Annotated in this window: 56 protein-coding genes and 1 tRNA gene (2 of these 57 running past the window's edge); 26 read left to right on the top strand and 31 right to left on the bottom strand. The window is 66.0% G+C overall.

The features are described 5' to 3' along the window. Positions 1–760, bottom strand: partial view of a peptidoglycan -binding protein gene (locus LPW26_RS12655; protein ID WP_238735664.1) — the 5' portion only. Its footprint begins 266 nt before the window's first position; only the first 760 of its 1,026 coding nucleotides appear in the window; the start codon lies at positions 758–760; the stop codon falls past the left edge of the window. Between the two features lie 268 nt (positions 761–1,028). Continuing rightward, on the bottom strand, positions 1,029–2,027 hold the full coding sequence (locus LPW26_RS12650) for a flagellar motor protein MotA (RefSeq protein WP_238735662.1): 999 nt from the start codon (positions 2,025–2,027) through the stop codon (positions 1,029–1,031). A gap of 192 nt (positions 2,028–2,219) precedes the next feature. On the opposite strand from LPW26_RS12650, the gene LPW26_RS12645 reads away from it, so the two are divergent. The 4 genes from LPW26_RS12645 (at position 2,220) to LPW26_RS12630 (ending at position 4,767) form a co-directional block, all read left to right on the top strand. Further along, positions 2,220–3,032 (top strand): DUF1295 domain-containing protein, encoded by an 813-nt coding sequence (locus LPW26_RS12645; protein ID WP_238735660.1) that lies wholly within the window; start codon positions 2,220–2,222, stop codon positions 3,030–3,032. 8 nt (positions 3,033–3,040) lie between these two features. Next, a complete protein-coding gene (locus LPW26_RS12640) occupies positions 3,041–4,066 on the top strand; it encodes an SAM-dependent methyltransferase (protein WP_238735658.1) in 1,026 nt (341 codons plus the stop codon). Between the two features lie 238 nt (positions 4,067–4,304). Beyond that, the gene (locus LPW26_RS12635) at positions 4,305–4,502 is read left to right on the top strand and encodes a hypothetical protein (protein WP_238735656.1); all 198 of its coding nucleotides are present in this window, start codon (positions 4,305–4,307) and stop codon (positions 4,500–4,502) included. A gap of 73 nt (positions 4,503–4,575) precedes the next feature. Beyond that, entirely contained in the window at positions 4,576–4,767 is a 192-nt protein-coding gene (locus tag LPW26_RS12630; protein ID WP_238735654.1) for a hypothetical protein, read from the top strand. 62 nt (positions 4,768–4,829) lie between these two features. On the opposite strand, the gene LPW26_RS12625 is transcribed toward LPW26_RS12630, so the two are convergent. Next, the gene (locus LPW26_RS12625; RefSeq protein WP_238735653.1) at positions 4,830–5,063 is read right to left on the bottom strand and encodes a helix-turn-helix domain-containing protein; all 234 of its coding nucleotides are present in this window, start codon (positions 5,061–5,063) and stop codon (positions 4,830–4,832) included. 3 nt (positions 5,064–5,066) lie between these two features. Next, a complete protein-coding gene (locus tag LPW26_RS12620; protein ID WP_238735652.1) occupies positions 5,067–5,633 on the bottom strand; it encodes a DUF2975 domain-containing protein in 567 nt (188 codons plus the stop codon). Between the two features lie 78 nt (positions 5,634–5,711). Here LPW26_RS12620 and LPW26_RS12615 point away from each other — a divergent pair, with 78 nt between their 5' ends. Next, positions 5,712–6,293 carry a hypothetical protein gene (locus LPW26_RS12615; protein WP_238735651.1) on the top strand — a complete coding sequence of 194 codons (582 nt, stop codon included), beginning with the start codon at positions 5,712–5,714 and terminating at the stop codon, positions 6,291–6,293. Positions 6,294–6,512: 219 nt separating this feature from the next. Here the strand turns inward: LPW26_RS12615 and LPW26_RS12610 are convergent, their stop codons facing one another. Both LPW26_RS12610 and LPW26_RS12605 read right to left on the bottom strand, forming a co-directional pair. Continuing rightward, the gene (locus tag LPW26_RS12610; protein WP_238735650.1) at positions 6,513–7,115 is read right to left on the bottom strand and encodes a UbiX family flavin prenyltransferase; all 603 of its coding nucleotides are present in this window, start codon (positions 7,113–7,115) and stop codon (positions 6,513–6,515) included. After that, positions 7,112–8,650: a UbiD family decarboxylase gene (locus LPW26_RS12605; RefSeq protein WP_238735649.1), complete on the bottom strand. Its 1,539-nt coding sequence runs from the start codon at positions 8,648–8,650 to the stop codon at positions 7,112–7,114. The genes LPW26_RS12610 and LPW26_RS12605 overlap by 4 nt, the downstream gene beginning before the upstream one ends. 115 nt (positions 8,651–8,765) lie before the next feature. On the opposite strand from LPW26_RS12605, the gene ubiT reads away from it, so the two are divergent. The 3 genes from ubiT to ubiV all read left to right on the top strand — a co-directional run bounded on the left by ubiT (position 8,766) and on the right by ubiV (position 11,277). Beyond that, a complete protein-coding gene (gene ubiT / locus LPW26_RS12600) occupies positions 8,766–9,311 on the top strand; it encodes a ubiquinone anaerobic biosynthesis accessory factor UbiT (protein ID WP_238735648.1) in 546 nt (181 codons plus the stop codon). Between the two features lie 3 nt (positions 9,312–9,314). Then, a complete protein-coding gene (gene ubiU / locus LPW26_RS12595) occupies positions 9,315–10,292 on the top strand; it encodes a ubiquinone anaerobic biosynthesis protein UbiU (protein WP_238735647.1) in 978 nt (325 codons plus the stop codon). A gap of 64 nt (positions 10,293–10,356) precedes the next feature. Then, positions 10,357–11,277 (top strand): ubiquinone anaerobic biosynthesis protein UbiV, encoded by a 921-nt coding sequence (gene ubiV / locus LPW26_RS12590; protein WP_238735645.1) that lies wholly within the window; start codon positions 10,357–10,359, stop codon positions 11,275–11,277. Positions 11,278–11,546: 269 nt separating this feature from the next. Here ubiV and LPW26_RS12585 read toward each other — a convergent pair whose 3' ends face one another. From LPW26_RS12585 to tkt, 9 genes are all read right to left on the bottom strand, one after another. Further along, the gene (locus LPW26_RS12585) at positions 11,547–12,335 is read right to left on the bottom strand and encodes an inositol monophosphatase family protein (RefSeq protein WP_238735643.1); all 789 of its coding nucleotides are present in this window, start codon (positions 12,333–12,335) and stop codon (positions 11,547–11,549) included. A gap of 132 nt (positions 12,336–12,467) precedes the next feature. Further along, the gene (locus LPW26_RS12580) at positions 12,468–13,550 is read right to left on the bottom strand and encodes an SEL1-like repeat protein (RefSeq protein WP_238735641.1); all 1,083 of its coding nucleotides are present in this window, start codon (positions 13,548–13,550) and stop codon (positions 12,468–12,470) included. A gap of 3 nt (positions 13,551–13,553) precedes the next feature. Further along, the gene (locus tag LPW26_RS12575; RefSeq protein WP_238735639.1) at positions 13,554–14,231 is read right to left on the bottom strand and encodes a thiamine phosphate synthase; all 678 of its coding nucleotides are present in this window, start codon (positions 14,229–14,231) and stop codon (positions 13,554–13,556) included. Positions 14,232–14,236: 5 nt separating this feature from the next. Next, the gene (locus LPW26_RS12570) at positions 14,237–15,271 is read right to left on the bottom strand and encodes a class I fructose-bisphosphate aldolase (protein WP_238735637.1); all 1,035 of its coding nucleotides are present in this window, start codon (positions 15,269–15,271) and stop codon (positions 14,237–14,239) included. Between the two features lie 62 nt (positions 15,272–15,333). Beyond that, the gene (locus LPW26_RS12565) at positions 15,334–15,657 is read right to left on the bottom strand and encodes a type II toxin-antitoxin system PemK/MazF family toxin (RefSeq protein WP_238735635.1); all 324 of its coding nucleotides are present in this window, start codon (positions 15,655–15,657) and stop codon (positions 15,334–15,336) included. After that, a complete protein-coding gene (locus LPW26_RS12560; protein WP_238735633.1) occupies positions 15,654–15,938 on the bottom strand; it encodes an antitoxin MazE family protein in 285 nt (94 codons plus the stop codon). The genes LPW26_RS12565 and LPW26_RS12560 overlap by 4 nt, the downstream gene beginning before the upstream one ends. Positions 15,939–16,033: 95 nt before the next feature. Next, positions 16,034–17,230 carry a phosphoglycerate kinase gene (locus LPW26_RS12555; RefSeq protein ID WP_238735631.1) on the bottom strand — a complete coding sequence of 399 codons (1,197 nt, stop codon included), beginning with the start codon at positions 17,228–17,230 and terminating at the stop codon, positions 16,034–16,036. Between the two features lie 175 nt (positions 17,231–17,405). Continuing rightward, positions 17,406–18,413, bottom strand: a complete 1,008-nt coding sequence (gene gap / locus LPW26_RS12550) for a type I glyceraldehyde-3-phosphate dehydrogenase (protein WP_238735629.1) — start codon at positions 18,411–18,413, stop codon at positions 17,406–17,408. A 129-nt stretch (positions 18,414–18,542) separates the two neighbouring features. Further along, positions 18,543–20,531, bottom strand: coding sequence for a transketolase (gene tkt / locus LPW26_RS12545; protein WP_238735627.1), 1,989 nt, complete (start codon positions 20,529–20,531; stop codon positions 18,543–18,545). A gap of 357 nt (positions 20,532–20,888) precedes the next feature. Between tkt and LPW26_RS12540 the strand changes: the two genes are divergently transcribed. Further along, the gene (locus LPW26_RS12540) at positions 20,889–21,218 is read left to right on the top strand and encodes a DUF4164 domain-containing protein (protein WP_238735625.1); all 330 of its coding nucleotides are present in this window, start codon (positions 20,889–20,891) and stop codon (positions 21,216–21,218) included. Then, positions 21,215–21,625, top strand: coding sequence for a cell division protein ZapA (locus LPW26_RS12535; protein ID WP_238735624.1), 411 nt, complete (start codon positions 21,215–21,217; stop codon positions 21,623–21,625). Before LPW26_RS12540 ends, LPW26_RS12535 begins: the two co-directional genes overlap by 4 nt. Before the next feature lie 291 nt (positions 21,626–21,916). Here the strand turns inward: LPW26_RS12535 and LPW26_RS12530 are convergent, their stop codons facing one another. From LPW26_RS12530 to LPW26_RS12495, 8 genes are all read right to left on the bottom strand, one after another. Continuing rightward, complete coding sequence (locus LPW26_RS12530; RefSeq protein WP_238735623.1) at positions 21,917–23,155, bottom strand: class I SAM-dependent RNA methyltransferase; 1,239 nt, start codon at positions 23,153–23,155, stop codon at positions 21,917–21,919. Between the two features lie 63 nt (positions 23,156–23,218). Beyond that, on the bottom strand, positions 23,219–24,634 hold the full coding sequence (locus LPW26_RS12525) for an MATE family efflux transporter (RefSeq protein WP_238735622.1): 1,416 nt from the start codon (positions 24,632–24,634) through the stop codon (positions 23,219–23,221). Positions 24,635–24,682: 48 nt separating this feature from the next. Then, entirely contained in the window at positions 24,683–25,438 is a 756-nt protein-coding gene (locus LPW26_RS12520) for a TlyA family RNA methyltransferase (protein ID WP_238735620.1), read from the bottom strand. 2 nt (positions 25,439–25,440) lie between these two features. Next, positions 25,441–26,001, bottom strand: a complete 561-nt coding sequence (locus LPW26_RS12515) for a nucleoside 2-deoxyribosyltransferase (RefSeq protein WP_238735618.1) — start codon at positions 25,999–26,001, stop codon at positions 25,441–25,443. Positions 26,002–26,277: 276 nt separating this feature from the next. Further along, on the bottom strand, positions 26,278–28,194 hold the full coding sequence (dxs, locus tag LPW26_RS12510) for a 1-deoxy-D-xylulose-5-phosphate synthase (protein ID WP_238735670.1): 1,917 nt from the start codon (positions 28,192–28,194) through the stop codon (positions 26,278–26,280). Positions 28,195–28,655: 461 nt separating this feature from the next. Next, positions 28,656–28,904, bottom strand: coding sequence for an exodeoxyribonuclease VII small subunit (locus tag LPW26_RS12505; protein WP_238735617.1), 249 nt, complete (start codon positions 28,902–28,904; stop codon positions 28,656–28,658). A 65-nt stretch (positions 28,905–28,969) separates the two neighbouring features. Continuing rightward, entirely contained in the window at positions 28,970–29,899 is a 930-nt protein-coding gene (locus LPW26_RS12500) for a histone deacetylase family protein (protein ID WP_238735615.1), read from the bottom strand. A gap of 112 nt (positions 29,900–30,011) precedes the next feature. Then, on the bottom strand, positions 30,012–31,712 hold the full coding sequence (locus LPW26_RS12495) for a bifunctional metallophosphatase/5'-nucleotidase (RefSeq protein ID WP_238735613.1): 1,701 nt from the start codon (positions 31,710–31,712) through the stop codon (positions 30,012–30,014). Positions 31,713–31,922: 210 nt separating this feature from the next. On the opposite strand from LPW26_RS12495, the gene LPW26_RS12490 reads away from it, so the two are divergent. From LPW26_RS12490 to LPW26_RS12475, 4 genes are all read left to right on the top strand, one after another. After that, a complete protein-coding gene (locus LPW26_RS12490) occupies positions 31,923–32,435 on the top strand; it encodes a hypothetical protein (RefSeq protein ID WP_238735611.1) in 513 nt (170 codons plus the stop codon). Between the two features lie 694 nt (positions 32,436–33,129). Beyond that, entirely contained in the window at positions 33,130–33,921 is a 792-nt protein-coding gene (locus LPW26_RS12485) for an acetoacetate decarboxylase family protein (RefSeq protein WP_238735610.1), read from the top strand. Positions 33,922–34,012: 91 nt separating this feature from the next. Then, on the top strand, positions 34,013–35,257 hold the full coding sequence (locus tag LPW26_RS12480; protein WP_238735609.1) for an ABC transporter substrate-binding protein: 1,245 nt from the start codon (positions 34,013–34,015) through the stop codon (positions 35,255–35,257). Further along, entirely contained in the window at positions 35,254–36,018 is a 765-nt protein-coding gene (locus LPW26_RS12475) for an SDR family NAD(P)-dependent oxidoreductase (RefSeq protein WP_238735608.1), read from the top strand. The genes LPW26_RS12480 and LPW26_RS12475 overlap by 4 nt, the downstream gene beginning before the upstream one ends. 1 nt (position 36,019) lies before the next feature. Here the strand turns inward: LPW26_RS12475 and LPW26_RS12470 are convergent, their stop codons facing one another. The 3 genes from LPW26_RS12470 to LPW26_RS12460 form a co-directional block, all read right to left on the bottom strand. Beyond that, positions 36,020–36,802, bottom strand: a complete 783-nt coding sequence (locus LPW26_RS12470) for an IclR family transcriptional regulator (protein ID WP_238735606.1) — start codon at positions 36,800–36,802, stop codon at positions 36,020–36,022. A gap of 113 nt (positions 36,803–36,915) precedes the next feature. Continuing rightward, complete coding sequence (locus tag LPW26_RS12465) at positions 36,916–37,677, bottom strand: crotonase/enoyl-CoA hydratase family protein (protein WP_238735604.1); 762 nt, start codon at positions 37,675–37,677, stop codon at positions 36,916–36,918. A 185-nt stretch (positions 37,678–37,862) separates the two neighbouring features. Continuing rightward, positions 37,863–39,644 (bottom strand): acyl-CoA dehydrogenase, encoded by a 1,782-nt coding sequence (locus LPW26_RS12460; RefSeq protein WP_238735602.1) that lies wholly within the window; start codon positions 39,642–39,644, stop codon positions 37,863–37,865. A gap of 205 nt (positions 39,645–39,849) precedes the next feature. Here LPW26_RS12460 and LPW26_RS12455 point away from each other — a divergent pair. The 5 genes from LPW26_RS12455 (at position 39,850) to LPW26_RS12435 (ending at position 42,505) form a co-directional block, all read left to right on the top strand. Next, a tRNA-Gln gene (locus LPW26_RS12455) sits at positions 39,850–39,924 on the top strand. A gap of 1,201 nt (positions 39,925–41,125) precedes the next feature. After that, positions 41,126–41,281 carry a light-harvesting antenna LH1, beta subunit gene (gene pufB, locus LPW26_RS12450; protein WP_238735601.1) on the top strand — a complete coding sequence of 52 codons (156 nt, stop codon included), beginning with the start codon at positions 41,126–41,128 and terminating at the stop codon, positions 41,279–41,281. 15 nt (positions 41,282–41,296) lie between these two features. After that, entirely contained in the window at positions 41,297–41,509 is a 213-nt protein-coding gene (locus LPW26_RS12445; protein WP_238735599.1) for a light-harvesting protein, read from the top strand. 314 nt (positions 41,510–41,823) lie between these two features. Further along, positions 41,824–42,066, top strand: a complete 243-nt coding sequence (locus LPW26_RS12440; RefSeq protein ID WP_238735597.1) for a hypothetical protein — start codon at positions 41,824–41,826, stop codon at positions 42,064–42,066. Beyond that, positions 42,059–42,505, top strand: coding sequence for a PaaI family thioesterase (locus LPW26_RS12435; protein WP_238735595.1), 447 nt, complete (start codon positions 42,059–42,061; stop codon positions 42,503–42,505). Before LPW26_RS12440 ends, LPW26_RS12435 begins: the two co-directional genes overlap by 8 nt. A gap of 338 nt (positions 42,506–42,843) precedes the next feature. On the opposite strand, the gene LPW26_RS12430 is transcribed toward LPW26_RS12435, so the two are convergent. The 4 genes from LPW26_RS12430 to LPW26_RS12415 form a co-directional block, all read right to left on the bottom strand. After that, positions 42,844–44,055: an ABC transporter substrate-binding protein gene (locus LPW26_RS12430; RefSeq protein ID WP_238735593.1), complete on the bottom strand. Its 1,212-nt coding sequence runs from the start codon at positions 44,053–44,055 to the stop codon at positions 42,844–42,846. Positions 44,056–44,128: 73 nt separating this feature from the next. Next, a complete protein-coding gene (locus LPW26_RS12425; protein WP_238735592.1) occupies positions 44,129–45,301 on the bottom strand; it encodes an NADH:flavin oxidoreductase/NADH oxidase in 1,173 nt (390 codons plus the stop codon). Positions 45,302–45,371: 70 nt separating this feature from the next. Then, on the bottom strand, positions 45,372–46,583 hold the full coding sequence (locus tag LPW26_RS12420; protein WP_238735591.1) for a CaiB/BaiF CoA transferase family protein: 1,212 nt from the start codon (positions 46,581–46,583) through the stop codon (positions 45,372–45,374). Positions 46,584–46,599: 16 nt separating this feature from the next. Continuing rightward, a complete protein-coding gene (locus tag LPW26_RS12415; protein WP_238735590.1) occupies positions 46,600–47,445 on the bottom strand; it encodes an amidohydrolase family protein in 846 nt (281 codons plus the stop codon). 457 nt (positions 47,446–47,902) lie between these two features. Between LPW26_RS12415 and LPW26_RS12410 the strand changes: the two genes are divergently transcribed. Together LPW26_RS12410 and LPW26_RS12405 are read left to right on the top strand one after the other, a co-directional pair. Next, positions 47,903–48,643, top strand: coding sequence for an IclR family transcriptional regulator (locus LPW26_RS12410; RefSeq protein ID WP_238735589.1), 741 nt, complete (start codon positions 47,903–47,905; stop codon positions 48,641–48,643). Between the two features lie 190 nt (positions 48,644–48,833). Continuing rightward, on the top strand, positions 48,834–49,040 hold the full coding sequence (locus tag LPW26_RS12405) for a hypothetical protein (RefSeq protein ID WP_238735588.1): 207 nt from the start codon (positions 48,834–48,836) through the stop codon (positions 49,038–49,040). A 46-nt stretch (positions 49,041–49,086) separates the two neighbouring features. On the opposite strand, the gene LPW26_RS12400 is transcribed toward LPW26_RS12405, so the two are convergent. Beyond that, positions 49,087–50,016: a LysR substrate-binding domain-containing protein gene (locus LPW26_RS12400; RefSeq protein ID WP_238735587.1), complete on the bottom strand. Its 930-nt coding sequence runs from the start codon at positions 50,014–50,016 to the stop codon at positions 49,087–49,089. A 106-nt stretch (positions 50,017–50,122) separates the two neighbouring features. Between LPW26_RS12400 and LPW26_RS12395 the strand changes: the two genes are divergently transcribed. The 5 genes in view from LPW26_RS12395 to LPW26_RS12375 are tightly spaced (at most 58 nt apart) and all read left to right on the top strand, a layout consistent with a single transcriptional unit that may run on beyond the window. Beyond that, a complete protein-coding gene (locus LPW26_RS12395; RefSeq protein WP_238735586.1) occupies positions 50,123–51,286 on the top strand; it encodes an acyl-CoA dehydrogenase family protein in 1,164 nt (387 codons plus the stop codon). Beyond that, positions 51,273–53,375, top strand: a complete 2,103-nt coding sequence (locus LPW26_RS12390; protein WP_238735585.1) for an acetate--CoA ligase family protein — start codon at positions 51,273–51,275, stop codon at positions 53,373–53,375. Before LPW26_RS12395 ends, LPW26_RS12390 begins: the two co-directional genes overlap by 14 nt. Next, the gene (locus tag LPW26_RS12385) at positions 53,372–53,740 is read left to right on the top strand and encodes a hypothetical protein (protein ID WP_238735583.1); all 369 of its coding nucleotides are present in this window, start codon (positions 53,372–53,374) and stop codon (positions 53,738–53,740) included. The genes LPW26_RS12390 and LPW26_RS12385 overlap by 4 nt, the downstream gene beginning before the upstream one ends. Then, complete coding sequence (locus tag LPW26_RS12380; RefSeq protein ID WP_238735580.1) at positions 53,737–54,579, top strand: alpha/beta fold hydrolase; 843 nt, start codon at positions 53,737–53,739, stop codon at positions 54,577–54,579. The genes LPW26_RS12385 and LPW26_RS12380 overlap by 4 nt, the downstream gene beginning before the upstream one ends. Before the next feature lie 58 nt (positions 54,580–54,637). Then, a protein-coding gene (locus LPW26_RS12375) for an ABC transporter substrate-binding protein (RefSeq protein WP_406677496.1) crosses the window boundary here: on the top strand, positions 54,638–55,413 show its 5' portion. Its footprint extends 433 nt past the window's final position; the window shows 776 of its 1,209 coding nt (coding positions 1–776); it begins with the start codon at positions 54,638–54,640; its stop codon lies beyond the right edge, outside the window.

Genomic DNA, 55,413 nt, shown 5'->3' with positions numbered 1-55,413 from the left:
CGATCTCCACCAGCGCCTGCGCGACCTTGTCGAGCTCGGCGCGGCCTTCGGGCAGCAGGATCGCCTGTCCGGTGTCGAAGAACACCTCGGACTGGAACACGAAGCGGTCGCCGACGATGCGGATGTCGGGCCGATCGCCGAGGATGGCGCGCAGCCGGCCGAAGAATTCCGAGCGGTAGCGCGACAGCTCCTGCACCCGCTGCGCCAGCGCTATGTTGAGGCGCGTGCCGAGATCGGCGATCCGGCCCTGGGATTCCTTGTCACGCTTCTCCGAGACGTCGAGCGCCTCTTCGAGCGCGGCGAGCTGACGGCGGAGCGCCGCGATCTGCTGGTTCAGCACCTCGACCTGCGCCAGCGCCCGCGCCGAAATCTGCTTCTCCGAATCCAGCGCCTTGCCGAGTTCGCCGGCGCGGCCGGCGGCGTCGCTGCCGGCGCCGGCGAGGCCGTCATACAGGCTCTTGACGCGGTCGCGTTCTCCTTCCGCGGCGGTGAGGCCGGCGCGGACCGTGGCCAGTTGCTCATCGAGATTGAGCTTGCCGAGCTTCTCGAGCGACAACAGGTCGTTGAGCTGCGCAATCCGCGCGTTGAGCTCCTGCAGCGCCTTGTCCTTGCCGGTCACCTCCTGGGACAGGAAGAACTGCACCACCAGAAACACCGACAACAGAAACACGATCGCCAGCACCAGCGTCGACAGCGCGTCGACAAAGCCCGGCCAATAGTTGAAGCCGCTCTCCTGCCGCCGTCCGCGCCCGAGCGCCATCAGCAGGCTCCTGTCGCGAGCATCGCGACCTGCACGGCGTGCTCCCTCGCGCCGATCAGGGGCCGCTTCCTCTCCCCGCATGCGGCGAGCTCCCTCGCCCCGCCCTTGCGGGGAGAGGGTTGGGGTGAGGGGCGACGCGGGCCCTGAGTCTCGGCCTCGCGGAGGCGCCCCCTCACCCGACCGGCTTCGCTGCGCTCTGCCGGTCGACCTCTCCCCGCACGCGGGGAGAGGTCGCGAAGTGCCTGGGGCTGATGTGCGGAGATGACCATCAGCTCTTCTCCCGCTGGCGCACCATGGTGGTCAGCAGTTCCTTGATCTCGCGGTTCTGCTCGCCCTGGGCGTCGGCCCATTCGCGGATCATCTGCTGCTCGTTGCGCATATGCGCGACGAGGTTTTGGATGGCGTCGGCGAGGTTGGCCATTGCCGCCGTGGTGGCGCGGTTGGCGCCGCCGTCTTCCATCGTCAGCCGCAGCCGTTCGATCGCGGTCTGCAGTTCGGCGCTGCCGGTGGCCGTGGCTTCCGGCGTCACGCCGCGCACCGTCGAGGCCAGCCAGTCTTCGAGGTCGGTGTAGAACCGGTTCTGCGCCTGGCTCGACTGCAGATCGAGGAAGCCGAGGATCAGCGAGCCGGCGAGGCCGAACAGCGACGACGAGAACGAGATGCCCATGCCGCCGAGCGGCGCGGCGAGGCCCTCCTTCAGCGTGTCGAACAGCGAGCCGGCGTCGCCCGTCACCTTGAGCCCGCTGATCACCCCGCCGATCGAGCCGACGGTTTCGATCAGGCCCCAGAACGTGCCCAGCAGGCCGAGGAACACCAGCAGGCCCGTCATGTAGCGCGAGATGTCGCGCGCTTCGTCGAGCCGGGTCGCGATCGAATCGAGCAGGTGCCGCATGATCTGCGGCGACACCGCGATCCGGCCGTTGCGCTCGCCGCCGAGCATCGCCGCCATCGGCGCCAGCAGGGTCGGGCGGCGGTCGAGCGCGAGGCCCGGATCGGCGCGGCGGAAATTATTGACCCAGGCGACCTCGGGATACAGCCGGATCACCTGCCGGAACGCCAGCACGATGCCGATCGCCAGCACAGCCAGGATCAGCGCGTTGAGCCCCGGATTGGCGAGGAATGCCGCGACCGCCTGCTTGTACAGCACCACGGCGACTAGCCCGCACAGCACCAGGAAGACCAGCATCCGAACCAGGAATATCCGCGGCGACGACAGCTTGGTGAGTTCGATCTCCATCGCCGAGCGGGAAGAGGGGCCAGATGCCATCGTGCGTTCGATCTCCGGTTTGCCGGAAGCGGCTGTTTCCACCAATATGGCACAGTGCGACGCGGAAGAAAGGCTTAGCAGAGGTTTTCCGCTACAGCTCTACCGCTGCGCGGCGTCGGATCTGGGTGATGAAACCGGATGTTCGGCGCGACCGTATGTCGGCTGCGTGGCGCAGGGATGAATGGACCATCGATGACAGTTTTATATCTGGAAGCTCTCGTGGCGATCGCGGTTGCGCTCGGCGTGCTGATGGCCGGCGCCTGGCTGGTGCAGCAGAAAACCGGCAATTCCGGCTGGGTCGACACCATCTGGACCTTTTCGCTCGGCCTCACCGGCGCGGCCGCGGCGCTGTGGCCGGTGGAGGGCGCTGCGCCGAACGCGCGGCAATGGCTGGTCGCGGCGCTGGTGGTGGCGTGGTCGGTGCGGCTCGGCTCGCACATCGCGGCGCGCACCCGGCACATCACCGACGATCCGCGCTACGCTGCCTTCGCCAAGGACTGGGGCGCCGATGCGCCGAAGAAGATGTTCGTGTTCCTGCAACAGCAGGCCTATGGCTCGGTGCCGCTGGTGTTCGCGATCTTCGTCGCCGCCCGCGCCCCGGCCGGCCCGCTGCGGCTGCAGGACTGGCTCGGCCTATTGATCCTCGCGATCGGCATAGCTGGCGAGGGGCTGGCCGACTCCCAGCTCAAGGCGTTCCGCGACAATCCCGCCAACAAGGGCAAGGTCTGCGACGCCGGACTGTGGCGCTGGTCGCGGCATCCGAACTACTTCTTCCAGTGGTTCGGCTGGCTCAGCTATCCGGTGATCGCGATCGTCTTCGCCGATCCGCTGTCCTATCCGTGGGGCTTCGCGGCACTGCTGGCGCCGCTGTTCATGTACTGGATCCTGGTCCACGTCACCGGCATCCCGCCGCTCGAGGAGCAAATGCTCAAATCGCGCGGCGAGCGTTATAAGGCGTACCAGGCGCGGACCAGCAAATTCTTTCCGTTGCCGCCCGGAGGCTGAGCCGGCTCATGAGCTTCGTATCTTCGATCATCGGCGTCGCCGAGCGCGTGCCGCTGCCGGATGCGGTGATCCGCACCGGCATCCAGCGGCTGTGCGCCCGCACCGCCGCCAAGCTGGCTGAAGGCAACGAGGCGGCCGACGCCGCCTTCGCCCGCGAGATGGCGTCGCGCGCCGTGGCCGAACACACCGACGCGGCCAACGCCCAGCACTACGAGGTGCCGGCCGCGTTCTTCGGCAAGGTGCTGGGGCCGAACCGCAAGTACTCGTCGTGCTTCTATCGCGATGCCGACACCAAGCTGGCGCAGGCCGAAGACGAAGCGCTGCGGCTGACGATGGAGCACGCCGACCTGCGCGACGGCCAGTCGATCCTCGAGCTCGGCTGCGGCTGGGGTTCGCTGTCGCTGGCGATGGCGCGGCAGCTGCCGAACGCCCGCATCGTCGCGGTGTCGAATTCCGCCTCGCAGCGGCACTACATCGAAAGCGAGGCGGCGGCGCGCGGGCTTCCCAATCTGCGGGTGATCACCTGCGACATGAACGCGTTCGAGCCGGACGACAAATTCGACCGCATCGTCTCGGTCGAAATGTTCGAGCACATGATGAACTGGCGCAAGCTGCTCGGCCGGATCCGCGGTTGGTTAAATCCGGGCGGGCTGTTCTTCATGCACATCTTCACCCATCGCAGCGGCGCCTATCTGTTCGACCGTGCCGACCGCGACGACTGGATCGCGCAGCATTTCTTCACCGGCGGCGTGATGCCGAGCCACAAGCTGATCCGCCAATACGGCGATCTGTTCACCATCGACGAGCAATGGCGCTGGAGCGGTCGGCACTATCAGCGGACCGCCGAGGACTGGCTGACCAATTTCGACAAGCATACGACCGAGATCGAAACCATCCTGCGCCCGGTGTACGGCGACGACACCGCGCTGTGGATGCGGCGCTGGCGCTGGTTCTTCCTCGCGACCTCCGGTCTGTTCGGCTACGCCGATGGCGACGAGTGGGGTGTCAGTCACTACCGGCTGAAGCCGGTGTGACCAGCGAAGGCCCGTTCACCAGCTCTGCGACAGATTGACGTCGGTGCACGGCTTTTCACGATGCAGTGAAGTGCTTCCTCGTGGTGTGACGAGCAGAAAATTCCCCTTAACGATCAGCTAACTACATGAGACTAATCATTCCGATCCGGCGGCTGCGCCGGTTCGGAATTGATCCGGCGCAATGCAGCCGGCGGTACCCGCGTCTAGTTTTCCGGCTCAACAACGGCAGGAGATTGGCGTGTATCTCGCTTCGCTTGGTTCGCTTGTGTTGTTCCTGGCCTGTGCGGTTCCGGCCGCACTGATCGCGTATCTGGTTCTCGACGACATTCGGCAGAGGTTGTTTCGGCGCGCGCAGGTGCGGCAGCCGGAGCCTGTGAGTGTGCCTGCGCCGGTGCGGCCGTCGCGGTCCGGCTGGTTCGCCTGGGCGAATTCCTGATCTCGCATAACGCGGCGCACCCGCCGCGACCCAACGGGTGCAACTCATCAACCACCACAGTGAGGATGAAGCCTTGACCATTGTTGCCTTGATCGCTGCGATCTACGTGCTGGTCGGCCTGATTGGCCTCGTTGCACTGGTCTATGGCGGACGCGAAATGGTGTCCGAGACCGCGCGCTGGAAGCGTTTCGACGACGCGCACTACTGGGACGACGCCGCCGAAGACTGGCGTCCCCACGACCATCTCGCGGGCCAGGCGCGCTGACTCAGCGCCGATGTCGGGACATGAAGTCCCGGCTTATGCGATAAATGCCGGCATCCATCTTATCAGGTGGGTGCCGGTTCCTTTTCGGGGCCGTCCGCCACGAACTCCAGAATGTCGCCGGGCTGGCAGTCGAGTGCCACGCAGATCCGCTCCAGCGTGTCGAAGCGGATGCCCTTCACCTTTCCTGATTTCAGCAGTGAGACATTCTGCTCGGTGATGCCGATGCGCTCGGCCAGCTCCTTCGAGCGCATCTTGCGCCGCGCCAGCATGACGTCGAGATTGACCACGATCGCCATCGGCTACACGAAGCTCGCGTTCTCGTCGGCGAGCCGCGTCGCCTCGCGCATCACCGCGGCGACTGCGATCAGTACGCCGCCGACGATCACCGAGATGTAGTCGTTGCTGGAGAAGGTCAGCACCAGCATCCGTTGATCCGGCGGGTTGCCGAGCGACAGCACGAGCGCCAGTGCGGTCGCGGTCACTGGGCCAAGCGCTCCCTGCGCCGCCACCGCGATGCCGAAGCGCTGCAGATGCGTGGCCGTCGCCGCCGTGAAGACGCGCCCGCGCGCAAAGTCACCGAACAGCGCGCGCACATTCAACAGTCCCCACACCAGCACGGCCACCGGCACCGCGATGATGATCGCGGCCAGCGCCTGATTGCCGGCGTCGAGTGGCAGCCGCGCGCCGACGTCGCCGAGCTTCGTCAGCAGCAGATTGCGGGTCCAGCTCTGGAAGATGAAGGAGGCGCCGAGCAGGCCGACGATCAGCACGATTCCACCCGTCGTGACCCACTGCATCGCGCGCGACAGCCGCACCGCGGCCGAGCCGTTCGGCTCCGTCGCGGACGTCGAGGAAGGGGCTTGCATTGGGGAACTCCATCATCTATTTCGAGATGAAATTATTGTAAAGCAATAATTTATCATCGTCAAGGTAGGATGAGCGTCATGCGCTTCCCGGCTCTGTCCCAACTCACCGCCGCCGCCCTTCTGGCGCTCGGCACTCTGACCGCCTGCAGCTCCGTTCCGGTGACGTCGATGGTCCGACTCGCGCGCACCGATCTGTCGGCGACCGATCCGGCCGCGCTGCGCATCGCCGTGCGCCTGCCGCAGGGCCTGCGGCCGCGTCGCGTGACGCTTCGGATCACCGTGACGGTCGGGGCCGAAAAGCGCGAGCAGGCCTTCGTGCTGGGTGATCTCGACGATCCCGCCGAATTGCTGTCACTGGCGGGCGAGGTGACGAAGGACACCACGATCTATGCTTTCCGGATCGAACCGGCGGACGTGCCCCGTGTGCTGGCGGTGCGCGACGAGATGGCCGCCCACAAGGCGAAGGGCGAGCGCGGGTCGCTGGCGCTCGGCGTCGGCGCCGAAGCGTGCCGCACCGGTGCGCTGCCGGCCACAACGCTGATCACCACCTATCTCAAGACCGAGCGCACCGGCGACTTCTTCCCGCTGACGCGCGATGTCGATCTGCGCAAGGACGTGCCGAAAGAAGCCGTGCCCGAAAGGATCCCGCTGTGCGGCTGAGGCGCTGGCAGCCTAACCTGTCCCCGCGCGCGGGGAGAGGTCGACCGGCGAAGCCGGGCGGGTGAGGGGGCTTCTCCGCGAGTCTGAGCGTCTCGGCATCGTCATCGACTGCAGCTTGTCGAAATCAAAGCCGCGCTCGGCAGCGCGGAGACGCCCCCTCATCCCACCCTTCTCCCCGCACGCGGGGAGAAGGAGCAGGCTGTGCATCGAAGGGGCTCATCAACTCTTCGGACAAGTCGGCGGCGTGTCGTCGGACCATTCCGGCGCGGATAATTCGAGGTCGTCGAGGCCGAGCAGGCCGATCGCGCGCAGCGCGATGTGGTCGATCATCTCGCTGATCGAGCGCGGCCGCTGATAGAACGCCGGCGAGATCGGCGCGACGATGCCGCCGATCTCGGTGACCTGCGCCATGCTGCGGATATGCCCGAGATGCAGCGGCGTCTCGCGCAGCATCAGCACCAGGCGGCGGCGCTCCTTGAGCTGCACGTCGGCGGCGCGGATCAGCAGGTTGTCGAGATTGCCCGAGGCGATCGCCGACAGCGTGCGGATCGAGCACGGCGCCACGATCATGCCGCTGGTCCGGAACGAACCCGACGCGATGCTGGCGCCGACGTCGTTGAAGTCGTGATGACGCTCGACGATCTCGATCGTATGTTCGAGCGCCTTCGGCCCGACCTCGTAGGCGATGGTGCGCTCCGCGGCGGCCGAGACGACGAGGTGAATCTCGCAGTCGGTGGTGGCGAGTAGTTCGACGACCCGCAGGCCGACCGCGGCGCCCGATGCGCCGCTGATGCCGACAACGATGCGGCGCGGCGCGCTCATCGCAGCAGCCTGCGCGGCGCCGCGGACGGCGTCGGCGCGGGGCTGAGGCCGAGGCTGGTCCACATCGCGTCGACCCGCGCGATCACGTCCTTGTCCATCTCCAGCACCTTGCCCCATTCGCGTTCGGTCTCGGTGCCGATCTTGTTGGTGGCGTCGATCCCCAATTTGCCGCCGAGGCCGGATTTCGGCGAGGCGAAATCGAGGTAATCGATCGGCGTGTCGCTGATCGACACCATGTCGCGCGAGGTGTCGCAGCGCGTCGAGACCGCCCACATCACGTCCGCCCATTCGCGGACGTCGACGTCGTCGTCGACGATGATCAGCAGCTTGGTGTAGCTGAACTGCGGCAGCATCGACCACAGCCCCATCATCAGCCGCCGCGCCTGGCCGGGATAGCGTTTCTTGATCGACGCCACCGCGATCCGGTACGAGCACGCTTCCGGCGGCAGCCACAGATCGACGATCTCGGGGAATTGCCGCCGCGCCACCGGCAGGAAGACGTCGTTGAACGCTTCGCCGAGCCGCGACGGCTCGTCCGGCGGCCGGCCCGTGTAGGTCGACAGATAGATCGGGTTGCGCCGCATCGTGATCGCGGTGATCCGCATCACCGGAAATTCCTCGACCGCGTTGTAGTAGCCGGTGTGATCGCCGTAGGGGCCTTCCGGCGCGGTCTCGGTCGGCGACACGAATCCTTCCAGCACGATCTCGGCGTCGGCCGGCACGCTCAGCGGAATCGACACGCAAGAGGTCAGGCTCGGCCGCTCACCGCTCAAGAGCCCGGCGAACTTGATCTCCGACACGGTCTCCGGCAGGGGCAGCACCGCGGAGAGGATCATCGACGGATCGGCGCCGATCACGATCGCCACCGGCATGTCGCGACCCGCCGCCTTCCACTGATGATGATGCTTGGCGCCGCCGCGATGCGCCAGCCAGCGCATGATCAGACGATCCTTGCCCAGCACCTGCATCCTATAGACGCCGACATTGTCGGTGCCGCCCGCGCCGGGGGCCGGCTTGGTGAACACCAGTCCCCAGGTGATCAGCGGCGCCGGCTCGCCCGGCCAGGGAATCTGAATCGGCAGCCGGCCGAGATCGACCGCATCGCCGGTCAGCACGACATCCTGCACCGGCGCCGACTTGGCGACCTTCGGCCGCATCGCCAGCGCGGCTTTGGCCATCGGCAGTTTGCTCAGCGCGTCGGTAAGGCTCTGCGGCGGCGCCGGCTCGCGCATTTCGGCGAGCGCTTCGCCGAGCCGCGAGAGATTTTCCGGCAGGATGCCGAGCCCCCAGGCGACGCGCTCGACGGTGCCGAACAGATTGACCAGGATCGGCATCTGCGACGGCGTGCCGTCGGCCTTGATCGGGTTTTCGATCAGCAGCGCCGGGCCGCCGGCGTGCAGCACGCGGCGATGAATTTCGGTGAGGTCGTGGACCACCGACACCGGCTTGCGGATGCGGTGCAACTGACCGCGGGATTCCAGATAGGCGGTGAAAGCGCGGAGGTCCGGGAAGGGCGGTTTGACGCGGCTGAGCATGGTGTCTCCGTGCGGACACCTTCTGGTCAGCATCTGCGATCGGACCTGTCTTTGATCAGGCGCAAAGAAGTACCGGCGGGACCGTTTAAACGAATGGTTCCTCATAAGGTGGCCCATGTCGGTATCCAATTCGTCCGTCTCCAGGATGCCCGCGCCGCTTGCCCTCGCAACGCGGGTTCTGCCGCTGTTGCCCCTGCAGGTGTTGCTCGGCATTTGCCTGCGGGAAATCCGCAGTCGGCATCCCCGCATCTTCGATCGTCTCGGCACGCACACCGGCAAGCGCTACGGCCTCGCGCCGACCGATCTGCCGCTCGCCTTCGTGCTCGAGCCGCGGCGGATGAACCCGCGCGTCACGGTGGTGCGCACGCTGCCGTCGAATATCGACGCGCGGATCGCCGGGCCGCTGTCGGCGCTGATCGGCATGACCGACGGTTCCTATGACGGCGACGCGCTGTTCTTCTCGCGCGACATCGAGATCGACGGCGACATGGAAGCCGTCGTGGCGCTGCGCAACGCGATCGACGATTCCCGTGTCGATTTCCTCAAGGAGTCGGTGGCGTGGTTCGGCCCGCTGGCGGCCCCGATCGAACGAATTCTGCGCAGCCTGGTGGGCGCGCAGCCGACGTACCGTGAAGAGATGGGCGCCACCGGCAGAGGTTAGAGCATGGAACTGATTTGTCCCGCGGGCACACCCGCGGCGCTGCACGATGCCGTCGCCGCCGGTGCCGACGCGATCTATTGCGGCTTCAATGACGAGACCAACGCGCGCAACTTCCCGGGGCTGAATTTCAGCCGCGAGGAGATGCGGGAGTCGATCGCGCACGCGCATCGCTACGGCGTCACCGTGCTGGTGGCGATCAACACGTTCGCGCGCGCCGGCAATGTCGAGCTGTGGCAGCGCGCTGTGGACGATGCGGTCGAGGCGGAGGCCGATGCGCTGATCCTCGCCGATGTCGGCGTGATGGATTACTGCGCGCGGACGCATCCGCAACAGCGGCTGCACGTCTCGGTGCAGGCCGCGGCCGCGAATGCCGACTCGATCAAATTCTACGTCGACAGCTTCAACGCCAAGCGCGTGGTGCTGCCGCGGGTGCTGAGCGTGCAGGAGATCGCGGCGATCACCAAAGAGGTGAACTGCGAGACCGAAGTGTTCATCTTCGGCGGGCTGTGCGTGATGGAGGAAGGCCGCTGCTCGCTGTCGTCCTACGCCACCGGCAAGTCGCCCAACATGGACGGGGTCTGTTCGCCCGCTGCGGCGATCCAGTATCGCGAACATAACGGCGCGCTGGTGTCGCGGCTCGGCGAATTCACCATCAACAAATTCGCCAAGGGCGAAGCGGCGGCCTATCCGACGCTGTGCAAGGGCCGTTACCAGACCGACGAGGGCTGCGGCTATCTGTTCGAAGACCCGGCCTCGCTCGACGCCACCACGATGCTGCCGGATCTGCGCGCCGCCGGCGTCGCGGCGCTGAAGATCGAAGGCCGCCAGCGCGGCCGCGCCTATATCGAGCGCGTCGTGAAGACCTTCAAGGAAGTGCTGAGCGCAATGGACGAAGGCCGGCCGCTCCCGGTCGACGCGCTGCGCGGCCTCACCGAAGGCCAGTCGACCACCACCGGCGCCTACAAGAAGACTTGGCGCTAGGATCCTGGCGCTCACAGCTCCGGCGCTTCGCGCGCCGGCGATCACTCACGCAGCGAGGCGTATCATGCAACTCACCCTCGGACCGGTGCTGTTCAACTGGAAACCGGAAGAGTGGCGCGACTTCTATTTCCGCATCGCCGACGAAGCGCCCGTCGACACCGTGGTGGTCGGCGAGGTGGTGTGCTCGAAGCGCTCGCCGTTCCTCGATCCGCACATTCCCGCGGTGGTCGAGCGCCTCGCGGCGGCCGGCAAGACCGTGCTGATGGGATCGCTGACGCTGATGTCGCTCCCGCGCGAGCGCAAGGCGATGACCGAGCTCGCCGGCGACGACAGCTTCACCATGGAGGTGAACGATCTCACCTGCCTCGGCATGATCGGCGGCAAGCCGCATGCGATCGGCCCGTTCGTCAACATCTACAACGAGGCGACCGCCACGTATTTCGCGACGCGCGGCGCGACGCGGATCTGCCTGCCGCCCGAACTGCCGCTGTCCGCGATCCGCGCCATCGCGCGCTCGCAGCCGGAGGTGACGTTCGAGGTGTTCGCGTTCGGCCGTGTGCCGCTGGCGATCTCGGCGCGCTGCTATCACGCCCGCCTCAACAAGCTGTCGAAGGACAATTGCAAATTCGTCTGCGACCAGGACCCCGACGGCCTCGCGGTCACGACGCTCGATGACGAACCATTTTTGGCGATGAACGGCGTGCAGACGCTGTCCTACACCTGCGCCAGCCTGCTCGGCGACATCGACAAGCTCCGCGATGCCGGCGTCGGCGCGCTGCGCCTGTCGCCGCAGCAATGCGACATGGTGGCGGTGGCCAAGCTGTTCCGCGACGTGGTGGACGGCAAGGTGAGCGCATCCGACGCCACCGCGAAGCTGTCGGCGATCTACCCGCTGAAACAGTCCAACGGCTTCCTCTACGCCAAGCCCGGTGCGGCCTTCGTCACCGACAGCGGCGACGTGCGCAGGATCGTGCCGGCGGCGTGACCCTCGTCATCCTCCGCGAAAGCGGATCCAGTACGGCGTTGCGCTGAGTGCTAAAGCGAAGCCCTGGCATACTGGTCGTCCGCCTTCGCGGGCGATGACGGTTAGCTTGTGGCGCGTGGCCGTAGGGTGGGCAAAGGCGCGCAGCGCCGTGCCCACGCGTGGTGCGATCGATCATTGAACGACATCACGCGAAGACGACATCACCAGAAAGACGTGGGCACGCTTCGCTTTGCCCGCCCTACGGGGACCACGGAGACGCGGCTCGCGGCTCAGCTCAGCGGCTTGAGTACCTTCACCAGCGTGCTGTGGATCACTTCGTTGCCGGCGACGATGTCGCCTGTCTTGAGGACGTCGCCGCCGTTGATGTCGCCGACGGTGCCGCCGGCTTCGCGGATCATCACGATGCCGGCTGCGATGTCCCAGGGCGACAGATTGCGCTCCCAGAAGCCGTCGAAGCGGCCGGCCGCGACCGCCGCGAGGTCGAGCGAGGCGGTGCCGAAGCGGCGCAGGCCTGCGACCTTGGGCTGCAGCGCCATCATCTCGCGCTGGTTCTGGCCGAAGTCGCCGCGGCCCAGATGCGGCAGGCCGCAGCCGATCACGCAGTCATGGAGCTGGTTGCGATTGGCGACGCGCAGCCGCGAGTCGTTCAGGAACGCGCCCTTGCCGCGCTCGGCGATGTACAGCTCTTCGTTGGCGGGATTGTAGATCACGCCAGCGATCGGCGTTTCGTCGCGCACCAGCCCGATCGAGATCGCGAAATGCGGGATGCCGTGCAGGAAGTTGGTGGTGCCGTCGAGCGGATCGACGATCCAGGTGTGGCTCTTGTCGCTGCCTTCGCGATTGCCGCCTTCCTCGCCGATAAAGCCGTAGCCGGGCCGGGCCTTCGACAGGTCGTCGTACAGCATCTCCTCGGCGCGTTTGTCGGCGAGCGACACGAAGTTCGCCGGCCCCTTCAGCGACACCTGCAGGTTTTCGATTTCGCCGAAATCGCGCTTCAGGCTGCGGCCGGCGCGGCGCGCGGCTTTGACCATGACGTTGATGAGAGCAGAAGAGATCATGGCGGACTCGCGAGCGACCTGCGGCAGGTCTGACAGAGGAATTGCGGGGGATTGACGGGGCGAAGGGGTGCCCTGCGCGAGCCGCTGCGTCAAGCCTCGATCATCCGGCTGGTAGCCGGGATCGTCGATCCATCACTTGGCGCCGAGCCATTTCCGCGCGGCATCCTGGGCTTTGGCGCGGTCCTCGGCGCTGAGCTGCGCCTGCGCCTCGTCCAGCATGAGATCACCCTTGCCGGACGTCTTGGCGATCAGATGCCATTTGATCGCCTCGACCGGGTCGCGCGGCGCGCCCTGGCCGTTCAGCAGCACATGCGCCAGCCGGTTCTGGGCGATCGCGTTGTTGGCCCGCGCCGCCTTGCGCAGCAGCGCCACCGCCGCATACTCGTTCTTGGGTGTGCCGGTGCCGTTGTAGAGCGCGATGGCGTATTCGACCTCGGCGGCGACGTTGCCGGCGACCGAGGCGGCCTGCAGCAGCCGCACCGACTGCTCGACGTTCTTCTCGACCCCGGTGCCTTCCTTGTAGAAGGTCGCCAGCGCGTATTGGGCTTCGGGATTGCCGGCGTCGGCCGCCACCCGCAGCAGCTCGGCGGCGCGCTTGACGTCCTGCGGGAAGGTCTGGCCGTCGAGATACAGCAGCGCCAGATTATAGGCCGCCTTCGGCTCGCCGAGCTTGGCGGAGGACGCCAGCCATTTGGCCGCTTCCTCACGGTTCGCCGGGCCGCCGCCGCGGCCCGCCATGCGGGCCATCGCCAATGCGAACATCGCCTCTCGGTCGCCGAGATCCGCGGCGCGCCGGTACCACTCCACAGCCTTGTTGTAGTCACGCTTGGTGCCGAGCGCGTTGCCATAGAGCTCGCCCAGCATCGTCATCGCCTTGGGGTCGCCCAGTTCCTGGGCGCGCTTCATCGCCAGGTCGAAGGCGGTCTTGTAGAAGCCGCGCTGATACGCTCCGTAGACCAGATCGACATTCGGATCGTCGGGATTGGCCTCGGCGTCCGGCGTCGGCGCCTCCTTGCCGGCCTTGGCGGCTGGCTTCGCCGCCTTCTCCTTCTCGGCCGGCTGGGCGGCGGCCTTCGGCTTGGGCTTCGGCTTCTCCGGCTCAAGCGGCTTCGGGAACGGGTTGGGCGGCGCCGGGGTCAGCGACAATTGTGCCGACGCGCCGGTGGCGAGCAGCAACAAGGCCGCAGCGAGCGAAATCGGGCGTAGCAATGGCATCGATTATCCTTGGGCCGGCGTCGGCGCGGCGCCGGCCATCGCGAAGCCGCGCTTCAGGGCGGCTTCGGCCTCCGCCAAGGCGGCTGCTTCGGTTCCGGCAGCCTCCCAGACGAATTCGCCCACCAGGACGAAATCCGCTCCCGCGGCCGCAAAGGCTTCGACCTCGTCGATCGACGTCGCGGTGCCGACGCAGGGCGGCTCGAACAGCTCCGCCCACCAGTTCAGCCGCTCGGCAATCGCTTCTGTCGACGGCCGGGTGCCGTCGTCGGTCGGCTCGCCGAACAGCACATAGTCGGCGCCGGCTTCGCCTGCCATCATCGAGTCGTGCCGCGTTTCCAGGTGGCCGACCCCGGCGATGCGGGACGGCTGCAATTGCGGCAGCCATTCCTGCATCGCGGCGATGCCGCTGAGATGCGCGCCGTCGGCGCCGCCGCGCGCTACCAGATCGGCATGGCCGTCCAGCAGCAGCGCGGCGCCGGCCGTCTGCACCACGCCTGCCACCGCCTTGATCCGGCTGATCAGCGTCCGCGGATCCGACGGCGCGAGCCGCAGCAGCACCGCCGCGACATCGGCGGCGGCGAGCAGACGCGGCAGAACCGCCAGCATAGGAGCGGGATCATCCAGGACCGGCGTCGCGAGATAAAGGCGCGGCGCCGGGCGGGGCGGGGCAGGCTTGGCCATCTGGCTTATGCGGCCTTCTTGCTTTCGAGCGACGCGCTCCACTCGCCCTTGCTGGCGAGCGAGTTCATCTTGGCCCGATGGGTGAACGCAGCCTGGCCGGCCGCGACGTTGTCGACCTTGCCTGACCACGCCTTCTGCGGCGCGGCCTGCAGGGCGCGGCCGTACGAAAAGGTGAGGCCCCAGGGCAGGCCGCCGATCTTGTTCATGGCGTCGAGATGCGCGGTGGCTTCCTCGTCGGACTGGCCGCCCGACAGGAACGCGATGCCCGGCACCGCCGACGGCACGCACGACTTCAAGAGCTTCACGGTCTTCTCGGCGACTTCCTGCACGTCGGCCTTCTTGGCCGACTTCTTGCCGGCGACCGCCATGTTGGGCTTCAGGATCATGCCTTCGAGCGCGACGCGCTGGAAGTACAGCTGCTGGAAGGTCTCCTTCAGCACCCATTCGGTCACCTGGTAGCAGGTGTCGATATCATGGGAGCCGTCCATCAGCACTTCGGGCTCGACGATCGGCACGATCTGCGCCTGCTGGCACAGCGCCGCGTAGCGCGCCAGGGCATGCGCATTGGTCATGATCGCCGTATGGGTCGGGACGCCGTTCGCGGAATCGATATCGATCACCGCGCGCCACTTCGCGAAGCGGGCGCCCTGCTTGTAGTACTTGTCGAGCCGCTCGGCGAGCTTGTCGAGGCCGACCGTGATGGTCTCGCCGGGGCAGCCCGGCAGCTTCTGGGTGCCTTCGTCGACCTTGATGCCGGGAATGCTGCCGGCCTGCTCGATCAGCTTGACCAGCGGGGTGCCGTCGGCGGCGTTCTGCCAGATCGTCTCGTCGTACAGGATCACGCCCGAGATGTACTGGCTCATCGCTTCCTGGGAGCGGAACATCATCTCGCGATAGTCGCGGCGGTTGTTTTCGGTGGATTCCACGCCGATCACGTCGAAGCGCTTCTTGATGGTTCCGGAGGATTCGTCGGCCGCGAGGATGCCCTTACCGGGGGCGACCATCGCCCGGGCGATCTTGTTGAGGTCGGCGAGGTTCATCAATGTCTCTCCTTTGGGGTGTTTTTTAGGTTTTGTCGGCGAGGCAGGCTGGTCGCTAGGTCTTAGACAATGCCCAGGAAAATGGCGAGGGCGCGATTGACCGCGTTGATCTCGTCGGGGGCGAGGCGGCCGATGCGCCGACCGACCCGACGACGCGCCACAGCAGTGATCTTGTCCACCATGATCTGCGACAGTTGCAGGAGGCCGTTATCGGGGCTCGGCTCGACCGCAATGCGGATCACCGCGACATCCCGCAAATCCGTCGTGAGCGGCAAGACGGCGACTGAAGGAACCTCCTCGAAATCTTCAGTCTGGACGACGACGGCAGGTCTGGGTTTGCCGTAGTCGCCTTGCATCGCCACCAGAACGACGTCGCCTCGGGTCACTTCCAGCCTTCGGCGTCGTACCAGTCTTCAATTTCCGCAAGAATTTGTCGTTCGTGGGGATCGTTCTTGAGCACGAGGCATTGCCGCCGGATCTCGGCCCGAAATTCTGGCGACTTGTAATCTTCCGGAACCCAGATCGTCACTGGCTTGAGCCCTGTCGCCTTCATCTTCTCGCGATGGCGGCGGACGCGCTCGGCACTGGCGCTGCGCCCGTTTGCGGGGCCGCCGGGCACTGCGGGCGGACGCTTGGTCTTGGCAGACTTATCGACCTTCCTGTCCATCCGGATGGCTCCATCGGAAGCGTTACATGTAACGCAACATAGGCTCCGGACGGCGGGGCCGCAAGCCGGCGCTCGCGCGCCGGCTTGGTCGGGCCTTACTTCCCCCGCAGCACCTCGACGCCCGGCAGCGGCTTGCCTTCCATCCACTCCAGGAAGGCGCCGCCGGCGGTCGAGATGTAGGTGAAGTCGTCGGCCACGCCGGCGTGGTTGAGCGCCGCGACGGTGTCGCCGCCGCCCGCCACCGAGATCAGCTTGCCGGCCTTGGTGCGCTTGGCGGCATGCTTGGCGGCTTCGACGGTGCCCTTGTCGAACGGCGTCAGCTCGAACGCCCCGACCGGGCCGTTCCAGACCAGCGTGGCGGCATCGTCGATCGCCGCATGGATACGCTCGATCGAGCGCGGGCCGACATCGAGGATCATGGCGTCGGCCGGAATGGCGTCGAGCCCGTAAGCGAACGACGGCGCATAGGCCTCGAAGTGATACGCGACCGTGGCGTCGACCGGCAGGATGATGGCGCAGTTCGCCGCTTCGGCCTTGTTGAGGATCCGCAGCGCGGTCTCGGCCAGGTCCTTCTCGCACAGCGACTTGCCGACCTTGACGCCCTGGGCGTGCAGGAACGTGTTAGCCATGCCGCCGCCGATCACCAGCGCCTGCACCTTGGTGACGAGGTTTTCCAAAAGGTCGATCTTGCTCGACACCTTGGCGCCGCCGACGATCGCGATCACCGGCTTGGTCGGCGCATCGAGCGCCTTGCCGAGCGCGACCAGTTCGGCCTGCATGGTGCGGCCCGCATAGGCCGGCAGCTTGTGGCCGAGGCCTTCGGTGGTGGCGTGGGCGCGGTGCGCGGCCGAAAACGCGTCATTGACCCAGATGTCGCCGAGCTCGGCGAGCTTGGCCACGAAGGCCGGATCGTTCTTCTCTTCTTCCGGATGGAAGCGGGTGTTTTCCAGGCAAAGGATGTCACCATCCTTCATCGCGGCGATTGCTGTCGCTGCCGGCTCGCCGATGCAGTCCTCGGCAAAAGCGACGGGCTTCTTGATCACCGCGGCGAGCGCGGCCGCGACCGGCTTCAGCGAGTTCTTGTCGTCGTGCCCCTTCGGCCGGCCGAAATGTGCCAGCAGGATCACCCGGCCGCCCTTGCCGGCGATCTCCGTGATGGTCGGCGCCACGCGGTCGAGCCGCGTCGTGTCGGTGACCTTGCCGGCTTCCATCGGCACGTTGAGATCCACGCGCAGAAGGACGCGTTTGCCTTTGACGTCGACGTCATCGAGGGTGCGGAATGAATTGGTCATGATGAACCCTGTGCGTGGGGCCCATCCTTCGAGACGCCTCGCTGCGCTCGGCTGCTCAGGATGAGGGTTTCGAAAGCGGCGAGGAGAAAACCTCCTCGCGCCGTGTCATCGTCCTCATGGTGAGAAGCGGGCGACAGCCCGCGTCCCGATCCATGAGTTCACAAGTAATAAATCGTCAGATCAGCTTGCTCATCGCCACGGCGGTATCGGCCATGCGGTTCGAGAAGCCCCATTCGTTGTCGTACCAGGACATCACCCGCACCAGCGTGCCGTTCTGCACCTTGGTCTGGTCCATGTGGAAGGTGGACGAGTGCGGATCGTGGTTGAAGTCGATCGAGACGTTGGGCGCGAAGGTGTAGCCGAGGATGCCCTTGAGCTGCTGATCGGCGGCGCGCTTGATCGCGTCGTTGATCTCTTCCTTCGTGGTCGCCTTCTTGGCGATGATCTTGAGGTCGACCACCGAGACGTTCGGGGTCGGCACGCGGATCGCGACGCCGTCGAGCTTGCCCTTCAGTTCGGGCAGCACCAGGCCGATCGCCTTTGCGGCGCCGGTCGAGGTCGGGATCATCGACATCGCAGCGGCGCGGCCGCGGTAGAGATCCTTGTGCATCGTGTCCAGCGTCGGCTGGTCGCCGGTATAGGCGTGGATCGTCGTCATGAAGCCGGTCTCGATGCCGACGGTGTCGTTCAGCACCTTGGCGACCGGGGCCAAACAGTTCGTGGTGCACGAGCCGTTCGAGACGACGAGGTGATCCTTGGTCAGCGTCTCGTGGTTGACGCCATAGACGATGGTCGCATCGGCGCCGTCCGACGGCGCAGACACCAGCACGCGCTTGGCGCCGGCGGTCAGCAGCGCAGCCGCCTTGTCGCGCGCGGTGAAGATGCCGGTGCATTCCAGCGCGATGTCGACGCCGACGTCCTTGTAGGGAAGCTTCGAAGGATCGCGCTCGGCCGTCACCTTGATCTTGCCGCGGCCGATATCGATGGTGTCGCCGTCGACCTTGACTTCGAACGGAAAGCGGCCGTGCACCGAGTCGAAGCGCAGCAGATGGGCGTTGGTCTCGACCGGACCGAGATCGTTGATCGCAACGACTTCGATGTCCTTACGGCCGGACTCGTAGATCGCCCGCAGAACGTTGCGGCCGATACGGCCAAACCCATTGATCGCGACCCGGACTGCCATCCAATTTCTCCTCGGTGCCAATGATACTCAATTGTTATGGGGAGAGGGGGCCTCCCCGTACTTGCGCGGTGTCATGCCCTGAATGCACCGCAGTTGCAATGCGCTCATTTGTCGAATCTCGCCAGAGCCTTACTTGCCGGCGAGACGGCTCGTCGCGGCCTCGACAAGCGCTTCGGCCGTGATGCCGAAATGCTTGTAGAGCTCCTTGGCGGGCGCGCTGGCGCCGAAGCCCGTCATGCCGACGAAGCCGCCCTCCGGCCCGATGATCGCATCCCAGCCGAACCGCACTGCGGCCTCGATCGCGACCTTGACGGGCGCGTCGCCGACGATCGCGTTGCGGGTCGCGGCGTCCTGCTGCAGCAGCAGGTCGAGCGATGGCACCGAGACGACGCGGGCGGCGACGCCCTTGTCGGCCAGCAGCTTCTGCGCCGCGACCGCGATCTCGACCTCGGAGCCGGTGGCGAAGATCGTCACCTGCGCCTTGCCGTTCGCGGGCACCAGCTCATAGCCGCCCTTGGCGCAGCGGTTCTCGTCCGATTTGGTGGTGCGCACCGGCGTCAGGTTCTGCCGCGACAGCGCCAGCACGGTCGGGCCCTGCGTGTTTTCCAGCGCGAGCTGCCAGCACTCGGCGGTCTCGACCGGGTCCGCGGGACGGAATACGCGCATGTTCGGCATCGCCCGCAGCGAGGCGAGGTGTTCGACCGGCTGATGGGTCGGGCCGTCTTCGCCGAGCCCGATCGAGTCGTGGGTCATGATGTAGACCACCGGCACATGCGACAGCGCCGCGATGCGCATCGACGGACGCGCGTAGTCGGCGAAGCACATGAAGGTGCCGCCGGCCGGCGCGAAGCCGCCATGCATCGCGATACCGTTCATCGCGGCCGCCATGCCCATTTCGCGGATGCCGTAATGGATATACCGCCCGCTGAAATCATCCGGCGTGACGTCCTTGGCATGCTTGGTGCGGGTGTTGTTGGACGGTGTGAGATCCGCCGAGCCGAGCAGCATCTCGGGCACCACCTGGACGATCGCCTCGAGCGCAACTTCGCTGGCCTTGCGGGTGGCGATGGTCTGCGGCTCGTCGACGAGCTTGTCCTTGAGCTTGCGGATCGCGCCGTCCAAGCCCGCGGGGCGCTTGCGGTCGATCACCCGGCGCTTGAATTCGCCGCGCTGCTCCGCCGGCAGCGCCTCGAAGCGGGTCTGCCAGTCGGCGTGCGCCTTGGCGCCCTTGCTGCCGACCTCGCGCCAGGCATTCAGCACGTCGTCGGGAATCTCGAACGGGCCGTAATCCCAGCCCAGCGCCTTCTTGGCGCCGGCGAGTTCTTCGGCGCCGAGCGGCTCGCCATGGGCCTTCGAGGTGCCGGCGCGGGTGGGCGCGCCGAAGCCGATCGTGGTCTTGCAGGCGATCATGGTCGGGCGGTCGGAGGCCTGCGCCTGCTTGATCGCGTCGGCGATCGCCTTGTGGTCGTGGCCGTCGATCCGGAACGAATTCCAGCCGTGCGCCTGGAAGCGCGCCACCTGGTCGACATTGTCGGTCAGCGTCAGCGGCCCGTCGATCGAGATGCCGTTGTCGTCGTACAGGAAGATCAGCTTCGACAGCTTGAGATGGCCGGCCAGCGCGATCGCCTCGTGGCTGACGCCTTCCATCAGGTCGCCGTCGGAGCACAGCACGTAAGTATAGTGATCGACGATGTCGCCGAATTCGGCGGCGAGCAGCCGCTCCGCGAGCGCGGTGCCGACCGACGACGCCACGCCCTGGCCGAGCGGGCCGGTGGTGGTCTCGACCGAGTCGGTGATCGAGTTCTCCGGATGCCCCGGCGTCCGCGAGTCGAGCTGGCGGAAATTCTTGATCTGGTCGAGCGTCATCTCCTTGTTGCCGGTCAGGTACAGCAGCGCGTAGAGCAGCATCGAGCCGTGGCCGGCGGAGAGGATGAAGCGGTCGCGATCCGGCCAATGCGCATCGGCCGCGTCGAACTTCAGGAAGTCGCGCCACAGCACGGTGGCGACGTCGGCGGCGCCCATTGGCAGGCCCGGATGGCCGGATTTGGCTTTTTCGACCGCATCCATCGCCAACGCCCGGATTGCGTTCGCCATACGGGAATGATCGACCTTCGCCATGATGTAACCACCTGAAATCGTGTGTGTGCCGGCCCTCCGCGGTGCGGAGTGCAGTGTCGCTCCGGCACAGCCAGACACGCAAGGAGGCCAAATTACCGGGTGCCGTGGTGGCATAGCACCCTGATCCGGCGAGTCCAAGGCAGGCACGAAGGCGCGCAACGAAGGCACCCAACAAGGCGCGCACCAAGGCATGCACGACGGCTCGGGCCTCGGATCAACCCGAGGGCCGTGCTTTGTGGTGCATAGTCGCGCAGCAGCGTTGCGCTCGGCTCCCTTGCTGCGTAAATTTCGTCCTCTAAGGGCTTGCCCAATCTTGTTTTTTGTTTGGGCGCGTCAAGCTGCGAGAGTCGCGCGACCATGACCGACCGTCCCGCCGGTTCCATCAGCGCCGATCAGGCTCCAACCGAGATCGTCGCCGCCGCACGCCGCCTTGCCGCGGCGCTTGAGGCGTTGGAAGGCGCGGTCGAGCGCCGCGCCGAGGCGGATCGCGACGAGGACGAACTGGCGTCGCGGATCCAGGCGCTCGGCGCCGACCGTTCGCGGCTGGCCGACGAGCTCGACGGCTCGCTGGTGCGCACCCGCAAGCTGGAGCGCGCCAATCGCGAAATCGCGCAGCGGCTCGATTCCGCGATCGGCACCATTCGGGCCGTGCTCGAAACCGAGTCCGCCGAGGAGGAGCCGTCATGAATCCGAAGGACGCGGCCGCCTCCGCCAACCACGTCAACGTCACCATCAACGGTCGCCAGTATCGCATGGCGTGCGAGCCGGGCCAGGAGCCGCAACTGCTCGGCCTTGCCGACAGTCTCGAGAGTCGCATCCAGAGCCTGCGCGGCCGCTTCGGCGAGATCGGCGACGCGCGCCTCACGGTGATGGCGGCGCTGATGATGGCCGACGAACTGCTCGACGTGAACTGCCGCCTCGCCGCGCTTCAGCAGGAAATCGACTCGCTGCGCGAAGACCGCAGCCAGTCGGTCGAGCGCACCATCACCACCAACCGCGCCGTCGCCGCCGCCCTCAACAGCGCCGCCGAACGCATCGAACGCACCACCCAAGCGCTGAACCGCACCATCGGCGGCGGGATTGCGATCGGGTAGTTTACCTCCGTCATTCCGGGGCGCGCGAAGCGCGAACCCGGAATCTCGATGAGTTTGTGCACGTTTCAGATTCCGGGTTCGCGGGCTCCGCCCGCGCCCCGTAATGACGGCGTTGAGTTGTTAGTTGCTGACGACCTGCACCGACCTCATCCTGATGAGCCCGGCTCAGCCGGGCGTCTCGAAGGATGGGCCGCGAGTGATTGCAGCCTTCCGACGGCCGCCGTGCCGCCTCATGGTTCGAGACGGCGCTGCGCGCCTCCTCACCATGAGGGGTGAGGCCTTGATCTGTGGTTACTTCCGGAACACCGCCACCAGTTCGACATGCGGCGTGTATTTGAACTGATCGACCGGCGTGACCTTTTCCAGCCGGTAGCCGCCGTCGATCAGCAGCTTCGCGTCGCGTGCGAAGGTCTGCGCGTTGCACGACACCGCGATGATCAGCGGCACCTTGCTGGCCGCGAGTTGCGTCGCCTGGGCCTGGGCTCCCTGGCGCGGCGGGTCGAACAGCACGGCGTCGAAATCAACTAACTCCGGCGGCGCCAGCGGGCGACGGAATAGGTCGCGGGGCTCCGCCTTGATCGGCTTCAAGCCCGACGTCGTCTGCGCCGCCTTCTGCAGTGCGCCCACCGCTGGTGCGTCGCTGTCATAGGCGATCACCCGCGCCTTGGTGGCGAGGCGCAGCGCGAACGGGCCGACGCCGCAGAACAGGTCGGCGATCAGCTTGGTGCGCTTGATCTGCGCCAACGCCAGTTCGGCCAGCGTCTGCTCGCCAAGCGCTGTGGCTTGCAGGAACGCACCCGGCGGCAGCGTCACGCGCGCGGTGCCGATCATCACGGTCGGCGGCATCCGCATCAGCACCAGTTCGCCGTGCCGCGTCAGCCGCGCCAGGCGATGCTGCTCGGCCAGCTTCGACAGCGCCGTGATCATCTTCGACGGCAGCGGGCCGGAGCCGCGCACATCCACATCAAGGCCGTTTTCCGCGGCGGTGACCTGGATGTCGAGCGGCTTGCCGATCACCGTCAGCGCTTCGGCCAGCGCCCATGCCGCCTCGATGGCGCCGGTCAGCGCCGGGTCGAGGATCGGGCAGGCATCGATCGGCACGACTTCGTGGCTGGCCGCGGCGCTGAAGCCGACCTTGAGCACGTCGTGGGTGCCCTTGCGGGCGTGCAGCGTGATGCGGCGCCGTCCGGCGCCGTGGGCGTCGATCAGCGGCTCGACGGCGCAATCGATGCCGCCCTGCGCCAGCGTCTCGATCACCAGATTGCGCTTCCAGGCGCGATAGGCGTCATCCTGCCAGTGCTGGATGGCGCAGCCGCCGCAGACACCGAAATGCGGGCAGAACGGTCCGATCCGGTCGGGGCTGGCCACGTCGACGCGCAGCAGCTTGCGGCGATCCGGATGGCCCGCCACCGGCGCCGTCTCCACCGTCTCGCCGCCGAGCGCGTAGGGCACGTAAATGGCTTCACCGCCGGCGTGGCTGACGCCGTCGCCGCGGTGTCCGACGTGATCGATCCTGAGAACTTCGTTCATGCCGCGGTATAGCGCGTTGCGGCCTGCCCTACACCTGTGCGCCTCGACAAATCGCCGTCGCGGTCAGGCACTCGGCACGGCGGTCCGGCTCAGCAGATGGAAACGCCACACCAGCAGCACGGCGTACACCACAAGCCCGATCGCGAGGCCGATCCAGACCCCGAACGGGCCGAGCCCGCCGGGAAAGCCGAGCAGATAACAGCTCGGGAAGGCGATCACCCAGAAGCACAGGATGGCGAACAGCAGCGGCACGCGGGTGTCGTTACGGCCGCGCAGCGCGCCGTTGGCGACCACCTGCAGGCCATCGGCGATGAAGAAGCTGGCGCCGACGATCAGCAGCGCCGCGGTCAGCTCCGCGGTGGCGGCCGACTGCGCACTGTCGCCGAGGAACAGGTTTGGAATCTGGTGCCGGGTCAGCGCCACCAGCAGCGTCATCGCCGCCATGAAGACGAAGCCGATGGTGATCGCAGCGAAGCCGGCGCGGTGCGCGCCCTCGGCATCGGCGCGGCCGATCGCGTGCCCGACCCGCACGGTGGCGGCGATCGAGATGCCCATCGGCACCATGAACATGATGGCGGCGATCTGCAGGGCGATCTGATGCGCGGCGAGTGCGGTGGTGCCGAACTTGCCCATCAGCAATGCCGCGGCGCCGAACACGCCGTATTCGAGCACGGAGGCGCCGGAGATCGGCAGGCCGAGATGCAGCAGCCGGCCCATCAGCGGCCGGTCGAAACGCCACAACTCGCCGAACACCCGATATTTCCGGAACGGCCGCATCGTGACGCACACCACCGCCGCGATCACGCACATTCCGACCGCGACGATCGCGGTGGCGAGGCCGGCGCCGAAGATGCCAAGCTGCGGCAGGCCGAAGCCGCCATGGATCAGCCAGTAAGCCAGCACGAGATTGATCGGGATCGCCGCCAGCATGATCCACAGCGCCGGCTCCGGCCGGTTCACCGCGCCCATGAAGCCGCGCAGCGCGATGAAGATCCAGGACGGCAGCAGCGACCAGGCGAGGCCGTCGAGATACAGGCCCGCGAGCTTTGCCGTGCCGGGATCCTGGCCGAGCCCGAGCAGCATCTGTTCGCCGAACAATTGCCCGAGCGTCAGCGGCACGCCGGCGATCACCGTCGCCCATAGCCCGACGCGCAGCGCCGCGCGCACCTGACGCGGATTGCGGGCGCCGACCGCCTGCGCGGCCAGCGGCGTCACCGCCGACACCAGGCCCAGTCCCATCGTGAACGTCGCGAACAACACCGTATGGGCGAGCGCCGCAGCGGCGACCGACTGGTCGCCGAGCCGCCCGATCAGCGCGAGGTCGGTGGTCATCATGGCGATCTGGCCGAGCTGCGTCAGCGCCATCGGCGCCGCGAGCCACAGCGTCTCGATAACTTCCGTTCGCCACGCAGACGATTTCGCCGGCGCAAACGCGCCGGCGGTGATTTCCGAACCAGGGTGGGTCATGGCGCGCACCATAGCCGAACTTACGGCGGGAGTAAGACTTTCGCAGCGGCGAGGCGTGCCTCAGCCGCGGCGCGCTCCCAGGAAGAACTCGGTGTTGCCGTCGCCGCCTGCGATCGACGAGGCGAATACCTCGATGTCGGTGCAGCCGAGCGAGGCGGCGTAGGCGGTGATGTCGTCGCACACCGCGCGATGCGCCGCGGCATCGCGAACGATGCCGCGCTTCGACGGCACCTCGAATTGCGGCTTGATCAGCGCCAGCAGGCTCATCGGCGCGGCCGCGAGCGACAGCGCCGCGGGCAGCACCAGCTTCAGCGAGATGAAGCTGGCATCGATCACCACCACGTCCGGCCGCGCCGGCAGCCGCTTGCCTTCGAGGCTGCGGATGTCGGTGGATTCCATCGACACGATCTTCGCATGCCCGCGCAGCGACGGATGCAACTGGTCGCGGCCGACATCGACCGCGAACACCAGCGCCGCGCCCTCGGCCAGCAACACCTCGGTGAAACCGCCGGTCGAGGAGCCGACGTCGAGACAGACGTGGTCTTCGATCTCGATCGGGTAGCGCTCCAGCGCGCCCGCCAGCTTGACGCCGCCGCGCGACACCCAGGGATGCGCCGGCTCGGCCTGCAAGGCCGCGTCGAGCGCGATCGGTTCCGACACTTTGGTGACCTGCTTGCCGTCCGCGAACACCAGCCCGGCCTCGATCGCCGCCTGCGCTCGCGCCCGGCTTTCGAACAGCCCGCGCTCGACCAGCACCACATCGGCGCGCTTGCGGGGCGGGGAGTCGGGGGGCTTGGAGTCGGGCGATTTGGCCATGATCAGTTCGCCTGCGGCAGCAGCCGCTGCGCGGCGATGCGCACGCAGGTCTCGAATGCTGCAAGATCGTGCCAGAGATCGGCGGGCGCTGTGCGCGGCGTCACCAGCGGCGCGCCGTGCAGCTCCAGGCAATGGATCAGCATCAAATTGTCGGCGAGGCCGAAATCCTCGACCGCGAGCCCGTCGGCGCCGAACAGCAGGCCGCCCCGGTCGGTGATCGTCTTGAAGCGCCGGACGCGGTCGACGTAGTTGGCCGGATCGTTCGAATAGCCCAGCACCAGCTTGGCGCGGCCAGCCATGTAGCCGAGCTCATAGACCGTGCCGGCATCGGCACTCGGCCCGCGAAACGGTGTGAGGTTGGCGATGATCGCATCCGCCTCGTGCATCATCGCCTCGTTGCCGCGAAAGATCTGCAGCGACGCATCATGCGCCGCGAGCGCGACGGCGTTGTCGAGCGGGAACAGTCCGGTCATCCCATAGCGCGCGCAGAGCTCAGCCTTGCGTCCGCCGATCTCGAGCGCATCGGGCAGGAAGACGTCGGGGCCGGCGAGGTAGATGTTCATGGTCGGGTGAAGGCGAATTCACTTCTCCCATTGCGGCGGCAGGGCGATCGTAGGTGAAAACTTGCGGTCGCTGCGTGGATCACCCTCCCCTGGAGGGGGAGGGGCGCTCGCGCAGCGAGCGGGGTGGCGAAGAGTTCATCCGCAGTGCTCGCGGCTCACCCCACCCCGTCGCGCATCCCGCTATGCGGGCTACGCGCCGACCCTCCCCTCCAGGGGAGGGTGGCGAGGAGCTCGGTGCAGCCGTCAAAATCTCCGCAAAGCCGATCGTGTCGGAGCTTACGCCAGCTTCGACGTCTCGGCCGCGACGTCCTTGCCCAGCGTCTCGAACACCTTCTTGACGATCGCCTTGGCGTCGAGGCCGGCGCGGGCGTACATCGCGGCGGGGGTGTCGTGGTCGAGGAAGACGTCGGGCAGCACCATCGAGCGCATCTTCACGTCGCCGTCGAGCTTGCCGTGCTCGGCCAGCGCCTGCATCACATGGCTGCCGAAGCCGCCGATCGAGCCTTCCTCGATGGTGAGCAGGATCTCGTGGTCGTTGGCGAGCTTCAGGATCATGTCGAGGTCGAGCGGCTTCATGAAGCGCGCGTCGGCGACGGTGGTCGACAGGCCGAGCGTCGCCAGCTCTTCGGCGGCCTTCTCGCACTCGGCCAGACGGGTGCCGAACGACAGCAGCGCGACCTTGTTGCCCTGACGGACGATGCGGCCCTTGCCGATTTCCAGCGGAATGCCGACGTCCGGCATCTCGACGCCGCGGCCTTCGCCGCGCGGATAGCGCACCGCGCTCGGGCGGTCGTTGAGCGCGACCTGCGTGGCCACCATGTGGACAAGCTCGGCCTCGTCGGAGGCGGCCATGATCACGATGTTCGGCAGGCAGCCCAGATAGGCGTTGTCGAACGAGCCAGCGTGGGTGGCGCCGTCGGCGCCGACCAGGCCGGCGCGGTCGATCGCGAAGCGGACCGGCAGGTTCTGGATGCAGACGTCGTGCACGATCTGGTCGTAGGCGCGCTGCAGGAAGGTCGAATAGATCGCGCAGAACGGCTTGTAGCCCTCGGTGGCGAGGCCGGCCGCGAACGTCACCGCGTGCTGTTCGGCGATGCCGACGTCGAAGGTCCGCTTCGGGAACGTCTTTTCGAAGATGTCGATGCCGGTGCCGGACGGCATCGCGGCGGTGATGCCGACGATCTTGTCGTCCTTCTCGGCTTCCTTGACGAGGCTCTGGCCGAACACGTTCTGGTACGACGGCGCGTTCGACTTCGCCTTGGACTGCGCGCCGGTCGCGATGTCGAACTTGACCACGGCGTGATACTTGTCGGCCGCAGCTTCGGCCGGGCCGTAGCCCTTGCCCTTCTGGGTGACGACGTGGATCAGGAACGGACCCGCATCGGCGTCGCGGACGTTCTGCAGGATCGGCAGCAGGTGGTCGAGGTTGTGGCCGTCGATCGGGCCGACATAGTAGAAGCCGAGTTCCTCGAACAGCGTACCGCCGCCCATCATGAAGCCGCGGGAATATTCCTCGGCGCGCGCGGCGCGGTCGGCGATCACCTTGGGCAGATGCTTGCCGATCTGCTTGCCGGCCTCGCGCAGTGACCGATAGGTCTTGCCCGAATACAGCCGCGACAGATACGACGACATCGCGCCGACCGGCGGGGCGATCGACATGTTGTTGTCGTTGAGGATCACGATCAGCCGCGAGTTCATCGCGCCGGCGTTGTTCATCGCCTCATAGGCCATGCCGGCCGAGATCGAGCCGTCGCCGATCACCGCGATGACGTTGTTCTTGACGCCCGACAGCTCGCTGGCGACCGCCATGCCGAGGCCGGCCGAGATCGAGGTCGAGGAATGGCCGGCGCCGAACGGATCGTAGTCGCTCTCGGTGCGCTTGGCGAAGCCCGACAGGCCGCCCGGGGTGCGCAGCGTGCGGATGCGGTCGCGGCGGCCGGTCAGGATCTTGTGCGGATAGGCCTGATGGCCGACGTCCCAGATCAGGCGGTCGCGCGGGGTGTCGAACACATAATGTATGGCGGTGGTCAGCTCGACCACGCCGAGACCGGCGCCGAAATGACCGCCCGTGACCGAGACCGCATCAATGGTTTCCTGCCGCAATTCATCGGCAACCTGGCGAACCTGATCGATTCGGAGCTTGCGGAGATCTTCCGGCGTGCGGATGGTGTCGAGAAGCGGCGTCTTACTCAATTCGGTCACGGCTATAATCCCAGTCTTAACTATGGGGCTGGTGAGGCCCGCGACGAATGGTCCGAACTTATCCTGTCTGCGGAGCCCACCAGGCTTCCGCCTCCCTGCTCAGGAGCAATCAACGATCGAAGCACAGCTGGCGCTCCAATCCGTCGAAGTGATCTGGATCACCCAAATCTGGATCAACTCAGTGCGGCAGCATACGTCCACCGAACTTGACACCGGCCGTCAGCCAAGTGTCACGCTCGGCGCATAAGCTCATACCCTTACACAAACTCTAATCCAAAGCCAATCAGGGCCTGCCCAGGGCTTGGCCAGCCTGCATAAACTTTCGCCCAAGAGGATCGATCCAGCGATCTTTGTGACCATACTGTTGTGTGTCGGTCACGGTCGCTTGGGTTCGATGTAGGGTGCCGAGGCACCAGATGACACCCGGAAAGCTGTCGATTTGCTGAATAGGATTATTGGACGTCGAGCGGTTCGGTTCCGCTGGCTTGGCCGCTGGCATCGGTCGTGATCTTGTCGACCCGGGCCTCCGCCTGCCGCAGCAGGTCCTCGCAGCGCCGCTTAAGGGCTTCTCCACGTTCGTAAATCGCCACCGACTCCTCGAGCGGAACCTTGCCGTCCTCGAGTCGCTTCACGATCGTCTCGAGTTCCTCGATCGCGCGCTCGAAGCTCAACTTTTTGACATCGGCGGGGGCGTCGGCCATCGGCGGCTCCTGGATGCGCCGCGCAGCCGGCGGCAATGGGGGGCGGTGAGGCCGGGGGGCGCCGCTCAGGCGCCCATCAGGGCGCCGACATGGGCGGCGACCGATTCACTCAGGCCCTGCAAGTCATACCCGCCCTCGAGCACCGAGACAATGCGCCCCCCGGCGGTCCTGTCGGCGACGTCCATCAGCTTCTGGGTCACCCAGGCAAAGTCCTCGGCCTTCAGGTTGAGGCTCGCCAGCGGGTCGCGGTAATGGGCGTCGAAGCCGGCCGAGATCACGATCAGTTCCGGCGCGAAGCGTTCGAGTTGCGGCAGGATCGCGGCCTCGAAGGCGTGGCGGAACTCCTTGCCGCCGTCTTCGGAGGCCAGCGGTGCGTTGACGATGTTGTCGTGCTCGCCGCGCTCGCCGACCGAGCCGGTACCGGGGAACAGAGGCATCTGATGGGTCGAGCAGTACATCACGGTGCGGTCGCCCCAGAAGATATCCTGCGTGCCGTTGCCGTGATGCACGTCGAAGTCCACCACCGCGGCGCGTTCGATGCCGTATTTGCGCTGCGCGTAGCGTGCCGCGATCGCGGCGTTGCCGAAGAAGCAGAAGCCCATCGGCTTGGTGACTTCGGCGTGGTGGCCGGGCGGACGCGTCGCCACGAAGGCGTTGGCGGCCGTGCCCTTCATCACCGCGTCGACCGCCGACACCGCGCCGCCGACGCCGCGCAGCGCGGCTTCGAACGTACCCGGCGACATCGACGTATCACCGTCGACATAGACGATGCCGGTCGACGGCGACATGTGGCGCATCTCGACGATGTGGTGATCGGTGTGGCACAGCGCGATGTGTTCGAGCGAGCCGATCGGCGCTTCGCCGCGCGCCAGCGTCGCGAACCGCTCGTCGGTCAGCGTCTTGTTGACGGCGATCAGCCGCTCGGCGCGTTCGGGATGACCCTCCGGCGTATGATGTTCGAGACACGCGGAATGGGTCAGAAATAACGTGGTCATTCGGGAGCGCCTGAAACGTCCGATCGGGGGAGAGACGACAATATTGATCAATGAACTTAAGTGCCCGACGCGTTGCACGGAAGGGCCGCTTAAGGCTTAGCGCGTCGCAGGCTTAATTCAAACGCAAAATACGCCCAGCGGCGGCCGGCGCGATCGGGCTGTGCGCCTTGAAATAGCCGAACAGCGCATCGACGTCGTAAACGCCGGTGAGCCGGTCGGTACCTTGCGTGAATGGAAGAAAACCGTCGCCGCCGGACGCCAGATACTGATTCACGGTCACGCGATAGTTACGATCCGGCGCGATCGGACGGCCGTTCAGCGTCATGCGGTCGGCGAGGATGCGCTGGCCCGGGCCGGCGGTATTGTCCCACGCGTAGCTGAATCCGTTCGACACCTGCAGGATGCGCGGCCGCGTCGGGTCCTGCCACTGCAACTCCAGCGCCGCCTTCAGCTGCGCGCCGCTCAGCGTCATCGTCACCAGCTGATTGCGGAACGGTTGCGCCGCAAAAACATCGCCGAACGTCACCTTGAACGGCGGCTCGCCATGCGCCACGCCGTTGATATCGGCGCGCAGGCCGCCCGGATTGGTGATCGCAAGCTCGGCGCCGCCGGTCTCCGGATCGCGCGTCGCGGCGAGCTGCGCATCGGCGACGAGATTACCGAGCGCGCTTTCGCCGGCGCCGTTCGGCATCCGCGACAGCGCCGACGAGACGGCGCCGGCCGGCCGCGCCGCGATCGGGCCGGCGAGCTTGTTGTAGGCCTGGATCAGCTCGGTCTGCGCCGGATCTTTGGCCAGCGTGGTGCGCACGATGACGTTGTCGGCCTTGGCGCTGGCGATGTCGCGCGTCGCCGGATCGAGCACGAGGTCGATCGCGGTGACCAGCGTGCCGTATTTGTCGCCGCTGGTGACGAGCCTGCCGTCGATCGTGCAGGTGTAGGCGCGGTGGGTGTGGCCGCTGATCACCAGGTCGACCGCCTTGTCGAACTTCCTGACGATCTCGACGATCGGCCCGGAGATTTCCGGACACTCGTTCATACCGCCGCTCGGAAAGCCGCCCTCGTGGATCAGCACCACGATCGCCTCGACGCCGCGCGCCTTCAGCTCGGCGACCTGCGCATTGACGGCGTCGGCTTCATCGAGAAATTTCAGCCCGGCGACGCCCGGCGGCGACACCATCGTCGGCGTCGCCTTCAGCGTCAGTCCGATGAACGCGACCGGAATACCGCCAAACTCGCGGATTGCATAAGGCGGCAGGATCGGCTTGCCGGTCGCGGTCTCGATCGTCGACGCCGCGAGGTATTGGAATTTCGCGCCGGTAAACGGATGCGGACCCATGCAGCCATCGACCGGGTGACAGCCGCCATTCTGCATTCGCAGCAGCTCGGTCTTGCCCTCGTCGAATTCGTGATTGCCGACCGCCGACAGTGCCAACCCCATCAGCGACATCGACTCGATCGTCGGCTCGTCGTGAAACATCGCCGACAGAAACGGGCTGGCGCCGATCAGGTCGCCGGCGGCGACGAAGATGCTGTTGGGGTGCCCGTCGCGGAGTTGCTTGACCAGCGTTGCCATGTGCTCGGCGCCGCCAGCCGGCACGTGGACGGTCTTGGCCGGGTCGGTGGGGTCGATGGTGACGAGGCCGCCGGACGGCGGTTGCAGATAACCGTGGAAGTCGTTGATCGCCAGGATGCGCACATCGACCGGAGCGGGCGTGTCCCCGGCCAGCAGCGGCGAACAAGCGAGCGTCAGCGCCAAGGTCGGCGCGAGAAGGGCGGGCGCGAGGAGGGCGAGACGAAGCGGGCGGCAGGTCATTGAGGGTCCGGTTGGCTGCGGTCGGCGCGGGAATCGCTCAGGAAGACGGCGCTGGCAACCGGTTTGTTGCGCGGGGCGCGCGCGGCCAAGCGCCGCTGAATACCACATCCGGCCCAAAATTGAGGAATCGCAAAACGCCGGCGAAAGCGGCGTGGTGATCTGGCTGGGTCGCGCCGCGCCGCCCGGCGCGCTTTCCGAAACAGGTGATGCATGCGCCCGAAGCCGATCACGCTCCTTCTCGCCACTCCCCTGATCTGCGCGTCTGCGCTCGCCGCGATCTTGCCGACCAGCGCGCAGCAGAGCCCGCCGCAGCAGCCGCAAGCCCAACAGATCCCGGCCGACGCCACCAGGCCGGGCAACCCGCGGCTCGCGGATTTGATGGAGGCCACGCAGGCACGCCACATCAAACTGTGGTTCGCCGGCGTCACGGCAAACTGGAAACTCGCCGCCTACCAGACCCGCCAGATCAAAGCCCGCCTGCAAGAAGCCGCCTCGCTGTACGACAGCCTCCCGGTCAGCGACGTCACCACCATGGCCAAACCGATCGACGCGGTGACGGCCGCCATCGCCGCGCAAGACAGCAAGGCGTTCGTCAAAGCCTATGGCGAACTAACAGCGGGGTGCAATTCCTGCCACCGGGAGCTGAAGCTCGGCTTCATCGAACTGAAGACCCCGGAGATGAATCCGTTCGCCGATCAGGTATTCGGGGTGAGGAAGAAGTAGCTCGCTACGGCTTCAGCAATCGCCGCAGCATCGCCTCTCATCATCACACCCACACCTCTTCATCGACTGCTTGAAGCGACGTCGTCTCCTCAAGTGTAGAGTCGTCATCCCGAGGCGCGCGCGCAGCGCGCCTCGAAGGATGCGGCCAAGGCGTTTGGCCCATCGTTCCAGGCCCGCCGCAGCGCGGCCAGCGGGCACTTCAGTGCCGGACCGGAAATACACCCTTTGAAATCAGCCACATTCGTCTCCACCCGTCATGCCCGGCCTTGTGCCGGGCATCCACGTCTTGCTGCCGCAAACGCATCAAAGGCGTGGATGGCTGGGCCTTCGCCGCGCCGAAGGGGCTTTGGCCCCGCAGGCGGGACAGCCCGGCCATTACGGAGTTTCTGAGCACACTCAGTGATTGAGAAAGTCGCCGGGAATTCAGTTCGAATTCTGAGCCCGATTCTCGGCATGACGAGGGCTGCCGGGATCGACGCGCCCGCGCGTCGCTTGACATCGCTCCGGTTCGCCTATTTCATATATGCAATGATAAAATCATATATGGAACGCTCAAGGCTGCCGGTTGCGATCCTCGTCGGGATTGTCGCCTTACCGCGCGAGCCCTCGCTTGGTCGCTGTGTGAGCGATCCACGGCTGGTCTCGGCACGCGCCGTCTCGAGCCGCCATCGTGACCTGCAGAGAAAGAGCCCCTGTGACCGACGTTGAAAACGCCCGCCGGATGTTCGGCGATTACCAGCTGAAGCCGAACAGCGGCGTCAATCCGCCCTATTCGCCCGCTTATCCGGTCGAATGGGGCTGCACGCTGCGCACCGTCGAGATCATGACGCGCGTCGATCGCGCGAAGCTGCAGACGCTGCTGGCCGATACGCCGTTCGAACTGGTCAACGACCGCGTCGCGTTCCGTTTCATGACCTCTCCGGGCCATTCGCTTGCGATCCATTCGGGCGAGATGTTCGACCTGATGATCAGCGTCGCGGTGCGCTACAAGGATCTGTTCACCGAGACTCACATCTTCATGTATTGCAGCGATCCGATGGGCATCTGTGCCGGGCGCGAAGTGTTCGGCTACACCAAGAAGGACGCCAACTACACGTTCGAGGAGCGGCCGGACGGCTCGATCGTCGGATCGGTGACGCGGCGCCGGATTCCGCTCGCCGAATTCAGCTTCACGCCCGATGCGGCAGCGCCGACGGTGCGCATCGTCGATGGCGATGAGTTGCCGGCCGGCGAGATCCACGTCCGCCGCCTGCCGCATCCGGAGCGGCTGGAGACGGCCTATGCGGATGTCGCCTATCGGCGGACGCCGCTGAAATATTCGGTGCCGAAGCCCGGCCGTGCGTCGATGACGTTGCATCCGAGCATCTACGACCCGATCGCCGATCTGCAGCCGGAGATTCTCGGCGCGCACTTCATGGTGTCGGACGTCTATGGCGGCGGATTCGAGGTCGAGGATCGCCGCCTGCTCGAACGACTGATTCCATAACGGCCGATTTCGTACACGAGACCCGCAGCCCAAGTAGCTGCGGGCCGTATCAAGCCGGCGCGGATCAAGCGCCGGCACAGGGAGGTTTAGGATGACCAATGCGGTTTGGCCGATCAACCGCCGTCGCTTTCTGGCGGGGGCAGGGGGACTCACACTCGCAGCCGGCGGCCTGAGGGCCGCGGCCGCGGACGACGCGCCGCTGCGGCTGGGCGTGCTGACGGATATGTCGAGCCTCTATGCCGACACCACGGGGCCGGGCTCGGTTGCGGCCGCCAAGCTGGCGGTCGAGGACTTTCTCGCCGGCCCGCGGCAGTCCAAGCGCCCGATCGAAGTGATCAGCGGCGACCATATGAACAAGGCCGATCTCGGCGCCAACATCGCGCGGGAGTGGATCGATCGCGGCGGCGTCGACGTGGTGGTCGATCTGCCCAATTCGGCCGTCGCGCTCGCGGTGCGCAATATCGTGCAGCAGAAGAACAAAGCGATGCTGGTGACCGCATCGTCTTCGTCGGATCTCACCGGCAAGAGCTGCTCGCCGAACCTCGTGCATTGGACCTACGACACCTACGGGCTGACGACCGGCTCCGCCCGCGCCGTGGTGGCCGAGGGCGGCAAGACCTGGTTCGCGCTCACCGCGGACTACGCGTTCGGGCACGCCATGGAGCAGGACATCCGGCGGATCGTCGCGCAGCAGGGCGGCTCGGTGGTCGGCGGCGTGCGGGTGCCGATCAATACTCAGGACTTTTCGTCGTTCCTGCTGCAGGCCCAGGCCTCCAAGTCGCAGGTGATCGCGCTGATCAATGCCGGCGGCGACACCATCACGTCGATCAAGCAGGCGGTCGAATTCGGCATCACCCAGAGCGACCAGCGCGTGGTGGCGATGGTGCTGTATCTCAGCGACGTGCATTCGCTCGGACTGAATGTCGCGCAGGGGCTGCAGTTCGCCGAGTCGTTCTATTGGGACCTGAACGACGGCACCCGGACCTGGTCCAAGCGTTTCGCGGACCGCAACAGCGGCCGCTATCCGACTGCGCTGCAGGCGGGCGCTTACGGCGCCACGCTGCACTATCTCAAAGCGGTCGATGCACTCGGCGCCTCCAGCGACGGCAAGGCGGTGATCGAGAAGATGAAGGCGCTGCCGACCGACGATCCGCTGTTCGGCAAGGGCAGCATCCGGGCGGACGGCCGCAAGCTGCACAACATGTATCTGTTCGAGGTGAAGAAGCCGGCGGAATCCAAATATCCGTGGGACTATTACAAGCTGGTCAAGACCATTCCGCCCGAGGAGGCCTGGCGGCCGCTTCAGGACGGAGGCTGTGACTTCGTCAAGTCATGACCGCCGCGGTCGCAAGCAGCCACACCATAGCGCTGGTCACCGGCGGCGGTGGCGAGATCGGCCGGGCGATCGCGCTTCGCCTGGCGGAGACCGCTGAGGCGGTCGCGGTGGTCGATCTCGATCTCGCCGCAGCGGAAGAGACCGCCGCGGCAGTCGAAGCTCTCGGCCGCCGCGCGCTCGCGATCCGCGCCGATGTGTCCGACGAGGCCGATGCGGCCGGCTATGTGGAGGCGGCCGAGCAGAAGCTCGGCCCGATCGGCATCTTCGCCAATAATGCCGGCATCGAAGGCGTGGTGGCGCCGCTCGAGGACTATCCGGCCGAGATGTTCGATCGCGTCATGCGGGTCAACGTCAGGGGGATTTTTCTCGGGCTGAAGTTCGTGATCCCGCGGATGCGGCAGCGCGGGCAGGGCGCGATCATCAACACCGCCTCGACCTCGGCCATTCGGGGCCGCGCCGGGCTTGCCGGCTACGTCGCATCGAAGCACGCCGTGCTCGGCCTGACCCGCACCGCCGCGCTCGAACTGATCGGCAGCGCGATCCGCGTCAACGCCGTGCTGCCCGGGCCGATCGAATCCAGGATGATCCGCGAACTCAACAGGCAGGCCGGGGCCGATGGTAGCTCGCTGGCCCGCGCAGGATCGGCGCCCTACGGTCATCCGGACGACGTAGCCGCCGTCGTTGCCCTGCTGGCGTCCAACCAGACCCGCCACGTCCACGGCGCCGCCTGGGTGGTCGATGCCGGGATCACGGTGGCTTAGTTCAGGAGCCCCCGGCGAGGCCGCCGATCCGTTCCGACAGCGCGGCGGCAGCGGCGCGAAGCTCGGCTGCGATCGCCGCGGCCTCGGCTTTCGGGATTTGATCCTGGCGCACCAGCGGCACGGTCAGCGCCGCCACGGCGCGGCCGGTGGAGTCGATGATCGGACAGCAATAGGCCAGGATCCGCGTGTAGCCGTCGTCGTTCGAGAAATTGCCGCCCTCGGCGGAGATCCGGTCGAGCGCGGCGAGCGCTTTGCGCAGGCTGACGTGATCATTGTCGGCGATCACCTTGGCGAGTTCGTCGCGGCGGCCGGGTAGTTGAAATGCGGCCAGCACCTTGGCGGACGGATATTGCTGCGACAGCGGAAACACCGTACCGGCCTTCACCGACCAGCCCATCAGCCATTCCGGTTCGATCCGCGCGATCACCATGAACTGCTCGCCGTGCAGCACGGTGATGTGACACGACAGCTGAACCTTGGCAGCGAGTTGCTCCATCACCGGCAGCGCCGATTTGAGCAGTCGCTCGGTCGGCGGATGTTGTGAGGCGATGCGAAACAGCTTCAGCGTCAGAGCGTATTCGCCGGTCGACGGATCGCGGGCGACGTAACCGCGCCGCTCCAGAGCCACCAGCATGCGAAAGATCTCGCTGACCGAGCGGCCGACCCGCTCTGCTAACTGCCGCTGCGTCAGGCCGCGCGATTCGGTGGCCAGCGCTTCCAGCAGATCCAGCCCCTTCTCGAGCGCGGGCGCGGTCGGCTGGCTCTTTGCTTCCGGCTTGGTCATACGGCGTGGGTCAGGGCTGAGGGGGGAGGTTGGATGCGATCGACGCGTGGAGTGACGGCCGGCCGATTCCGTGTGGTCGTCTCACGTGAAGTTTCCGCGCTCCCATCCGGCTCTCAGCTCCGCTTCCTCTGAAAAAATCGCTGAAACGCGCTCACCGCTTCCTGCGACTTCATGCGTTCGCCGAACAGATGACTCTCCTGATCGATGCGGCGGACGATTTCGTCCGGCGGCGGGCGCAGCAGCTTGCGCGAGATTGCGACGGCTTCGGCCGGCAGGGCGCAGAGTTCGCGGGCGGCCTTGCGGGCTTCTTCCTCGGTGTGGCCGGGCGCCACCACGGCGTTGACGAAGCCGGCTTCGCGCGCCTGTTCGGCGCTCACCTTGTGGCCCATCACCAGCATGCCGAAGGCGCGCTGGTGGCCCATGGTGCGCGGCGCCAGCAGGCTGGAGGCGCCCTCCGGCACCAGGCCGAGCTGGATGAACGGCGTCGAGAATGTCGCGCTGGTCGAGGCCAGCACGTAGTCGCAGTGAAACAGCAGCGTGGTGCCGATGCCGATGGCGATGCCGTCGACCGCCGCGATGATCGGCTTCACATTGTGGGCCAGCGAATAGAGAAATTTGGTGGCGTTGTTGGCGCGCGCCGCGCCGCTGCTGTCGGTGCCGGCCTTGAGAAAATCGTCGAGATCGTTGCCGGCGGTGAACACGCCGGAGCCGCCGGTGATGATCAGGCAGCGGATGGCGGGATTGTTCTGCGCGGTGTCGATCGCGTCGCTCATCGCGCGATACATGTCCTGCGTCAGCGCGTTCTTCTTCTCCGGCCGGCGCATGGTGATGACGCGCGTGGCGTCCTCATCGGTGACGATCAGATGCTCCGTCATGGACTTTCCCCCAACCCGCTCGCCGGACTGCCGTCACGGCAGCCGCGTTTGCGGCGACTGTACACGATCGCCGCGCGCGCCAGAACGGGTTGCGACGAAAGACTCCCGTTTTCAACCCGTTGGAGGGGACGCCGAAGCGCGCCGCGGCGCGCCCCGGGTTTGCCACAAGGCCGGGAGCGGCCGTGTCAGGCGGTCAGCACGGCGTCGGCGGTCTGCAGGGCCGCCGCGGCGTCCACCACATTGCGCTCCAAGGCCCCGGCCTGCACCGCGACGCTTTCGGCGAAGAACCGCGCCAGCGTGACGTAGCGCGCCGGATCGGCGACGCCGTCGAGATTGCGCGCCGCCAGCGCTTCGGCGGCGAGCGAGCAGCCGCCGAGCGTCGCGCCGAACAGCCGCAGATACGGCGTCGCGCCGGCCAGCGCATCGTTCGTCGAGCTGCCGAGCTTGTCGAGCAGATACTTGCTGCTCCGCGTCAGCGCATCGAGCGCGTCGCGCAGCCGCGGGCCGGTGGCGCCGAACGCCGGATCGTTGCTCGCCTCGACATCCTTGATGATGCCGTCGAGTTCGCCGAGCAGCGCCCACACCGACTCGCCGCCATTGGCGCCGAGCTTGCGGGTGACGAGGTCGGTCGCCTGGATGCCGTTAGTGCCTTCGTAGATCGGCGCGATGCGGGCGTCGCGATAGTGCTGTGCGGCGCCGGTTTCTTCGATGAAGCCCATGCCGCCATGGATCTGCACGCCGAGCGAGGCGACCTCGGTGCCGATGTCGGTGGAGAACGCCTTGGCGATCGGCGTCAGCAGCGCGGCGCGCGCGGCGGCAGCGGCGCGCACCTTCGGATCGGCGCTACGTGCAGCGATATCGAGCGCGACGGCGGTGGCGTAGCAGATCGTCCGTGCCGCGCCGGTCATCGCCCGCATCGTCAGCAGCATGCGCTTGACGTCGGGGTGCTTGATGATCGGGTCGGAGCCCTTGCTGTCGCTGCCGATGGCGCGGCCCTGCTTGCGCTCCTGCGCATAGGCCAGCGCCTGCTGATAGGCGCGGTCGGCGATGCCGACGCCTTCCAGGCCGACGCCGAGACGGGCCTGATTCATCATCGTGAACATGCACTGCATGCCGCGATTTTCCTCGCCGATCAGATAGCCGATCGCGCCGCCCTGATCGCCCATCTGCATGGTGCAGGTCGGCGAAGCGTGAATGCCGAGCTTGTGCTCGACGCCGCTCGGGAAGATATCGTTGCGCGCCCCCAGCGTGCCGTCGCCGTTGACCAGGAATTTCGGAATCAGGAACAGCGAGATGCCCTTGGTGCCGGCGGGCGCATCGGGCAATCGTGCGAGCACGAAATGCACGATGTTGTCGGTCATGTCGTGGTCGCCGTAAGTGATGAAGATCTTGCTGCCGAAGATCTTGTAGCTGCCATCGGCGGCGCGCTCGGCGCGGGTGCGCAGCGCGCCGACGTCGGAGCCGGCCTGCGGTTCGGTGAGCTGCATCGTGCCGGTCCATTCGCCCGACACCAGCTTGCCGAGATAGATCTCCTTCAGCTCGTCACTGCCATGCTCATGCAGCGCGTCGATCGCCGACAGCGTCAGCAGCGGGCACAGCCCGAACGCCATGTTGGACGAGGCCCACAGCTCGGTGCACACCGCGTTGAGCGCGCTCGGCAGCCCCTGGCCGCCGAATGCCTCCGGCCCCGACACCGCGTTCCAGCCGGCGGCGATCCAGCGCTGATACGCATCCGGCCATCCCGGCGCGGTGGTGACGGCGTTGTGCTCGAGCTTGATGCCGTGCTTGTCACCGACCCGGTTCAGCGGCGCCAGGATGTCGGCGGCGAACTTGCCGGCCTCTTCCAGCACCTGCGCGGTGAGCTCGCTGTCGTAGTCGCCGAGATGCCCGGCCGCCACCGCGGCCTGCAGGCCCGCGCCGTGGTTGAGGGAGAGCAGAATATCGTCGATCGGAGCGCGATAGGTCATGTGAAGATCCCGGCTGACGGAGAATTGGTCCGCCTTCTTCCATGAAATCGGGCCGCTCTCAACCTTTCGTCGCGCCGGGCCTCTGGGCGGATCTTCGCGGGCGGTGGCCAGCCTGGGCGGTTGAAAACCTGCGGCTGTCTCTGTAGACCGGCGGAGCCGAGACATGATTCCGCCGCCGGCTCGAGCGAATGCGGCCGGCGGGCGATGGGGCGTAGCCAAGCGGTAAGGCAGGGGATTTTGATTCCCCCATGCGGAGGTTCGATCCCTCCCGCCCCAGCCAGTGCTCCCTCCAGTCGTTGAAATATCTACAGAAATCGTCTTGGCTGGAGAGCTGATGCGCAGCTCTGCGGCACATCGCAGTTGCGCGGGATGTGCTTGCGCAACGGATTCCCTCTCATTCGAGAGACGCAGTCGATGCTTGGCCGCGCCGGCAGCCTGATGCGATCGCCGCCAAGCTGGATTGATCGTATGTTTTCGGGAGCGTGAACACGACGAGCCGCTCTATGCCCGACGGCTTGCTGCTCAGCCGACTTGATCCTGGAAAACACCGTGATGGTCGTCGATCACGCGGGCCGCAACCCGTGGTGGTTCCAAATCGGCGCGGCGGCAACACCGCCCTCAACCGCCCTCTCACTCATCTTGGACACGCTTTGGCTTCGCGGCGGGGAGGGTGTGGCCTGCCTGGAGATCGAGCCGACATTCTTGGGGCATGATTCTTGGGCCATGGGGGCGAGAATCAGAGACCGTTGTTGCGAGCCGAATGAGATGAGACGCTGCCCAAGCGGAGCTCGGCGGTCACCGCGCACCTCACTACCAATCGCTCACTGTGGGACTTTTGGCTGCCATTTCGGATTTCACGACCAGATCAATCGCCGCACCACACTTTGGGCAGTGCCATCGGACAGCTTCGTATCCCGGACGCAAAGGACCACTGAGCAAGTTTTCAATAGCTCGACAGAGGTTGCAATAGTCATCGTCTTGCATGTGTACGGGCCAACCTTTGCGCTGAACTTGATTAGGCCAATTCAAAGAGCTTTTCGATTGGGAAGTTCCTGACAAAGCGATTTGTGTCCGGGTTTCAGTCTTCCATGCCGACTCGCTCGGCCCCGGTCGCGGTTTCGATGCGGAGGATCGGCGTCGAAACAAACTGTTCGATTTCAGATCCGTGTGGGATTTCCTGACGATGCCCTGATGCATCAGGGATGAAACGGACCGCCCGATAAGGTCTTCCTAAATTGACCATCGGAACTCGTCGGACAGTCTGTCAACTACTCTCTGAGTTGGACTGGCGTAGGCGCGATCATCGATATCACGCTGGTGAAGTCCGCAATCGCGCTCGATGGTCAGTTCGAGCGAGGAGACGCGGACTCAACTTGTTTCCGACCAGACGTGACTTGCCGCGGCCGGGTTCGACCGCTGCGAGTATCAGACGAGCGGGTGCGGATGGCACGGCGCTCAGCGATTCATTTGGGAGTTTTCGCTTGGCAGACGATCTGAACAAGGGTTGGCCGACGGGCCTGACAATCGCGGAGTCGGAAGAACTCCATAAGCATGTGGTCGACGGGACGCGCGTGTTCGGCGCGATCGCGATCATCGCGCACTTCCTGGCGTATGTTTATTCGCCCTGGCTGCACTGATCAGGAGTATCGATCATGAATCAAGGTAGACTCTGGACGGTCGTCAATCCTACCGTTGGCCTGCCGCTGCCGCTGCCGCTGCTGCTGGGCGGCGTGGCGACGATGGCGTTCCTCGTGCACTTCGCGGTGCTCGAAAACACCACATGGGTTTCGGCTTTCATGAACGGCAAGACCGTTGCCGTGGCACCGTCGACTCCGGTGGCTCCGGCCGCTCCGGCCAAGAAATAACAATCCACCTGGAAGCGGCGACCGCGATCAGGACGCCGCCTCCTCGTTCGACCCGTGCGCCGCCCCCCGGCTGATTGCGCGGCGACTGCTCCACACGGACCATCGATCGCCACGACGACTGCACTCACCGCAGTGGCTTGTCGAACAGCAGGACGGTTCTCGTCGGAGGGCTGCGGCCGGCGCGGCTCGCATTTTCACGTTCGTGAAAGGCGATTTTTACCAAGTGGCGGATGGTGCGCTCGGTTGGCGGGCCATAAGATGATCAAAAATCACGGGAGGTTCGGATGTCGGACAAGCCGCTTTTGTTTTCGCCGATGCAGATCAGCGAGCTGACGTTGAAGGATCGCGTCGTCGTCGCTCCGATGCATCAATATTCCGGCGAGGCGGAGTTTCCGACCGATTGGCCTCTCGTCAATGTGGGCCGTTTCGCTGCGGGTGGCGCCGGCCTTCAGCTGGGGCACACCGGCCGCCAAGGGAAAAATGCCTCGCACGGATTCGGCTGCAATCCCTCGACCTATCAGCGCGGCCTCGCCGAGGAAGGTTCGGCGCATGCGTGAGGCGCGCAGTTCAGCCGATATCATCGCGACGATCGAGGCGCGCCACCCGCCGGCGTGGGACCTGCTGAACGGACGGCTGGTCGGCTACGATGAAGCGCTGCGCCGCACCACGATGGAATGGAAGGCGGAAACGCGTCACTGCCATTCCGTGCCGGGACATCCCAGAGGCGGCATCGTACAGGGCGGCATCGTCACGGGATGGCTGGACGCCGCCATGGCGACGGCGTGCCATTTCCAGTCCGATCCCGGCACATCGGTCGCCAGTCTCGAGATCAAGGTGGCGTTTCTGCTCGCCGCCCATCCGGGAACCTACAGGTCGTACGGCAAGGTCGTCCGCATCGGCCGCACCATCGCGTTCCTGGAAGCCGAGCTCTACGACGCAGAGGATCGGCCGATCGCCACCGCGACATCGACCGCCGCGGTGCGCGCCGCCAAGTAACCCGGGCTGCGTCTTTCACGGATATGCAAGTGAGCCGCGCGTCAGTGGGACGGTTCGCGAACTCGAGCAAAAAGAGCTGCCGATCCTGGACGAGATCAAGCGCAGCGTGCACATGCTGAGCGCGCGAACTCGCAGGTCGCGTGATTTCCTTCGCGGCACGCTTGAGCCGAGCTGAAGCTGTATTCTGTCGGATCGCAAGCAAGCCGCAAAGGCCTTGCCGTTCTGTTTGCCGCCGACGTCGCCCGCGCTGGCAGGCGACGCGACATGATGGAGCGGGTCATCCCGAGCGGCGAGGAATACGCTCGCCGCTCGACGTGAGCATCAGCGACGTCTGTTGATCAGGACTTCTTCAACAGCGGACACTTGCTCTGGTCACGCGGAATATTGGCGTCGTCGGCCGGGACGGTTGCGACGACGTCATAGAAGTCCCACGGGCCCGTCGACTTCTCCAGAGGCTTGGCCTGCAGCAGATAATAGTCGTGGATGTGCATGCCGTCCTCGCGGACATAGCCCTTCTCGGAGAAGAAGTCGTTCACCGGCAGAGACCGGAATTTCTCCAGCACCGCGGCGGTGTCGAGCGATCCGGCGGCTTCGACGGCCTTGAGATAGTGCTTGGTGGCGGAATACATCCCGGCCTGAACCTGGGTCGGCATGCGGCCGACCTTGTCGAAGAAGCGCTTGCCGAATTCGCGCGAGGCGTCGTTGCGATTCCAGTAGAACGCCTCGGAGGTGTACAGGCCCTGCATGTTCTTCAGACCGACCGACTTCGCATCGGTGATCTGGAACAGCAGCGCCGCCACCTTCATCTTGCTCTTGAGTCCGAGCAGGCCGAATTCGTGAGCCTGCATCAGCGAGTTGGAGGTGTCCCCGCCGGCGTTGGCGAGCGCCAGCACGTTGGCGTTGGAGCTCTGGGCCTGCAATAGAAACGACGAGAAGTCGCTGGTGTTGAACGGATGGCGCACGGCGCCGACGAGCTTGCCGCCGTTCGCCTTGACCACCGCCGAAGCGTCGTTTTCGAACGCATGGCCGAAGGCATAATCTGCGGTCAGGAAGAACCATTGGTTTCCGCCCTGTCCAAGCAGCGCCTTCGCGGTGCTCCGCGCCAGCGTGGCGGTGTTGTAGGTCCATTGGAACGTGTTGGGAGAGCATTTTTCGTTGGTGATCGTCGAGGCGCCGGCCGACGACACGATCATCATCTTGTTCCGCTCGCGAACCAGATCGGACAGCGCGAGTGCGACCGCGGAGTTGCCGATGTCGAGAATGACGTCGACGCCTTCGGTGTCGATCCATCGCCGGGCGATGCCCGAAGCGGTGTCGGCCTTGTTCTGATGGTCGGCGAACACGAGCTCGATCGGTTGTCCCAGCAGCTTCCCGCCGAAATCGGCTATCGCCATCCTGGCGACCTCCACGGAGGCCGGCCCCGCGGCATCGGCATATTGGCCGGACTGATCGTTGAGCACGCCAAGCTTGACCGGCTTCGACGCCGGCGTCTGCGCGTGCGCCGAAGCGAGGCTCAGGAAGACCATCGATGCAGCCAGTATGGTTCTCATTGTTATCAACCTCCCTGTAAAGTTCCTGTTGGCGCTTGAACGCGCTCTCGATGTCACGACGCGACGGCGAATCTCATTCGGCCGCTTCGCGATACGGCTCCAATCCGTCCAGACGTTCGCCGCTGGTACGCAGAGCGCCGCCCCATTTGGCGAGCCACCATGCGTATTGCTCGGGCCACTTCTCGAAATTGCCGGTGAGCCCGAAATGCTCCGCGGCGTGCAGCGCCCAGAACGGATTGAACAGCATCTGGCGGGCGATGAAGATCAGGTCTGCTCTGCCGTCCTGCAGGATCTTCTCGGCAAGCTCCGGCGTTCGGATCATGCCGACCGCGCCGGTTGCAATGCCGGCTTCGTGGCGAATGCGTTCGGCAAACGGCACCTGGTAGCCCGGACCGCGTCCGAGATTGGCGTTGGTCGACCCGGCGCGCAGATTGCCTCCTGTCGAGCAGTCGACGAGATCGACGCCCAGTTCCTTGAGCTTGCGCGAGAACACCACGCTGTCCTCGATCTCCCAGCCGCCCTCGATCCAGTCGGTGGCCGAAACGCGGACGAACAAAGGTGTGGCGGAGGGGAGCGCGGCTCGCACCGCGCGTGTCACTTCCAGCGGAAACCGCATGCGGTTCTCGAGGCTGCCGCCGTATTCGTCGGTGCGAAAATTGGCGAGCGGCGTCAGGAAGGATTGCAGCAGATAGCCGTGCGCCATGTGGAGTTCGATGACGTCGAAACCGGCCAGCACGGCGCGGCGCGCCGCGGCGACGAACGCATCGCGCACGCCGATGAGGCCGTCCTTGCTGAGCGGGACAGGCGTCTGAAAACCGTCCGAGAAGGGCACGTCGGAGGGGCCGGTCGGCACCCAGCATTCCTCGCCCATCTCGATGTCGCGGTCGGTCAGATGGCTGTTGCCCCGGAACGCGCGCTGCTGGCTGGATTTGCGGCCGCCGTGATTGATCTGGATGGCCGCCTTCGCGCCGTGCGATTTGATGACGTGGACGATCTGGCGCATGCCGTCGATCTGGCCGTCCTCCCAGAGCCCCGGATCACCGTTGGTGATGCGGCCCTTTCGGCTGACGGAGGTCTGCTCGACGAAGACGAGCCCGGCGCCGCCCATGGCGAACTTGCCGTAGTGAACCAGATGAAACGGCGTGACGTAGCCGTTCTCGGCCGAATACATCCCCATCGGCGAGACGACGATGCGGTTGCTGAGCTCGACGCCGCGGAATGCAAGGCTTTCGAACAGCTTCACCATCTTCAATGCTCCTTCGAAATTGCGGGCCGCGATGCGCGCGCCGCGGCCGTCGTTGCTGCACCGTGTGTCGTCACGCCTGCGCGATGGCGCCGGACTGGCGCAGCGCGTCGATCTCTTTGTCGGATAGCCCGAGATATTCGGACAGCACCTCGCCATTGTGCTGGCCGAGACGCGCCGACGGCGTGTAGTCCGGCGCCACCGTGTCGTGCAGCACGAGCGGGCTGCGATGAACCAGGATGTCGCCGTATTCGGGATGCTCGATGTCGCGCAGCATGCCGCGGGCGTGGAGGTGTTTGTCTTCCGTCACTTCGCGCAGGTCGCGGACCGCCGCGCATGGCACGCGATTGACACGGCACAGCTCGGTGATTTCGTCGCGGGTGAGCTGCGACGACCAGTCCGACACGATCTGGTCGGTCAGGTCGATATGCTTCAGGCGGTCGAGCACCGTCTTCAAGCGCGCATCGTCGGTCAGCTCCGGTCGCCCCATCGCCCGCGTCAAGCCGGTCCAGTGGGCTTCGTTGACGCTGATGATCGCCACGTAGCCGTCGGACGCCGGATAGACATTGTAGGGCGCCTCCGCGAGTCCGCCGTGGCGATTGCCGGTGCGAGGAGCCGCGGCCTTGCGATTGAAGACATCGGCCAGATTCGACGCCATCGCCGGATAGACGGTCTCGACCATCGCGATCTCGACCAGCCGGCCGCGTCCGCTCTTTTCCCGGTCGTACAGCGCGGTCAGGATGCCGCCATACAGGTGCACACCGCTGATGAAGTCGGTGATCGCCGGACCTGCCTTGACGGGCGGGCCATCGGCGAAGCCGGTCACGCTCATGATGCCCGATATCGCCTGCACGGTCAGGTCCATCGCCAGATTGTCGCGATCGGGGCCCGACAGGCCGTAGCCGGTGGCCGAGCCGTAGATCAGCCGCGGATTGATGGCGCTGAGGGCGGCGTAGCCGACGCCCAGGCGATCGAGCACGCCCGGTGCGTAGTTCTCGATCAGCACGTCCGCCTTGGCGGCGAGCTCCTTCAGGATGGCGACTCCCTCGGGCGACTTCAGGTTAAGGCTGATGTTGCGCTTGTTCGCGTTCAGCATCGCGAAAGGAACGGCGTTGCCCTTGCTGATGCGGGCGCGATGACGCACCGGCTCGCCGTTCGGCGGCTCGACCTTGATGACGGTCGCGCCGGCCTGGGCCATCAGGAAACCGCAATACGGTCCCTGATACACCTGCCCGAGATCGATCACGATCACGCCGGCGAGCGGCGACGTCTTGTCGTTCTCCAAAATATCCTCTTCGGCGTCAGAAGTTGTACAGACGGGCGGGATTGTCGATCAGGATCTTCCGGCGGACGGCTTCGTCGGGCACGCATTCGTGCAGCAGGCGAAGCAGGTCCTGCAGATCCGGCATGGTCTCGGCGGTGTGGCCGACATGCGGCCAGTCGCTGCCCCACACCACCTGATCGGGCGCGGCCTCGACGATGGCCCGCATGAAGGGCGCCGTGTCCGCATAGGGGCGGCCGATCCGGGTGTTGCGGTCGGCGCCCGAAATCTTGGTCCAGTAGCGGCCGGTTTTCAGCCGGTCGGTGTAGGCGCGGAAGTCCGGATGCTCGTGCCCCTTGTCGGCCATGGTCCGCGACATGTGGTCGATCACGTAGTTCATCGGCAGCTTCTCGAGCTTGTCGGCGGCGGCGGCCAGATCCGAGCTCTCGATCCACAGCTGGGCGTGCCAGCCTCGCTCCGCCAGACGCGGCGCGAGCTCGACCAGATCGTCGTAGCTGGTGCCGAGCGTCGAGACCGGCTTGCCGTCCTGCCGGATCATGGTGATACGCACCGCCTTGAAGCCGGCGTCGGTGAGTTCATCGAGCCGTCGATCCGAGACGTCCGGCCGCAGGATCGCGACGGCGCGAAGCCTGTCGGGATAGCGGCGCAGCGCGTCGTAGGTGACGGCGTTGTCATCTCCGGATCCGACCGCGTGCACGATCACGCCGCGCGTGATGCCGAGCTTGTCCCAGATGCCGAAGGCGTCTTCGATCGTGAACGGCTTTGCGGCGGTGAAGCGCCCCTCGTCTCCGGGCGGAAAGCGATCGAACGGGCCGTAGATGTGGAAGTGACAGTCGCAGCTGCCTTCAGGCAATCGGTAGTTCATGCAAGCAGATCCCTGTTCGGTTTGAAGAGGTGTTGCCGTCGCGGCGCGCGGTGCCCCGGCTCGCGTCACGTCGCGACCCGAAGGTTGATGCTGAGGATTGTGATGGCCGCGCGGAGGCTCGACTCGACGACGGAGGAGCCCGCACCGCGACCGCTCGAAATCAGCTGATCGCAGCAGACAATGTCATGCCCTGCTCCATGAAGCCTCCCTGTCAGCGTGCGCCATCTTGAGTGGTCGCTTTTGCTTGTTGGGCGGTTGTGACGCCGCAGCCTTGCCGGCCGATCGCAACACTAGGATTCCTGCGCTCGCGAGTCCACCCGTTCCAGATATATGGTTCCATTTCTATGTATATGGAAAAGTCTAGCGGCCGGGATCGCGCGGAGCTAAGCTGCAGCGCGCTTCTGGTGGTCCTCGCCGAGCGCCGGCTTCGCGAGCAGGAATTTCCGCGTAGGTGCAGATGACAGACTCCAGTATCAAGTCAGCCAAGCGAGTCTTCGAGGTCCTCGAGTACTTCGAGGACGTGAAGCGCCCGATCTCGCTCAAGGAGCTCGCGGCGAAGTGCGACTATCCGACATCGAGCGCGGCCGCCTTGCTCAAGAGCATGGCGATGCTCGGCTACCTGTTCTACGACAGCTACAATCGCACCTACATGCCGACGATGCGCATTTCCCAGATGGGACGCTGGCTGGACACGGGGCTGTTCGGCGACAGCGCAATTCTCGCGCTGGTCGATTTCGTTCACGGCAAGCTCGACGAACTCGTCAACATCAGCACGCAATCCGATCTGCACGCGCAATACATCTACGCTGTGCAGACCCGCAAACGTTTGCGGTTCGAGGTGAAGCCCGGCGATGTCCGGCCGCTGGCGATCAGCGGGATCGGGCGCACGCTGCTCAGCGGTCACACCGACGCCGAGATCGCACGGCTGCTCCGCCGCATCAACGCGGTGTGCCCGCCGGAAGAACACTTCGAGCTGAAGGCGTTGATGAAGATCGTCAACAATATCCGGCGCGACGGCTTTATGTTCTCGAAGCACATCATCGTACAAGACGCCGGCGTGATCGCAGTGCTGCTGCCGAAGCGCGACTTCGGACGCAGCCTCGTGCTCGGCGTCGGCGGACCGGTTTCTCGGCTCGAGGAACGGCAGGACGAAATCCTCGCGTGTATTCGCGAAGGCATCGCGCGCTTTATGCCTTGAGCCAGGGACTTGGCGCAAAAGCGCGCGGCTCCCAGTGCTCGGCGGCGGCAGACGACGATTTCAGTTGCGGGTCCGGAACCGACGCGGTTCGCCCGATGTTGCCCCGAGGCGCCAAGTGGATGCCGGGGGCCCGATCGCAGGGGCGCCGCGATCCCGCAGGCGACGATAGCAGGTCGACAGGAGCGTGAGGATGATCGAGGAAAATTCCGGCAGGACAGAGCAGGCGCTAGGTCGGGAGTCCGGAGGCCGTCCCGCCGAGGACCGGTCCGACCCCGCGCGCGACCCAAATCCCGCGGGACCGCACGCGGAGCCCGAACTGACCGACAAGAGCAAGACACCAGGCAGCGGCATGTTGCCTGAACCCGAGGACGACGCCACCGAGGCGCCGAGCGGCTGATCGCCGCCGTGCGTTTGGCGGGTAGACGACCTCCGCGGAAATGTCGCTAGCGCGTTGGTTGCGCAGCCACAAAATCGTCCATGCTCTTACTTAGCCAGGTCAGGAAGCTGCGCGCTTTGCGATTGAGGGGGCGGCCTTTCGGTCGCACCACGTAGTGCGCCAGCTTGCGTTCGAATGGCGCATCGAACAGCGGCACCAGCGTTCCGTCGGCAATTTCGTTGCGTAGCAGATGGATCTGGCCGATCGCCACGCCGACACCCTCGGCAGCGGCCTGATAAGTCAGGATCGACGACGAGAAGCTGATCTCGTTGCTGGACAGTAGATCGGTGCGGTTCACGGCCGCCAGCCAATCGTGCCAGTCGGTGCGGCGATAATGCGAGTGCAGCATCTGCACTCGCCGGAGATCGTCCACCTCCACCAGCCGCGCGCTCCTGAGCAGCTTCGGACTGCACACCGGCTGAATGAGATCCGTGAACAGCAACTCCGAAACGACGCCCGGCCAGTTGCCGTCGCCGAACTGGATTGCGAGATCGACGCGGTCCTTGGCGAAGTCGATCGGGGCGACCACGTTGCTGATGTTCAGCCGGATGTTCGGATGCGCGACGTGAAATGATGGCAGCCGCTGGATCAGCCATTTCGACGCGAAGGTCGTGTAGGCGCGGATCTTGAGCGGCTCGACCCGGCGGGTCTCCTTGAGGTTGGCGGCCGCGGTCCGGATGATGTGAAATGCAGGCGAGACCTCGCGCTGAAACTGCTCGCCCGCCGGCGTCAGCCGGATGCCCTGCTTGTCACGCTCGAACAGCCGAACGCCGAGAAAGTCTTCCAGTGTGCGGACCTGTCGGCTGATCGCCGGCTGCGTGACGCGCAGCTTTTCGGCCGCCTTGGTGAAGCTGCCGAGCCGGGCCGCGACTTCGAACACGTGCAGCGGGTTCAGCGGCGGAAGCCACTCCGACTGAGGCATTTCCTTCTCGGCCATGACTCGCCTCTGACATTACAAAATGTAATAAAGCAATAACCGATGCACAGTTGCCCGTCCAGCGCTGCGCTGGGAAACAGGGGCCACCTTGATCTGCGGCGGACCCATGGATTTCCAACTCACAGAAGAACAACAAGCTTTCGCCACCTCGGTTCGGCGCTTCGCCGAAGCCCATCTGAAGGATGGTGCGCTGGCGCGCGCGCACGATCCGCATTTTCCGTTCGAGACCGCGAAGCTGCTCGCCGAGCAGGGACTGCTCGGCATCCCGTTCGATCCGGAGGATGGTGGCCAGGGCGGCACGTTGATGGACGCGGTGATCGCGATCGAGCAGGTCGCCGCGGTGTGTCCGCGCAGCGCCGATATCGTGCAGGCCGGCAATTTCGGTCCGATCCGCACGTTCGTGGAATATGCGACGCCCGAGCAGAAAGCGCGCTTCCTGCCCGACCTGCTCGCCGGCCGCAGCTGCATCAGCCTCGGCATGAGCGAGCCCGACGCCGGCTCCGCGGCGACCGAGCTGAAGACGTCTGCGACCGCCGACGGCGACGATTACTTGATCAACGGCAGCAAGGTGTTTGGCACCCACAGCCCGGATGCGGCGGTGTACCTGGTCTATGTCCGGTTCGGGCCGGGCGTCGGCGGCATCGGCTCGGTGCTGATCGAGCGCGGCACGCCTGGCTTCACGGTCGGCAAGCCGACCGCCTTCATGAGCGGCGAGCAATGGAGCCAGCTCTATTTCGAGAGCTGCCGGATCCCCGCCGCCAACGTGCTGCTCGGGCTCGGCGGCTTCAAGAAGCAGATTTCCGGTTTCAACGTCGAACGGCTCGGCAATTCGGCGCGGTCGCTGGCGCTCGGGCGCCATGCCTTCAATCTGGCGCGCGAGCATGCGCTGATCCGCATGCAGTTCGGTCGTCCGCTTTGTGAGTTTCAGGGCCTGCAGTGGAAATTCGCCGACATGGCGCTGAAGCTGGAATCGGCGCAGCTGCTGCTGTATCGCGCCGCAAGTATCACCGAGGGCCTGCCGTCGCCGTATCAGACCGCGATCGCCAAGCTCGCCTGCAATCAGGCCGGCTTCGAGGTGGCGAACGAGGCGGTGCAGATCATGGGCGGGCTCGGCTACAGCCAGGAGTCGCTCGCCGAATATTGCATGCGCCGAACCCGCGGCTGGATGATCGCCGGCGGCTCCACCGAAATCCTCAAGAACCGGATAGCCGAAGACGTGTTCGAGCGCCGCTTCGATCAGCGCGGATCTGTGGCACGTGCCGCCGAATAGCGCCCCAACGTCGAGCTGGGCGCAGGCGCTGCTGGCGCCGCGCAGCATCGCGCTGGTCGGCGCGTCCGACGATCTGTCGAAGACGTCGTCGCGGCCGCTGCAATATCTGCGGCGCGCCGGTTATCAGGGCACGATCTATCCGATCAATCCGCGGCGCGCGACGGTGCTCGGCGAGACCGCGTGGCCGTCGCTCGATGCGTTGCCCGCGGTGCCGGATCACGCCTTCATCCTGACGCCGACCGATGACGCGATCGCCGCAGCCGAAGCCTGTGCGCGGATAGGCATTCCGGTGGCGACGATTCTGGCATCGAATTTTTCCGAGGGCGGCGAGGCAGGGCTCGCGCGGGTCGAACGGCTGAAGGCGATCTGCGCGGCGAGTTCGCTGCGCATCCTCGGCCCGTCCAGCCTCGGCGCCATCAATCTGCACAGCCGCACCATCATCACCGCCAACGCGGCGTTCGCCGAGAGCGACCTGCCGCGCGGCGGCATCTTCGTCGCGTCGCACAGCGGCAGCCTGCTCGGCGGCCTGATCTCGCGTGGCAAGGCGCGCAATGTCGGCTTTGCCGGGCTAGTGTCGGTCGGCAACGAGATCGATCTCAGCCTCGGCGAGATCTGCGCCGCCACGTTGGATGATCCGAACGTGACCGGCTACATGCTGTTCCTCGAAAGCATCCGGCGCGCGCAGGACCTGCGTGACTTCGCGCTCGCGGCTGCGGACCGCGGCAAGCCGGTGGTCGCCTACAAGCTGGGCCGCTCCGCAGTGGCGGCCGAACTGGCGTTGTCGCACACCGGCGCGCTGGCCGGCGAAGACGACGTCGCGGCCGCGTTCCTGGCCGACTGCGGCATCGCCCGCGTGAACAATTTCGAGACCCTGATCGAGACGCTGCCGCTGTTGCACAAGCTGCCGGCGCGCCCGGCCGGTCAGCACACTCGGCGCGTCGGCGTCGTGACCACGACCGGCGGCGGCGCCGCCATGGTGGTCGATGAGCTCGGCATCCGTGATATCGAGGTGGTCAAGCCGACCCACGCCACGTTCGATCGTCTCGGCGAAGCCGGCGTCACGGCGCAGCACGAGCGGATCATCGACCTGACGCTGGCCGGCACCCGCTACGAGGTGATGAAGGCCGCGCTGCAGACGATGCTGACGGCGCCCGAGTTTGATGTCGTGGTCGCCGTCACCGGTTCGTCCGCGCGGTTTCAACCCGACCTCGCCGTCAAGCCGGTGATCGACAGCGCCGGTTCTGCCAAGCCGCTGGTCGCCTTCGTGGTGCCCGACGCGCCCGATGCGCTGGCGATGCTCACCCAGGCCGGCGTGCCCAACTTCCGCACGCCGGAGAGCTGTGCCGACGCCATCAGCGCGGCGCTGCTACGCCGGCAGCCGCGGCGTGAGTTGCCATTGCTGCGACCGCTCGCCGGCGCCACGCGCCAGCTCGACGAGATGCAGGCCTATCGGTTGCTCGATCGCCTCGGCATCGCTCATGCGCCCGCTGTCGCGGTCGAGGTCGGCGCGCAGGCCGTCGACTTACCCTTCGCCTATCCGGTCGCCGTGAAGCTGTTGTCGGCCGAGATCGCGCACAAGACCGAAGTCGGCGGTGTCGTCCTCAACGTCGGCGACGAAGCCGGCGTCAAGCAGGCTGCATCCAAGATCGCCACGAATGTCGCGGCGCATCGGCCGGGCGCCACGCCGACGCAGGTGCTGGTGCAGCCCATGACGTCGGGCCTCGGCGAGATGCTGCTCGGCTACCGGGTCGATCCGGAGGCCGGGCCCATCGTGCTGCTCGCGGCCGGCGGCGTGTTCACCGAGATCTATCGCGACCGCAGCATCCGCCTCGCGCCGGTGGATCTGGGCGCCGCGCGCGAGATGATCGACGAGCTGGCGATCACCCGCGTATTCCGCGGCTTCCGCAACAAGCCGCACGGCGATCTCGACGCGCTGGCGCAGGCGATCGTTGCGTTGTCGCGGCTCGCGGTCGATGAAGAGGTTCACGTGCGCGACGCCGAAATCAACCCCCTGATCATCAACGCGGTGGGGAGCGGCGTCGTCGCGGTCGATGCGCTGGTCGCGCTCGCCGACAAGGAGGACACATGATCGAAAGCCTGACATCCAGGGTCAATGCGGACGAGATGCTGGTGAAGCGTGGACGCTTTCTGTCGACCACGCTGCTGCTCGCGGTCGGACCGACCGATTGGCTGGTGACGATCGCCGAAGGCCGCATCGTGTCGGTGACACGCGGCCCGTTCGTGATGCCGTCGTGGTCGTTCGCGCTGCGCGCGTCCGAGGAGGAATGGGCGCAGTTCTGGGCCGCGAAGCCGCGGCCGGGCTCGCACGACCTGATGGCGCTGATCAAGCGGCGCACCCTGAAGGCCGAGGGCAATCTGCAGATCTTCATGGCCAATCTGCGCTACTTCAAGGAAGCGCTGGCGAAACTACGTGCGACGGGAGCCTCGGCATGACCGCCTCGTTCGAGCCCGTCATCGGGCGCTATCTCAATCTCGACCTGTTTGGTCGGCCGCACCGCATTTATGTGGAAGAGGCCGGCTCCGGCACGCCGCTGCTCTGCCTGCACACGGCGGGCGCCGACGGCAGGCAGTATCGCGGCCTGATGAACGATGCCCGGGTCACCGCGACGCATCGTGTCATTGCCTTCGACATGCCCTGGCACGGCAAGTCGTCGCCGCCCGCCGGCTGGCACAACGAAGAGTATCAACTCAGCTCGGCGCAATACACCACCATGATCCTCGAGATCATGACGGCGCTGGAGCTCGATCGTCCGATCGTGATGGGCTGCTCGATCGGCGGCCGGATCGTCCTGCATCTCGCGCTCGAGCATCCCGAACGCTTCCGCGCCATCATCGGCCTGCAGGCCGGTGCGCATGTCGATCCGTATTACGATCTGAGCTTCCTGCATCGGCCGGACGTGCACGGCGGCGAAGTCTGCGCCGCGATCGTGTCGGGCCTGGTCGGCCCGGACGCGCCCGACAAGGAGCGCTGGGAAACGCTGTGGCACTACATGCAGGGCGGCCCCGGCGTGTTCAAGGGCGACCTGTATTTCTACAAGCAGGACGGTGACATCCGCGACCGCGTCGCGCAGATCGACACCACGAAGTGCCCGCTGTTCCTGCTGTCCGGCGAGTACGACTACTCGTGCACGCCGGAAGAGACGCTGGCGGTCGCGCGCAGCATTACGGGCAGCAGCGTGGCGATCATGAAGGGCCTCGGCCATTTTCCGATGAGCGAAGATCCCGAGGCCTTTCTCGGCCATCTGCTGCCGGTGCTCGCGGCCATCAAGTAAGCGGCAGGCGGCTTTCGCGCCGGCTCATAAAACACAAGGGAGGATTGAAATCGTGAAGCTGCAAACCTGTCTGGCGACCGCCGCCGTGTTGATGTCGGTGGCGTCGGCCTCGGCCGAAATCTCCAACGGCACCGTAAAGATCGGCGTGCTCACCGATATGTCAGGGCCCTACGCCGATAACGTCGGCGCCGGCTCGGTGCTGGCCGCCAAGATGGCGGTCGAGGATTTCGGCGGCAAGGCCGCCGGCATGCCGGTCGAGGTGATCTCGGCCGACCACCAGAACAAGGCTGATATCGGCCTCGCGCTGGCGCGCAAATGGTACGACACCGAGGGTGTCGACACCATCACCGAGGTGGTGTCGTCGGGTGTGGCGCTCGCCGTGCAGCAATTGTCGCGCGACAAGGACAAGGCATTCCTCGCGACCGGCCCCGGCACCCCGGATCTCACTGGCAAGGCGTGCTCGCCGGTCGGCGTGCACTGGGCCTACGACAACTATGCGCTGGCGAACGTCGCGACCGCGCCGCTGGTGAAGAAGGGCCTCAAGAGCTGGTATTTCCTCACGGCCGACTACAGCTTCGGCCAGGCGCTCGAAGCCGAAGCCAGCAAGGTGATCCTCGCCAACGGCGGCACCGTGCTCGGCTCGTCGAAGCATCCGCTCAATTCGTCGGACTTCTCCTCCTATCTGCTGCAGGCGCAGGCCTCCAAGGCGCAGGTGATCGGTCTCGCCAACGCCGGCGCCGACATGATGACGGCGCTGAAGCAGGCCAACGAGTTCGGCCTGACATCGGGCGGCCAGAGCATCGCCGCCTTGCTGGTCAATCTCCCGGACATCCA

Origin of the sequence: Rhodopseudomonas infernalis, from assembly GCF_022271405.1 — a bacterium.
Lineage (GTDB): Bacteria > Pseudomonadota > Alphaproteobacteria > Rhizobiales > Xanthobacteraceae > Rhodopseudomonas > Rhodopseudomonas infernalis.
The sequence above is the reverse complement of the archived record's forward strand: the minus strand, read 5'-3'. Positions and strand labels throughout refer to the sequence as shown.

Bases quoted from the DNA above. Each gene is read 5' to 3' on its own strand.
- LPW26_RS12650 (WP_238735662.1), bottom strand. From the start codon at position 2,027: ATGGCATCTGGCCCCTCTTCCCGCTCGGCGATGGAGATCGAACTCACC.
- LPW26_RS12645 (WP_238735660.1), top strand. From the start codon at position 2,220: ATGACAGTTTTATATCTGGAAGCTCTCGTGGCGATCGCGGTTGCGCTC.
- LPW26_RS12640 (WP_238735658.1), top strand. From the start codon at position 3,041: ATGAGCTTCGTATCTTCGATCATCGGCGTCGCCGAGCGCGTGCCGCTG.
- LPW26_RS12625 (WP_238735653.1), bottom strand. From the start codon at position 5,063: ATGGCGATCGTGGTCAATCTCGACGTCATGCTGGCGCGGCGCAAGATG.
- LPW26_RS12620 (WP_238735652.1), bottom strand. From the start codon at position 5,633: ATGCAAGCCCCTTCCTCGACGTCCGCGACGGAGCCGAACGGCTCGGCC.
- LPW26_RS12615 (WP_238735651.1), top strand. From the start codon at position 5,712: ATGCGCTTCCCGGCTCTGTCCCAACTCACCGCCGCCGCCCTTCTGGCG.
- LPW26_RS12610 (WP_238735650.1), bottom strand. From the start codon at position 7,115: ATGAGCGCGCCGCGCCGCATCGTTGTCGGCATCAGCGGCGCATCGGGC.
- LPW26_RS12605 (WP_238735649.1), bottom strand. From the start codon at position 8,650: ATGCTCAGCCGCGTCAAACCGCCCTTCCCGGACCTCCGCGCTTTCACC.
- ubiT (WP_238735648.1), top strand. From the start codon at position 8,766: ATGTCGGTATCCAATTCGTCCGTCTCCAGGATGCCCGCGCCGCTTGCC.
- ubiU (WP_238735647.1), top strand. From the start codon at position 9,315: ATGGAACTGATTTGTCCCGCGGGCACACCCGCGGCGCTGCACGATGCC.
- ubiV (WP_238735645.1), top strand. From the start codon at position 10,357: ATGCAACTCACCCTCGGACCGGTGCTGTTCAACTGGAAACCGGAAGAG.
- LPW26_RS12585 (WP_238735643.1), bottom strand. From the start codon at position 12,335: ATGATCTCTTCTGCTCTCATCAACGTCATGGTCAAAGCCGCGCGCCGC.
- LPW26_RS12580 (WP_238735641.1), bottom strand. From the start codon at position 13,550: ATGCCATTGCTACGCCCGATTTCGCTCGCTGCGGCCTTGTTGCTGCTC.
- LPW26_RS12575 (WP_238735639.1), bottom strand. From the start codon at position 14,231: ATGGCCAAGCCTGCCCCGCCCCGCCCGGCGCCGCGCCTTTATCTCGCG.
- LPW26_RS12570 (WP_238735637.1), bottom strand. From the start codon at position 15,271: ATGAACCTCGCCGACCTCAACAAGATCGCCCGGGCGATGGTCGCCCCC.
- LPW26_RS12560 (WP_238735633.1), bottom strand. From the start codon at position 15,938: ATGGACAGGAAGGTCGATAAGTCTGCCAAGACCAAGCGTCCGCCCGCA.
- LPW26_RS12555 (WP_238735631.1), bottom strand. From the start codon at position 17,230: ATGACCAATTCATTCCGCACCCTCGATGACGTCGACGTCAAAGGCAAA.
- gap (WP_238735629.1), bottom strand. From the start codon at position 18,413: ATGGCAGTCCGGGTCGCGATCAATGGGTTTGGCCGTATCGGCCGCAAC.
- tkt (WP_238735627.1), bottom strand. From the start codon at position 20,531: ATGGCGAAGGTCGATCATTCCCGTATGGCGAACGCAATCCGGGCGTTG.
- LPW26_RS12540 (WP_238735625.1), top strand. From the start codon at position 20,889: ATGACCGACCGTCCCGCCGGTTCCATCAGCGCCGATCAGGCTCCAACC.
- LPW26_RS12535 (WP_238735624.1), top strand. From the start codon at position 21,215: ATGAATCCGAAGGACGCGGCCGCCTCCGCCAACCACGTCAACGTCACC.
- LPW26_RS12530 (WP_238735623.1), bottom strand. From the start codon at position 23,155: ATGAACGAAGTTCTCAGGATCGATCACGTCGGACACCGCGGCGACGGC.
- LPW26_RS12525 (WP_238735622.1), bottom strand. From the start codon at position 24,634: ATGGTGCGCGCCATGACCCACCCTGGTTCGGAAATCACCGCCGGCGCG.
- LPW26_RS12520 (WP_238735620.1), bottom strand. From the start codon at position 25,438: ATGGCCAAATCGCCCGACTCCAAGCCCCCCGACTCCCCGCCCCGCAAG.
- LPW26_RS12515 (WP_238735618.1), bottom strand. From the start codon at position 26,001: ATGAACATCTACCTCGCCGGCCCCGACGTCTTCCTGCCCGATGCGCTC.
- LPW26_RS12505 (WP_238735617.1), bottom strand. From the start codon at position 28,904: ATGGCCGACGCCCCCGCCGATGTCAAAAAGTTGAGCTTCGAGCGCGCG.
- LPW26_RS12500 (WP_238735615.1), bottom strand. From the start codon at position 29,899: ATGACCACGTTATTTCTGACCCATTCCGCGTGTCTCGAACATCATACG.
- LPW26_RS12495 (WP_238735613.1), bottom strand. From the start codon at position 31,712: ATGACCTGCCGCCCGCTTCGTCTCGCCCTCCTCGCGCCCGCCCTTCTC.
- LPW26_RS12490 (WP_238735611.1), top strand. From the start codon at position 31,923: ATGCGCCCGAAGCCGATCACGCTCCTTCTCGCCACTCCCCTGATCTGC.
- LPW26_RS12480 (WP_238735609.1), top strand. From the start codon at position 34,013: ATGACCAATGCGGTTTGGCCGATCAACCGCCGTCGCTTTCTGGCGGGG.
- LPW26_RS12475 (WP_238735608.1), top strand. From the start codon at position 35,254: ATGACCGCCGCGGTCGCAAGCAGCCACACCATAGCGCTGGTCACCGGC.
- LPW26_RS12470 (WP_238735606.1), bottom strand. From the start codon at position 36,802: ATGACCAAGCCGGAAGCAAAGAGCCAGCCGACCGCGCCCGCGCTCGAG.
- LPW26_RS12465 (WP_238735604.1), bottom strand. From the start codon at position 37,677: ATGACGGAGCATCTGATCGTCACCGATGAGGACGCCACGCGCGTCATC.
- LPW26_RS12460 (WP_238735602.1), bottom strand. From the start codon at position 39,644: ATGACCTATCGCGCTCCGATCGACGATATTCTGCTCTCCCTCAACCAC.
- LPW26_RS12445 (WP_238735599.1), top strand. From the start codon at position 41,297: ATGAATCAAGGTAGACTCTGGACGGTCGTCAATCCTACCGTTGGCCTG.
- LPW26_RS12440 (WP_238735597.1), top strand. From the start codon at position 41,824: ATGCAGATCAGCGAGCTGACGTTGAAGGATCGCGTCGTCGTCGCTCCG.
- LPW26_RS12435 (WP_238735595.1), top strand. From the start codon at position 42,059: ATGCGTGAGGCGCGCAGTTCAGCCGATATCATCGCGACGATCGAGGCG.
- LPW26_RS12430 (WP_238735593.1), bottom strand. From the start codon at position 44,055: ATGAGAACCATACTGGCTGCATCGATGGTCTTCCTGAGCCTCGCTTCG.
- LPW26_RS12425 (WP_238735592.1), bottom strand. From the start codon at position 45,301: ATGGTGAAGCTGTTCGAAAGCCTTGCATTCCGCGGCGTCGAGCTCAGC.
- LPW26_RS12415 (WP_238735590.1), bottom strand. From the start codon at position 47,445: ATGAACTACCGATTGCCTGAAGGCAGCTGCGACTGTCACTTCCACATC.
- LPW26_RS12410 (WP_238735589.1), top strand. From the start codon at position 47,903: ATGACAGACTCCAGTATCAAGTCAGCCAAGCGAGTCTTCGAGGTCCTC.
- LPW26_RS12405 (WP_238735588.1), top strand. From the start codon at position 48,834: ATGATCGAGGAAAATTCCGGCAGGACAGAGCAGGCGCTAGGTCGGGAG.
- LPW26_RS12400 (WP_238735587.1), bottom strand. From the start codon at position 50,016: ATGGCCGAGAAGGAAATGCCTCAGTCGGAGTGGCTTCCGCCGCTGAAC.
- LPW26_RS12395 (WP_238735586.1), top strand. From the start codon at position 50,123: ATGGATTTCCAACTCACAGAAGAACAACAAGCTTTCGCCACCTCGGTT.
- LPW26_RS12385 (WP_238735583.1), top strand. From the start codon at position 53,372: ATGATCGAAAGCCTGACATCCAGGGTCAATGCGGACGAGATGCTGGTG.
- LPW26_RS12380 (WP_238735580.1), top strand. From the start codon at position 53,737: ATGACCGCCTCGTTCGAGCCCGTCATCGGGCGCTATCTCAATCTCGAC.